The 57,671-nt window shown below is 36.1% G+C and carries 45 protein-coding genes, 1 tRNA gene, 1 pseudogene and 1 other annotated feature; of the genes and pseudogenes, 4 read left to right on the forward strand and 43 right to left on the reverse strand.

From position 1 onward, the window contains the following. Nucleotides 1-70 precede the first annotated feature (70 nt). Nucleotides 71-316 (reverse strand) — a binding site (T-box leader). Nucleotides 317-523: 207 nt separating this feature from the next. The 3 genes from HMPREF2810_RS07950 to HMPREF2810_RS07960 all read left to right on the forward strand — a co-directional run bounded on the left by HMPREF2810_RS07950 (nt 524) and on the right by HMPREF2810_RS07960 (nt 2,637). Then, a tRNA-Thr gene (locus HMPREF2810_RS07950) sits at nt 524-596 on the forward strand. 157 nt (nt 597-753) lie between these two features. After that, nucleotides 754-2,244, forward strand: coding sequence for a glucosyltransferase domain-containing protein (locus HMPREF2810_RS07955; RefSeq protein WP_010715332.1), 1,491 nt, complete (start codon nt 754-756; stop codon nt 2,242-2,244). Between the two features lie 213 nt (nt 2,245-2,457). Further along, nucleotides 2,458-2,637, forward strand: coding sequence for a hypothetical protein (locus HMPREF2810_RS07960; RefSeq protein WP_002383739.1), 180 nt, complete (start codon nt 2,458-2,460; stop codon nt 2,635-2,637). Between the two features lie 87 nt (nt 2,638-2,724). On the opposite strand, the gene HMPREF2810_RS07965 is transcribed toward HMPREF2810_RS07960, so the two are convergent. The 34 genes and pseudogenes from HMPREF2810_RS07965 to HMPREF2810_RS08135 all read right to left on the reverse strand — a co-directional run bounded on the left by HMPREF2810_RS07965 (nt 2,725) and on the right by HMPREF2810_RS08135 (nt 49,939). Then, nucleotides 2,725-3,690 carry a hypothetical protein gene (locus HMPREF2810_RS07965; protein ID WP_010715333.1) on the reverse strand — a complete coding sequence of 322 codons (966 nt, stop codon included), beginning with the start codon at nt 3,688-3,690 and terminating at the stop codon, nt 2,725-2,727. Between the two features lie 175 nt (nt 3,691-3,865). Continuing rightward, nucleotides 3,866-4,156, reverse strand: coding sequence for a hypothetical protein (locus HMPREF2810_RS07970; RefSeq protein WP_002419723.1), 291 nt, complete (start codon nt 4,154-4,156; stop codon nt 3,866-3,868). Between the two features lie 47 nt (nt 4,157-4,203). Beyond that, nucleotides 4,204-5,442, reverse strand: coding sequence for an aminoacyltransferase (locus HMPREF2810_RS07975; protein WP_033591624.1), 1,239 nt, complete (start codon nt 5,440-5,442; stop codon nt 4,204-4,206). 314 nt (nt 5,443-5,756) lie between these two features. Then, nucleotides 5,757-7,565, reverse strand: a complete 1,809-nt coding sequence (gene glmS, locus HMPREF2810_RS07980) for a glutamine--fructose-6-phosphate transaminase (isomerizing) (RefSeq protein ID WP_002419725.1) — start codon at nt 7,563-7,565, stop codon at nt 5,757-5,759. 442 nt (nt 7,566-8,007) lie between these two features. Next, complete coding sequence (locus tag HMPREF2810_RS07985; protein WP_002419726.1) at nt 8,008-8,841, reverse strand: energy-coupling factor transporter transmembrane component T family protein; 834 nt, start codon at nt 8,839-8,841, stop codon at nt 8,008-8,010. Then, nucleotides 8,838-10,544, reverse strand: a complete 1,707-nt coding sequence (locus HMPREF2810_RS07990) for an ABC transporter ATP-binding protein (RefSeq protein WP_002419727.1) — start codon at nt 10,542-10,544, stop codon at nt 8,838-8,840. Before HMPREF2810_RS07990 ends, HMPREF2810_RS07985 begins: the two co-directional genes overlap by 4 nt. 100 nt (nt 10,545-10,644) lie before the next feature. Next, a complete protein-coding gene (locus HMPREF2810_RS07995; protein ID WP_002356937.1) occupies nt 10,645-11,196 on the reverse strand; it encodes an ECF-type riboflavin transporter substrate-binding protein in 552 nt (183 codons plus the stop codon). A gap of 229 nt (nt 11,197-11,425) precedes the next feature. Then, nucleotides 11,426-12,781 carry a phosphoglucosamine mutase gene (glmM, locus tag HMPREF2810_RS08000; protein WP_002356936.1) on the reverse strand — a complete coding sequence of 452 codons (1,356 nt, stop codon included), beginning with the start codon at nt 12,779-12,781 and terminating at the stop codon, nt 11,426-11,428. Then, nucleotides 12,774-13,937, reverse strand: a complete 1,164-nt coding sequence (locus HMPREF2810_RS08005) for a CdaR family protein (RefSeq protein ID WP_010715334.1) — start codon at nt 13,935-13,937, stop codon at nt 12,774-12,776. The genes glmM and HMPREF2810_RS08005 overlap by 8 nt, the downstream gene beginning before the upstream one ends. Then, on the reverse strand, nt 13,934-14,818 hold the full coding sequence (cdaA, locus tag HMPREF2810_RS08010) for a diadenylate cyclase CdaA (protein WP_002389035.1): 885 nt from the start codon (nt 14,816-14,818) through the stop codon (nt 13,934-13,936). The genes HMPREF2810_RS08005 and cdaA overlap by 4 nt, the downstream gene beginning before the upstream one ends. Nucleotides 14,819-15,014: 196 nt before the next feature. Further along, the gene (gene nifJ / locus HMPREF2810_RS08015) at nt 15,015-18,746 is read right to left on the reverse strand and encodes a pyruvate:ferredoxin (flavodoxin) oxidoreductase (protein WP_002419728.1); all 3,732 of its coding nucleotides are present in this window, start codon (nt 18,744-18,746) and stop codon (nt 15,015-15,017) included. 258 nt (nt 18,747-19,004) lie between these two features. After that, entirely contained in the window at nt 19,005-20,345 is a 1,341-nt protein-coding gene (gene glnA / locus HMPREF2810_RS08020; protein ID WP_002356929.1) for a type I glutamate--ammonia ligase, read from the reverse strand. Nucleotides 20,346-20,387: 42 nt separating this feature from the next. After that, nucleotides 20,388-20,771, reverse strand: coding sequence for a MerR family transcriptional regulator (locus HMPREF2810_RS08025; RefSeq protein WP_002388239.1), 384 nt, complete (start codon nt 20,769-20,771; stop codon nt 20,388-20,390). Between the two features lie 202 nt (nt 20,772-20,973). Beyond that, a complete protein-coding gene (gene hflX, locus HMPREF2810_RS08030) occupies nt 20,974-22,215 on the reverse strand; it encodes a GTPase HflX (RefSeq protein ID WP_002419729.1) in 1,242 nt (413 codons plus the stop codon). Between the two features lie 3 nt (nt 22,216-22,218). Beyond that, nucleotides 22,219-23,148, reverse strand: a complete 930-nt coding sequence (miaA, locus tag HMPREF2810_RS08035; RefSeq protein WP_002419730.1) for a tRNA (adenosine(37)-N6)-dimethylallyltransferase MiaA — start codon at nt 23,146-23,148, stop codon at nt 22,219-22,221. Continuing rightward, nucleotides 23,149-23,894: pseudogene (locus tag HMPREF2810_RS08040) on the reverse strand (glycerophosphodiester phosphodiesterase). Between the two features lie 156 nt (nt 23,895-24,050). Continuing rightward, a complete protein-coding gene (locus tag HMPREF2810_RS08045) occupies nt 24,051-25,010 on the reverse strand; it encodes a GDP-mannose 4,6-dehydratase (RefSeq protein ID WP_002419732.1) in 960 nt (319 codons plus the stop codon). A gap of 92 nt (nt 25,011-25,102) precedes the next feature. Then, a complete protein-coding gene (locus HMPREF2810_RS08050) occupies nt 25,103-26,524 on the reverse strand; it encodes a lipopolysaccharide biosynthesis protein (RefSeq protein WP_002366935.1) in 1,422 nt (473 codons plus the stop codon). A gap of 10 nt (nt 26,525-26,534) precedes the next feature. Next, on the reverse strand, nt 26,535-27,506 hold the full coding sequence (locus HMPREF2810_RS08055) for a glycosyltransferase family 2 protein (protein ID WP_002419733.1): 972 nt from the start codon (nt 27,504-27,506) through the stop codon (nt 26,535-26,537). Between the two features lie 39 nt (nt 27,507-27,545). Then, complete coding sequence (locus tag HMPREF2810_RS08060; protein ID WP_002419734.1) at nt 27,546-28,370, reverse strand: LicD family protein; 825 nt, start codon at nt 28,368-28,370, stop codon at nt 27,546-27,548. 54 nt (nt 28,371-28,424) lie between these two features. After that, nucleotides 28,425-29,855: an O-antigen ligase family protein gene (locus tag HMPREF2810_RS08065; protein ID WP_002369109.1), complete on the reverse strand. Its 1,431-nt coding sequence runs from the start codon at nt 29,853-29,855 to the stop codon at nt 28,425-28,427. Between the two features lie 40 nt (nt 29,856-29,895). Beyond that, nucleotides 29,896-30,870 carry a glycosyltransferase family 2 protein gene (locus tag HMPREF2810_RS08070; RefSeq protein WP_002369106.1) on the reverse strand — a complete coding sequence of 325 codons (975 nt, stop codon included), beginning with the start codon at nt 30,868-30,870 and terminating at the stop codon, nt 29,896-29,898. 1 nt (nt 30,871) lies between these two features. Continuing rightward, on the reverse strand, nt 30,872-31,930 hold the full coding sequence (locus HMPREF2810_RS08075; RefSeq protein ID WP_002419735.1) for an NAD-dependent epimerase/dehydratase family protein: 1,059 nt from the start codon (nt 31,928-31,930) through the stop codon (nt 30,872-30,874). A 13-nt stretch (nt 31,931-31,943) separates the two neighbouring features. After that, a complete protein-coding gene (locus tag HMPREF2810_RS08080; RefSeq protein WP_002419736.1) occupies nt 31,944-32,648 on the reverse strand; it encodes an IspD/TarI family cytidylyltransferase in 705 nt (234 codons plus the stop codon). Nucleotides 32,649-33,108: 460 nt separating this feature from the next. Next, a complete protein-coding gene (locus HMPREF2810_RS08090) occupies nt 33,109-35,790 on the reverse strand; it encodes a DUF5776 domain-containing protein (protein WP_010715338.1) in 2,682 nt (893 codons plus the stop codon). 244 nt (nt 35,791-36,034) lie between these two features. Beyond that, nucleotides 36,035-36,883 (reverse strand): LicD family protein, encoded by an 849-nt coding sequence (locus tag HMPREF2810_RS08095; protein WP_002425972.1) that lies wholly within the window; start codon nt 36,881-36,883, stop codon nt 36,035-36,037. Nucleotides 36,884-36,898: 15 nt separating this feature from the next. After that, complete coding sequence (locus HMPREF2810_RS08100; RefSeq protein ID WP_002419740.1) at nt 36,899-37,657, reverse strand: glycosyltransferase family 2 protein; 759 nt, start codon at nt 37,655-37,657, stop codon at nt 36,899-36,901. 134 nt (nt 37,658-37,791) lie between these two features. Beyond that, complete coding sequence (locus HMPREF2810_RS08105) at nt 37,792-39,189, reverse strand: sugar transferase (RefSeq protein ID WP_002356909.1); 1,398 nt, start codon at nt 39,187-39,189, stop codon at nt 37,792-37,794. A 105-nt stretch (nt 39,190-39,294) separates the two neighbouring features. Next, nucleotides 39,295-40,596: an EpaQ family protein gene (locus tag HMPREF2810_RS08110; RefSeq protein WP_010715339.1), complete on the reverse strand. Its 1,302-nt coding sequence runs from the start codon at nt 40,594-40,596 to the stop codon at nt 39,295-39,297. A gap of 28 nt (nt 40,597-40,624) precedes the next feature. Further along, nucleotides 40,625-42,628, reverse strand: coding sequence for a DUF7657 domain-containing protein (locus HMPREF2810_RS08115; RefSeq protein ID WP_002425975.1), 2,004 nt, complete (start codon nt 42,626-42,628; stop codon nt 40,625-40,627). Beyond that, a complete protein-coding gene (locus tag HMPREF2810_RS08120) occupies nt 42,629-44,770 on the reverse strand; it encodes a glycosyltransferase family 2 protein (RefSeq protein WP_010715341.1) in 2,142 nt (713 codons plus the stop codon). 11 nt (nt 44,771-44,781) lie between these two features. Further along, the gene (locus HMPREF2810_RS08125; RefSeq protein WP_070635600.1) at nt 44,782-47,925 is read right to left on the reverse strand and encodes a glycosyltransferase; all 3,144 of its coding nucleotides are present in this window, start codon (nt 47,923-47,925) and stop codon (nt 44,782-44,784) included. Then, complete coding sequence (locus HMPREF2810_RS08130) at nt 47,915-49,132, reverse strand: ABC transporter ATP-binding protein (protein WP_002356901.1); 1,218 nt, start codon at nt 49,130-49,132, stop codon at nt 47,915-47,917. The genes HMPREF2810_RS08125 and HMPREF2810_RS08130 overlap by 11 nt, the downstream gene beginning before the upstream one ends. A 12-nt stretch (nt 49,133-49,144) precedes the next feature. After that, complete coding sequence (locus tag HMPREF2810_RS08135) at nt 49,145-49,939, reverse strand: ABC transporter permease (protein ID WP_002356900.1); 795 nt, start codon at nt 49,937-49,939, stop codon at nt 49,145-49,147. Between the two features lie 246 nt (nt 49,940-50,185). Here HMPREF2810_RS08135 and HMPREF2810_RS08140 point away from each other — a divergent pair, with 246 nt between their 5' ends. Next, nucleotides 50,186-50,527 carry an EamA family transporter gene (locus HMPREF2810_RS08140; protein WP_002356899.1) on the forward strand — a complete coding sequence of 114 codons (342 nt, stop codon included), beginning with the start codon at nt 50,186-50,188 and terminating at the stop codon, nt 50,525-50,527. 73 nt (nt 50,528-50,600) lie between these two features. Here the strand turns inward: HMPREF2810_RS08140 and HMPREF2810_RS08145 are convergent, their stop codons facing one another. The 9 genes from HMPREF2810_RS08145 to HMPREF2810_RS08185 form a co-directional block, all read right to left on the reverse strand. Continuing rightward, nucleotides 50,601-50,951 (reverse strand): DUF2304 domain-containing protein, encoded by a 351-nt coding sequence (locus tag HMPREF2810_RS08145; protein ID WP_002356898.1) that lies wholly within the window; start codon nt 50,949-50,951, stop codon nt 50,601-50,603. Then, the gene (locus tag HMPREF2810_RS08150; protein WP_002379615.1) at nt 50,951-51,676 is read right to left on the reverse strand and encodes a glycosyltransferase family 2 protein; all 726 of its coding nucleotides are present in this window, start codon (nt 51,674-51,676) and stop codon (nt 50,951-50,953) included. Before HMPREF2810_RS08150 ends, HMPREF2810_RS08145 begins: the two co-directional genes overlap by 1 nt. Nucleotides 51,677-51,734: 58 nt before the next feature. Then, nucleotides 51,735-52,577, reverse strand: a complete 843-nt coding sequence (rfbD, locus tag HMPREF2810_RS08155) for a dTDP-4-dehydrorhamnose reductase (RefSeq protein WP_002356895.1) — start codon at nt 52,575-52,577, stop codon at nt 51,735-51,737. Nucleotides 52,578-52,670: 93 nt separating this feature from the next. Further along, nucleotides 52,671-53,699 carry a dTDP-glucose 4,6-dehydratase gene (rfbB, locus tag HMPREF2810_RS08160; protein WP_002359895.1) on the reverse strand — a complete coding sequence of 343 codons (1,029 nt, stop codon included), beginning with the start codon at nt 53,697-53,699 and terminating at the stop codon, nt 52,671-52,673. A 24-nt stretch (nt 53,700-53,723) separates the two neighbouring features. Continuing rightward, a complete protein-coding gene (gene rfbC, locus HMPREF2810_RS08165) occupies nt 53,724-54,296 on the reverse strand; it encodes a dTDP-4-dehydrorhamnose 3,5-epimerase (protein ID WP_002356893.1) in 573 nt (190 codons plus the stop codon). A gap of 12 nt (nt 54,297-54,308) precedes the next feature. Beyond that, nucleotides 54,309-55,175 carry a glucose-1-phosphate thymidylyltransferase RfbA gene (rfbA, locus tag HMPREF2810_RS08170; RefSeq protein ID WP_002364387.1) on the reverse strand — a complete coding sequence of 289 codons (867 nt, stop codon included), beginning with the start codon at nt 55,173-55,175 and terminating at the stop codon, nt 54,309-54,311. Between the two features lie 121 nt (nt 55,176-55,296). Next, nucleotides 55,297-56,010 (reverse strand): glycosyltransferase family 2 protein, encoded by a 714-nt coding sequence (locus HMPREF2810_RS08175; protein WP_002384299.1) that lies wholly within the window; start codon nt 56,008-56,010, stop codon nt 55,297-55,299. 3 nt (nt 56,011-56,013) lie between these two features. Further along, the gene (locus HMPREF2810_RS08180; RefSeq protein WP_002376950.1) at nt 56,014-56,841 is read right to left on the reverse strand and encodes a glycosyltransferase; all 828 of its coding nucleotides are present in this window, start codon (nt 56,839-56,841) and stop codon (nt 56,014-56,016) included. Further along, nucleotides 56,841-57,629, reverse strand: coding sequence for a glycosyltransferase family 2 protein (locus HMPREF2810_RS08185; RefSeq protein ID WP_002419750.1), 789 nt, complete (start codon nt 57,627-57,629; stop codon nt 56,841-56,843). Before HMPREF2810_RS08185 ends, HMPREF2810_RS08180 begins: the two co-directional genes overlap by 1 nt. Nucleotides 57,630-57,671: the final 42 nt, after the last annotated feature.

The raw sequence follows: 57,671 nt of genomic DNA on the forward strand, positions 1-57,671 counted from the left end.
TCATCTACTCTGTCGCTTCGCGCCAGTCGTAGTGATTCACAGCAAAAAGCCCTTCACTAGCATTTTGCTAGTAAAGGGCGAATGATTCGCGGTACCACCTTTTTTCGAAATATAACTGATTCTTTATATCTCATCTCTTATCCAAGTCTTTATTAACTTGGTGCACATGGTAACGGGTGCTTAGCCGAAATTGCTTACTTATCAGCAATTTATTCTCAGAGGCCATCTTCAACTTTTCTGAACCTTGTCCCTTTTCACCAATCAGGACTCTCTTTTGAAGGTCATCAAAATTTACTCTTCTCTTCAACGAATGAATAGTTATCTGTGATGTTGATTTACACTTTACTAGAGAAAAAAGAGATTGTCAACAGTTTTTCTTAGAAAAAAATCATTTTTCTTTTTTTACGAAAGAGCAATTGACAAACTTTCATCTATACGTTATTCTATTTCTTGTGCACGAGATTTGTACGATTTTTCAAAAGGAACTTTGGCGATTACTCGTCGCAGTTTAGCCTTTGAAAGTGCCGCCTTAGCTCAGTTGGTAGAGCACCACCATGGTAAGGTGGGGGTCGCCGGTTCAAGCCCGGCAGGTGGCTTTTTGGTAAAATCCCAACTCTTTAATAAAGAGTTGGGATTTTTTTGTTTTGCCTATCCTTAGTGTTCTGTCAGGATGAGAAAATAACAAAAGCAATTTCTTCATTCCACTCGTTATGGTATATTTTAATTGTTAAATAATTATTGGAGTGGAGTACAATGATGAAACAATTACCTACAGAATCAAAAAAAATTGATTTAAAGAACTGGTGTATTGAAAATAAAACCTATCTTCTATTGATCATTTTAATTTATCAAGTGGCAGTTTTATCCATCGGCATTATCAATTTCCCTTATTTAGATGATAATGCTCGCCAAGTCGCTGGAATGACAGATTTTGGTACGACTTACGCACGTTGGGGCAGTGAATTTCTCTCATGGTTTGTTCAAGGAAGTCGTCATTTGACAGATCTGGGCTTGACCACACCGATTCTGACAGGTCTTATCTTATCTCTCACAAGCATACTAGCTATTTATATCATCAATGACCAAAAAATTAGTTGGGGTTCCTCTTTAGTAGCTACTTTAATTGGCCTCAATCCTTGGTTCCTCCAATGTCTTAGTTTCAGGTTTGATAGTCCCTATATGGCATTGAGTATTTTTTGTTCGTTTCTTCCTTTTTATTGGTGGCAGTGTAATTCTTTTACGTTTTTCTTGGTTTCTTTCTTTTCACTGTTTGTTATGTTTAATACTTACCAAGCCTCGTCAGGAATTTATATAGTTATGGTCTTATTCCTTACTTTCAAGCAGTTACTTGCTGGAGAAAATTTCATTGCTCTTTGTAAAAAAGTCGCACTTGCTGCTATCGCTTATCTACTTTCTATAGTCAGCTACCTTATCGAGTTAAAATTTGTACCTTCCGCAACAAACAACATTGGGGGCAGTCAGGCCTTACCAAGTTTGCACGATATTCCCAGTGTGGCTTATCAAAATAGTTACCATTATTTTTCAGAGCTATTGAACCAAAGTAATCGTTTATGGCTTTTATTACTGCTCCTACTGCTTGTTTTATTTTTTATTAGTCATCTATCAAATAGCAAAATCAACTTGGGCTTAAGTTTCCTTTATTGTATCTTGTATTTAGGACTTGCTTCTCTCTTAAGTTTTGGTATTTTTATTGTCTATTCAAGAAATATCGCAGGTGATGCGCCTCGCTATATTTACGGATTTGCTGTTTTCGTTACAATCAGCATGTTAAGTTTATTTAACAATCGACAAGTGAAAGCAATTTATCTAACTTCGTTACTTGTGGCCAGCTTGTTTTCTTATTATATTTTATCGTTTGTTTTGGTGTATTCTTCCACATTAAACTATCAAAAAGAAGCATTCAATCGCCAAGAAGCTGTTTTAACAGATGATTTAAAAAATGTTGTAACAAACGAACGAAAAAAAGTTTATTTAAATACGTTTTTCAAAAATTCAACTGTTTATGCTAATACAAGTCGAAACTACCCAATTCTTTCAAAGATTGTGCCACCAAATGACGGTCTATACTTCCCTAATTACGTTTGGTTCAATACTTCATCGAATTTAGGAGTAGAGATGGCACCACTGATCGATACGGATATGTCTAAAAATCAAAAAGTAGTAAGTAATCACTTTTATGACATTTATACAAACAACAAAGAAATATTTGTGTTTATGAAATAATTTGTTCCATCCAAAAACACTTCTTTTGCAATAAACGTGACTGTATGGTTTGATTAAGATGGATTAAGTATTCTTTTCGGGTAAAGCTAGTACTTCCTGAAACTTGTTTATTTCCCATTTTTCTTATGAAGTAACAAAATTTTTGAGAAAAAACAGCTCGTTTTCTATGTTATGATAGAGAAGTGAAAATCACCAGAAAGGTTGTTGCGGACTATGAGAACTCGTCAGAAAAAATTATTTTTATTTTCAATGATTTTGTGGTTAGTTGAATTTTTAATTACACGGATTTCTGATTCTTTTCCAGGAGCAACGCCATTGTTCGTTGTGATTTGCTTGATTCAAGGAATTCTTTTTACTTATTTCTGTCTTGCTTTTTTCTATTATCCGCAATAATCAGTCAAGAAAAGCAATTAGAGCAGATTCAGCAAATTTCTGAAACCGAAAAAATGGCACGTCCTCGCTTTTAGGACGTGCCATTTTTTAAAGCATTATTTGTGTAAATGCCGTTCGTATCGCCTGTTGAACATTTTGAACAGCATCGATTTGATGGCCTTTTGCTTCAGTCAATTCTTTTTCAATATATTCAGGATAATAGGTTGCCAAATAACCCAAGACCCAGATAGTTGGATTTGAAATAACCGTCTCTGCTAATGGATACAAATAGGTAAGATGCAATCGAATTTCTTCTTCCAAATGCTGCAGCATAATTGGATCATCATTTTCTAAACGATTCCTAAGTTCAGTACAAATTTCGGAATAGATCGGCGTATTTAACGGTCCAGTTTTTCCTTCTAGTAAGACTGTCTGAGGCTGATTGTCATACCAAAGAAAAGTCAGTGGTTCTGAAAATTGCAACAGTGCTAATTCTTCAATGAACCATTCCCGAGCAAAATAACTAAGTGCTTGGTTCATAACTAAATCTTTTGCGACTTCCACAAATACTGGTTTAGGCAAATATAAACTGGTTTTAATGTTCGCTAATTGTTGATAAACGGGCAATTGATCGCTTACTAACAAGTTCCTTTTAATTGCTTGAATTTGCTGCGTTTCTAATTGTTGATACGCCTCTTCCACTTGCATTAATTGCTGTTCTAACGTTTTTTGTTGTGCTAGCGTTATTTTTTTAGTTTGAAGTAGTTGCTTCAATAAAATATATCCTTCAATAAAGCGACGGCTCTGACTATAAATTTGCATATAAATTGCCGCTGTTTCAAGGTTCTCAAAATAAGACTCTTGGAACGCTTCTGCCAATGCTAGTGCTTCGTCAGCTTCGCCCATTTCCAACAATAATTGGACAATTTTTTGATTTACTGGCGGCGTTTGTTGTAGCTGATAGGCTTGTTGAAAATTTTCTAAAGCGGCGATCTGATTATGTTCTACAAGTGCTTCTTCTCCTTGCGCAATAAAACGTTCATAGTTTTTGGGAAATTCATGAATGGTACTCATATCTAACCTCCTTTATTTCTTATTTAAAGCAGATGAGCCTGGGACAAAAATCCCTTTGGATTTTTGCTCCAGGCTCAAAACCTGATAAACAGCGGGAACAGAACCAACACTACGCGTTGCTCGGAGCTATACACTTCTGTCCCGACCTCGATTTTAACTATTCAAACGGACTTTTTTAGTAAAGATTACGAATAATAATTGCCGTTTCTAGGTCGCCCTCAGCGTTCATCTTCTCCGCCTTTTCTTCTAAACTATACCCAGCAAAACTTTCGTTTGTTAAAACATCTGCTACTGTAAATTTAGCAACTTTTTCAATACTGACCGCATCTGGGGCTACTTCTTGCACGCTATCCCAGCCTGTATCAATAAAGACCTTTGTATCTTCTGTAATCGCTTCGTTTGCTTCTAACGCCTGCATAATTTCTTTTAACTTTGCATACGTCATAACCTCGACTTGATTTTCCATTTAAACGCCTCACTTTGCCATTCCTTTTTAAGGATTAGGTTTTAATTTTAGACTTTTTCTTTAATTGTTTTTAATGCGTGATATAAGGCATATTTCATTGGTTTGGCTTTCCATTGGAAATTGCCCATTAATTCTTCGACATGACCGCCAAAGGATTGTTTGAATTTAAGAACCCCATCACTTCCATCAAAGACACCGTCAACGCCATAAAAATTATATTTGGGAATGTTATTTTCTACTGTGTAAGTTAACATTTTATGTTGAATTAAATACGGTGCATAGTATTGTTTATATTTTTCATACGTACCACTAAACAAGTAAACCACTTCTTGTGGATGAACAATGAATAAGGCGCCTGCTAAAATTTCAGGTTCATCTGATGTTTTCATTTCTTTAGCTTCGTCAATCCGTTTGCGCACGGTACGAACTTCATCTTCAAATTCACGTTTCTGGTTATTTTTTTTACGGCTTTTAGGATTGGCAATTAACGCTTCATTGACTTCGTTGAGCGTCTCTTGTAATTTGCGTAATTTCTCATGAAGATTTTCTAAATAAGTAGCAAAGTTTAGTTCCGCCACCATAAATTTCGCTCGTTCGCCAAACTCTTCATAAACAGCTTGGTAATAAGCTAAATCCTTATCTTCAAAATTACGCCGTGCACTTGTTTCTTCCGTTAATTTCTTAAAGAGAGGTAGCTCTTCGTAACGAAGTTCTCGGGTTGTTACTCCATATTCCCATGTTTTCTTGATGTCATATTTAGCATCTTTTCCATAAGATTTCCAAAGCTCTTCTTCTGTTAATCCAGTCATATCTTTGACAAACAGCCAACGTGGCGCGCCATCAAAATTGTGCACATCAAACCCTTGGTGTTCAAAACCAATTGATGTGAAATAGTCAAATGTTTCTTGATTGACCTTTTCAACTTCACCGCCATTAAAATCACGTAAACAAATTTGTTTATTTGGAGTAAAGGTTAAATAAAGGCCATCATTTTTTTTCACATATTTTTTTAAGCCTGTGAAAAAGGCTTCTACACATTTTTTATCTGTATAATCCATCAAAATCCCGCCGTCAATGTCGAAAGCATAACCAATTTTGACTTTTTTCTTGCTTAGGATACACGCAGCAATTAGTTGACCTTCTCGTTTGACGCCAACGTATTCACAATGCCAGCCACGTCGTTCCAATAAATGTTTCATTTCGGGTGTTTCTAAAAAGTTACCTGCAGGATGTGTCATTGCAAAGGTAGTAAATTCTTGTTCAGTTAATGTACTAAACTGATCCATATCAAACAACTCACAATCTTTTTTTGTTAAATAAATTAGCACTTTTCAGCTTAACCTACTTTTTGCTTTCTTTCAAACAAAGTTACCTCACTGGCTAATTCTTATTTTTCGGTTCTTATTAATTATATCTAATTTTGCTAAAATGCAAACAGTTTTCAACGGAAAAAAAGAATTTCTTTGGAATCTTTCATTTTTGACTGAATATCTTTCTTTTATAAAAAATATTTGAGCGTGGGATAAAAATCACTTTGGATTTTTGCTCCACGCTCAAAAACTTATGAGAACCCGTTAAACATCTCTCTCAGGTTCTTGATTTACTCAACAGTTACACTTTTGGCTAAGTTCCTTGGTTTATCAACATCGTAGCCTCTTTGTAAAGTTGCATAGTACGCTAATAATTGGCCTGGAACAATGCTAACTAAGGCAGAAAGTAACGGATGAACATCTGGAATAATCAGTTGGTCCTGTGGTTTTGCCAAGGATTCCAAGGCAATCACAATATTTCTTGCTCCACGACTTTCAACTTCCTTTAAATTGCCTCTTGTATGCGCTGCGACTTTGGCATCTGTCACAATCCCAATCACAGGTGTTCCTTCTTCAATTAAGGCAATCGTTCCATGCTTCAATTCACCTGCCGCAAAGCCTTCTGCTTGAATGTAGGAAATTTCTTTCAACTTCAAGGCCGCTTCCATCGACACATAATAGTCGACTCCTCGCCCGATATAGAAGGCATTTCGAGTATACGTCAGATAATCTTCCACTAAGGCTTTCATTTGTTGTTTTTCATCAATCAAGGTTTCCATGACAGCTGCTACCACGCTCAATTCGTGAGCCACATCAAATGAGACGGCTGCTAATGTTTGGCGTTCTTCGCCAATTGCTTTTGCTAAAATAGCTAAGACAGCGATTTGAGCAGTATAAGCCTTGGTGGAAGCGACAGCAATTTCTGGTCCTGCGTGTAATAACAAGGTATCGTCCGCTTCACGTGATAATGTTGAGCCAGCAACATTTGTTAATGTAAGTGATGGATGCCCTAATTCATTAACCTGTACCAGTACTTGGCGACTATCTGCCGTTTCACCACTTTGACTTAAGAAAATGAAGAACGGTTTTTCAGATAAAATAGGCATGTTGTAGCCAAATTCGCTTGATAAATGAACTTCCACAGGAATACTGGCAATCGTTTCAATTAAAGATTTTCCGACCCAACCTGCATTATAACTTGTTCCACAAGCAATAATGTAAATTCGATCACATTGATTAATTTTTCCAAGTAACGCCTCATCTAAAGTCACTTTTTCACCTTGAGTATACGCTTGAACAATTTTGCGCATCACTGCAGGTTGTTCATCAATTTCTTTGAGCATATAAAACGGATATGTTCCTTTTTCAATGTCATTTAAATCTAATTGCGCTTCAAAAGGTTCTCGGTTGATTACTTGTCCTTCTGGCGTTTCGATTACTACTTTGTCCGCTGTAACAGTTACAATTTCACCATCAACAATCTCAACAAATTGATTGGTTTCTTTAATCATCGCCATCGCGTCACTACAAATAACATTAAAGCCTTCACCTAGACCGATAAGTAACGGGCTTTTATTTTTCGCTACGTAGATAGTATTGGGGTCCATTTTATCCATTAAAGCAAAAGCGTATGAACCTTTAATTTCGGCTAAGGCCGCTTTAAAAGCATCTTTTGTTGAAAAACCATTTTCAGCAAAATGAGCAATTAATTGAACGACGATTTCAGTATCTGTATCACCAATTAAGTGAGCACCACTTAAAAATTGTTCTTTTAATTCTTCAAAGTTTTCAATGACACCATTATGCACTAATGCAAAGCGTTGATCGCTTGAAACATGGGGATGTGCATTGGCGACAGTTGGTTCGCCATGAGTAGCCCAACGAGTATGACCAATACCAACTGTTCCATCGATTTCTGGCGTTAATTTTGCTGCTAAATCGGCAATGCCTCCAACTGCCTTAACTACATGGGGCTGTTGGCTTTGATCATTCACACAAATCCCAGCAGAATCATAACCTCTATATTCCAATTTTGTTAATCCTTGAATCAAACTTTCCGTGACATTTTCTTTTCCAATCATTCCGACAATTCCACACATAATGCTAATTCCTACTTTCCAATTGAAATTCTGTATTTACTAGGTCCTGTTTAACTAGCAAATCCCATTATATGTTTCTACCTGCGTGATAACCGCTTTGTTCTAACTTCACAATTAGTTTTTCTTTGTTATCTGTAGAGTGCAGTCCCTAGAGCCACCCGCCGAATCTTCGATAAGCTCTCTCCTCGTCACCTGAACGTTCAGGTCTGGCGCTATCCAATATTGGTCTATATACCTCCTTTGCAAATATATTCCGTAGAAACATAAACAATAATACAATTAAAAGTAGGTGCTTGTCAACAAAAATCTAAAAAACTAAAATTGGTCTAGTTCTTTAAAGTTGTAAAAAAAGAATCTAGTACACTCATAGTAAGAGAAAGTACTAGATTCTTAATAATAAAAAAATATCCGTTCTATTTATAGAACCTTATCAATTTGTTATTTATTGGAATGGATTATAAAACCGTCCACCATTCACATGGAACAACCAGAAACTGATTCCTAATAAGCACAAGGCAAGTATCATTACCGAAAAATCACGCAGATGAAAAGGTTGTTGCGCATACCACGTTCGATTTTTCTTTTGACCAAAACGCCTTAATTCCATAGCGGTACTCACAGTTTCAATTCGATCTAAACTAGATAGGATTAAGGGTAAAACGATTTGTGCTACGCCTTTGATTCGTTGGCCTAACCGTCCCTTTTTAGACATCTCATAACCTCGCGCTTGTTGTGCTAAAGAAATATTAAAAAAATCTTCTTGGATATCGGGAATATAACGAATAGCCAGCGCTACTGCATAACTAATCCGATAACTCACACCAATTCGATTCAAGCTGGAGGCAAATTCACTAGGATTTGTTGTTAATAAAAAGATTAATGCCAACGGAATCGTACAGAAATATTTTAAAACTAAATTAAATTCATAAAATAATTCTTCTTGTGTCAAAGTAAACCGTCCGATTCCTTCCCAAATCACGGTACGTGATTGATATAAATCAACCCCATATTCAGGTGCAAAAAGGTAAACCGTTAAGATATTTAACAAAGAAAAAATAGCAATAAATTTAATAACAAAAGATATTTGATGCCATTTAATATTTGATAATTTTAACAAAACAAGCGAAATCACAGACATTCCTAACAGATAACGAGTATCATACGTGGTCATACAAGCCACAGAGACAACGATTAAAAAGACTAATTTGCTTGTGCCGTTTAAGCGATGAATCCAGGTTGAATCAGGATGATAGCCTAACATTTGTCGTTCACTCATCCAAAACGCACCTCACGATCGTAAGCAACAAATTTTTCCGTAAATAGCAAGGGATTTTCCAAGCCTAACGCTTTAGCAAAGGTAAACAAGCTCGTTTCTTTTAAAGAAGCCGCTTGAATTAATTTTTCATCTGTTAAAACAGCAACTGGAGTCGCATCTGCTAGTAAACGTCCATCACAAACTACTAACGCACGTGTTGTATATTCCAACATTAAGTGCATATCGTGAGTGATCATTAAAATAGTCACACCTAAGCGGTTCAATTCTTCTAAAAATGTCATCATTTCTGTATAATGTTTAAAATCTTGCCCAGCTGTTGGTTCATCTAAAATTAATAATTCAGGTTCTAAAACTAAGATTGATGCAATAGTTACCCGTTTTTTCTGCCCAAAACTCAATGCAGAAATCGGCCAGTTCCGGAAGGGATACAGCCCACAAATATGTAAAATATTCGTCACACGTTCCTCAATTTCTGCTTGTGGCACATCTCGTAAAACTAATCCTAAAGCTACTTCTTCAAAAATCATTTTTTTAGAAATCATTTGATTGGGATTTTGCATCACATAACCAATTTTATCTGCACGTTCTTTGATTGAATAATTGGAAAAATCCTGGCCTTCCCATAAAATTTTACCCGATTGAGGCGTGATGAACCCGCAAATTATTTTAGAAAGTGTAGACTTCCCGGCACCATTTTTTCCTACAATGCTGATCATTTCTCCATGATGAATAGTTACTGAGAAGTCATCTAACACTTTTTCACCGTGACGATCATATTGATAGGACACTTGTTCCAAACGTAACAGTTCAGCTCCTTTGACTGCACTAACTGAACTAGGTTGGACAGACCACTGTGTCATTTTGGACAAAACTGTTTCGCCTGATACTTCGGCTAATTTGTCTAAATGACTAACTTGTGTTAAATCAATCCCAGCATATTTCATGGCTGTAACGTACAAAGGTTCACGAATCCCTTGTTGGGTCAACGTATCTTGACGTAACAATTCATCTGGCGTTGTATCAGAAATAATTGCGCCCTCATTCATGACAATAATTCGATCAACTGATTCGCAAAGAACGTCCTCTAAGCGATGTTCTATTATTAAAACAGTCGCTTTTGTTTCTTGTTGAATGGTGTCAATCAAAGTCATTGTTTCTTGTCCCGCTCGTGGGTCAAGATTAGCCAAAGGTTCATCAAAAAGTAAAATTTTTGATTGGTTAATTAGAACGCCCGCCATAGATACACGTTGTTTTTGACCACCTGACAAATCTTGTGGACGGTGTTGCAATAACTGATTCAGCTCAACAATCTCGGACCATTTGTGGACCGCTTTTTTCATTTCTGCTTGTACAACTGCATCGTTTTCTAAAGCAAAAGCAATATCCTCAGCAACCGTTAAACCGATAAACTGCCCATCGGTATCTTGCAAAACAGTTCCTACATCAAAAGACAAATCAAATAGACTTGTTTCTTGGATATTTTTACCAGCAACCGTAGCTGTTCCTTGAATCTCACCTTCATAAATATTGGGAATTAACCCGTTGATACATTGCGCCAATGTTGATTTACCACTACCACTAGGCCCAACGATTAAAACCTTTTCTCCTTCATAGATGGTTAATTGAATCCCCTTTAATGTCGGTTCAGATTGGCTATGATATTGAAAGGAAAAATTATTAAAAGTAATGATTGGTTTTTTCATTCGGCCTCACCTCAGTTTCTCCATAAAAGAAAGGGTCTGAGCATTAGCAAAGTAATTACTAGGGCAGACCCTTAACCATTTAAATTATTTCGACAGCTTCTTAATCTTTTGATAAACTGCCTTTCTTTGTTCTTGTTGATGCATAAGCTTTCATCAACAATGTTCCAATAATCCCCACAGCGACAATATTTGAAACAGTCGCGAATACTCCTTGTGTAAACACTTTACTTGCGGGTTCACTATAAATCAAAATATCCAAACTAGGCGCGATTAAGCCCCAAACGACGATATTGCCAAAGGCTTGGAAAATATTGAAACGCACCATGTCATTTGTTGTAAATTCACCATGTTGAAGATCCATTTTACGACCAGCGAAGCCAAAAATAATACCAATAATTCCTGAACAAATAATCCAGCTCCACCAAGCGCTACCATACGTGGTAAAATCTTTTAATGTGTGACCAATCAAACCAATTAGCCCTCCAGCTACTGGTCCAAAAACAACTGACATTAAAGCAAGAAATGGATACGACGTTTCTAAGTTCGTATTAGGAATCCCAGTTGGAATCACAACGAATCGACCTAAAATAACAAAAACTGCAGAGCCAATTCCAATTGCTACAATTGTCTTGACGGACATTTTTTCTTTCATTTCGCTCCTCCATTCTATAACTCCATTGATTTACAGCCGCTCCCTTCTTGATTTTATCGAATAAAAAAAGAAGATACACGGTGCATCTTACTTCTAAAATAGTACCCTTTTAACCGCTCTATGTCAATGATAGACGGAGCTTATTAGCTATTTTCTTTTTTTGATTTCCAACAAAGAAACCAGACACTTAACGCAAGCTAGCATTAAGTGTCTGGTTTCTAATTGGTTCTTATTCAACGCCGATTTCTGCACGTACTACTTCAGCAATTTTATCAACGTAATAATCAACTTTTTCTTGTGTTGGCGCTTCGGCCATCACACGTAACAATGGTTCTGTTCCAGAAGGACGAACTAAAATACGACCTTCGCCATTCATTTCTGCTTCTGCTTGTTCGACAACTGCTTTGATTGCTGGAACTTCCATTGCACCATTTTTATCTGTGACACGAATATTGACTAATTTTTGTGGATAAATCGTCACTTCATCCGCTAATTCAGATAATTTTTTGCCCGTTTGCTTCATAACATTCAACAATTGAATCCCTGAAAGCATGCCATCACCTGTTGTATTGTAGTCTAAAAAGATCATGTGACCAGATTGTTCGCCACCAAAATTGTAATCATTTTTACGCATTTCTTCTACCACATAACGATCACCCACTTGCGTTACCACATCTTTTAAGCCAATTTCTTCTACAGCTTTATGGAAACCTAGATTACTCATCACTGTTGTAACGATTGTATCTTTTTTCAAACGTTTTTTCTCAGCTAAATACTTGGCACAAATATACATGATTTTATCACCATCGATAATTCGTCCTAATTCATCGACCGCAATAATTCTATCGCCGTCGCCATCGAAAGCCAAACCAGCATCTGCGCCTTTTTCAACAACCATTTCTGCCAAAGCTTCAGGATGAGTGGAACCCACACCATCATTGATATTCAATCCATTAGGACTTGTTCCCATTGTATAGAAATCTGTCTCTAAATCCGCGAAGACACGATTGACTGCTGTTGCGGTTGCTCCGTTGGCAGCATCTAAACAAACAGTCATATCTGCTAAATCGCCAGGAATACTTTGAACTAAAAATTGCGAATATTTTAGTAAGCCTTCTGGAAATTCATCTAACGAGCCTAAGCCTTCTGCAGAAGGTCTTGGTAAGGTGTCTTCTTCTGCGTCTAACAATGCTTCAATTTCTGCTTCTTGATCGTCTACTAATTTGAAGCCGTCTGCCCCAAAAAACTTAATCCCATTGTCTTCCGCAGGATTATGTGAAGCTGAAATCATTACGCCAGCGGATGCTTTTTGTAAACGAGTAAGATATGCTACACCAGGTGTTGAAATCACCCCTAATTGGAAAACTTCAATCCCGACTGATAATAACCCAGCAATCAATGCTTGTTCCAACATCTCACCTGAAATACGTGTATCGCGGCCTACGAGAACACGAGGTTTTCTTGAACTATCTTCATGTTGACTCAACACATAACCACCGTAACGCCCTAATTTAAAAGCTAATTCAGGTGTTAACTCCTTATTTGCAATTCCTCTTACACCATCTGTTCCAAAATATTTACCCATTTTGATTCTCCTTAGTCACTTGATTCTCTGTATTTTCAGTTGAACCAGCAGTTGTACTTTCTACTGTTGATCCCTCACTTGTTGTTTCAGAAGTATTTGATTCTACTTGACTGGATGTACTTGGTTGTACTGCTTGGCTACCTGAGCCAACCGTTGTTGAACTTGCAGGTTCCCCTGAAGTTTCATTTGTATTTGATGACTGTTGTTGATTGTACACGGGGCTCAAAGAAACGTCAACCTCATCTGGTGTAACTACGTATTCTCCATTAACGGGAATAGTCACTGATTGTTTTGTTTCTTTGCGAATATCAGAAATATCTACCGGTACTTCAATTGATTCTAGCGTATCTAAAATTGATTGCGGGCCACTGACTCTAACTTGGTACGTTGATAAACTATAATTGTAATGAGCGATCCCAGCAGGTGGCGTACCTGTCATACTAACATTCAGTGGTACATCTTTCGTTGGCGCAGTTAAGCCTACTGTTACTTTGACTTGTGGTGCTGGATTTTCGATACTTAGGACTTGACCTTTAGCATCTAGCGCTTGGACATTTACCGTTTGTTTAATCGTATCAATTGTTTGTTTGGCACTTGAGACTGGCGCAATCACTTTGTCAATTGCTTTTGCTGTTTCTTCTCCAGTTGTTACTTCTACAGTTTTTGGATCTACAGAAATATTTTTTACTTTGTACCCTTCTTTTTCAATGTTATCAGAAAGTTGTGCTTCTACATAGAATTTTTTTGTTACTCTCTTTTCAATCGTTACAGTCACTGTTTTCGGTTCAATTTCAGCTGTAACAGCTGAACTTAGTCCCCGAACTGTCAAAGGCACTTCCGAAGTTCCTAATGGCAATTTGGTTAAGTCTGCGACCACTTGGAAATTTCGTGTGTCAGCATTTGATTCCATGTTTAATTGAATGCGGTTCGCACTACGTAAATGAACATTTACACTCTCTTCAAATCCAGAGACATAATATTTGTCTTTATCGTATTGGACTTGGACCGGAATATTATTCAGTGTTTCACTATACGTTTGGCTTGAACCTGAATTGGAGGGATTATTGCCTGTTGCATTGGCATTAAAAAATAACAACAATGCAAACAGCAATGAAAGCAAACCATTAAACCAGCTTTTTTGGGAGGCTTTTCTCATTTGCGTTTAACCCCCTTTGTTACATCATCGATAAAATGCTGCAAAGCACTTTTTTTATCTTCCGATGATTCCGAAATTAACTCCTTACGCAAAATTGTTAAATACTCTTCTTGCGTTAGGCCAGGAATTAATTCATTGTTCAACGTCAAACTAACGTCACCAGTTTCTTCAGAAACAACAATCGTAATGGCGTCACTGACTTCACTGATACCGACTGCGGCTCTATGGCGCGTTCCAAATTCTTTTGGAATTAAATTGCTTTCTGATAGCGGTAAATACGCACTAGCAACAGCAATTTTTTCATTTTTGATAATCACTGCACCATCATGTAGTGGTGTATTTGGAATGAAAATATTAATCAGTAATTCACCAGTAATATCGGCATCCAAATCAATACCTGTCTCAATGTATTCATCTAAACCGGTATTGCGTTCAATGGTTATCAAAGCACCAATTTTCCGTTTTGACATGTACTGAATGGCTTTGTCAAAGGCCTGAATAATACGCTCATCTTCTTGTTGCGCACCTTTATTCGGGCGGAAAAACGAACTTCTCCCTAGATGTTCCAGCCCTCTTCGCACTTCTGGTTGAAAAATAACAACCGCGGCGATTACACCATACATGATAACTTGATTCATTAACCAAGATAATGTATGTAGACCAATTATCTCACTTAGAATGCGGATAATGATAAAAACAGCGACACCTTTTAATAGTTGGACTGCTTTTGTTCCACGAACAAGCATGATTAATTTGTAAACGAGGTACCATACGACTAGGATATCTATGATATTGATAACAAAATCCTTAGATAAGAAATCCGTTGAGATGACTTGCTGCCAATAATTCAAATCTAATAATTGATTCAATTGAAACGACATCATACCCCTCACTTCTCTCTCAAGATTTCCTAACAAGTATACCACATTATTTTCTTTCATCACAGAACGCAAGCGGAAACATCAAAAAAATTTAGGAACTTTTTCAAATAACTTGAAATTTTTCATCAAAAAATCGCATTTCTAACTAAAAAACGTGTCCAAGCAAAAAGCTCAGACACGTTTTTTTGATTTCTATTTAATCTTGCTCACGTTGTTTTCTCTTGGCTGCTCGTTCTGCGCGGCGGGCAGCCCTTCTTGCTTCCGCTTCCGGATCAACTACGCGTTCCTTTTTCACTCGTGGCTTCTCGTTCTCTGGCGCAGTTATTTCTGGTTCACTTTGTTTTTCAAGTTTTGCTCGAATTTTTTCTTCTTGACCAGCTAAACGAGCATAATTATAGAACCGTCTCTTAGCATCATTAATTGTTTTATTAAATAACAATTCCGCTGTATCTGGTTGACTAGATTCTAAGGATGCAAAGCGAACTTGTTGGCGCATAAACTCTTTCATTAATGAAAAATCTGGTTTTTTGAAATCCAATGTCATTGGTTCTTTGCCCTTTTCTCGCAATAATGGATTATAGCGATATAAAGACCAGTAACCTGAATGAACTGCATCTTTCGCTTCTTTCAACGTTTGACTCATCCCACCTGCTAAACCATGTGTAATACATGGTGTATAAGCAATAATAATCGATGGTCCAGGGAATTTTTCTGCTTCTTCAAAAGCTTTAATCGTCTGCATTTGGTTTGCACCTGAGGCAATTTGAGCGACATAGACATTTTCATAAGTCATTGCCATCATCCCTAAATCTTTTTTAGAAGCATATTTCCCACTGGCAGCAAATTTCGCAATCGCTGATGCAGGAGTTGCTTTGGAAGTTTGGCCACCTGTGTTGGAATAGACTTCATTATCTAGAACTAACATATTTACATCCGCGCCACTGGCTAACACGTGGTCAATCCCGCCGTAGCCAATATCGTAGGCCCAGCCGTCCCCACCAATCATCCACTGACTTGGTTTGACAAAAAGATCTTGATCGTCATAAATTGCTTCCAATAAAGGTTGATTCGTTTTTTCTTCAAGCAAAGCTGCACGTAATTTAGCTGCACGTTGTTGCGTACCTTCACTTTCGGACAGATGTGCTATCCAATCTTCCATCAATAGACGCAATGAGTCACTGGCTACAGAAAAAGCTTTGGTCATTTTACTAGCTAAACGTTCGCGACGCGCTTGCGTTGCTAACAACATGCCGTAACCAAACTCGGCATTATCCTCTAAAAGAGAATTTGACCAGGCTGGACCTTGTCCTTGTTCATTCGTAGTGTAAGGTGTCACACCCGCTGCAGCACCCCAAATCGATGAGCAACCTGTTGCATTAGCAATCAGCATTCGGTCACCAAACATTTGCGTCAATAATTTAACATAAGGCGTTTCGCCGCAACCAGAACAAGCACCAGAAAACTCTAATAAAGGTTTATTAAATTGCGAACCTAAAACAGTATTCGGTTTTGCTGGGTTTTCCTTTTGACGTAACGTCATAGCAAACGCCCAGTTCATAGCCTGCTCTTTTTCTTCTTCATAAGGTTTCATTACTAAAGCTTTGCCTTTAGCTGGACAGGCTTCAACACAAAGACCACAGCCAGTACAATCTTTGACTGAGACTTGGATACGATACTTCAAGCCGTCGGCACCACGTAGATCACGCACAATGAATCCTTCTGGAGCTTCAGTCATTTCTTCTTCATCGGCTAAGAATGGTCGTATCGCCGCATGGGGACATACAAAGGCACACTCATTACACATGGTACACCGATCGCTAATCCATTCAGGTACTTCTAATGCCACCCCACGTTTTTCAACTGCCGCAGTTCCCAAAGGCATCCGCCCATCTGTCATCCCATTTTTCGCTAGTGTCGCAACAGATAACGCATTGCCTTCTTGACGATTAATCGGTTCAACAATTTCATGAACAAAATCACTAACATTTTCTGAACGTTTTCGCGGTTGAACTTCAAGCGTTCTCCACTCTTCTGGAACAGGTACCTGATGCAACAATTCAACGGTCTTATCGATTGCTTGAATATTTTTTTCGACAACTTTCATGGACTTATGACCATAACTTTTCAGTGCTTCTTCTTTTAAAATTGGTAACACTTGCTCAAAAGGCATGATTTCCGCTAATTTGAAGAAAGCTGTTTCCATTGCGGTATTAATTCGCCCGCCTAGTCCGACTTCACTAGCTAATTTTACTGCATTGATTGTATAAAACTGAATCTCATTTTCAGCTAGATACCGTTTTAATTGATTTGGTAAAAATCGTGCTAGTTGTTCATCATTCCAAATGGTATTTAAGAGGAAAGTACCGCCTTTTTTTAACCCTTTTACTAAATCATAGGTATGCAAATAAGCGGCTGTATGACAGGCTACAAAATCAGAATGTTCAATGAGGTACGTTGAACGAATAGGCGTCTCGCCAAAACGTAAATGAGAAACGGTCAACCCGCCTGATTTTTTTGAATCATAATAGAAAAAGCCTTGCGCAAACTTGTCTGTATGATCACCGATAATCTTAATTGCTGACTTGTTCGCCCCTACTGTGCCATCAGAACCAAAGCCCCAAAATTTAGCTTGATAGGTTTTCGGATTCGTCAAATCAAGTGGTTTGCCAACTTCTAATGAAGTATAAGTTAAATCATCATCAATCCCAATTGTAAAACGCTTCTTCATGGCAGAACGTTCTTTCATTAATTCATCAAAAACCGCAACAATTTGATTTGGCAGTACATCTTTAGAACCTAAACCATAGCGCCCACCAATAATTGTTGGGCGAATGTCCGCTTCATACATCGCACTTTGGACATCCAATAATAACGGTTCGCCACCAGAACCGGGCTCTTTCGTCCGATCCAAAACAGCAATTGCTTTAACTGATTGTGGTATTTTTTCGAGAAATGTTTCAACTGGAAATGGTCGATAAAGATGGACATTAAGGAAGCCAACTTTTCTTCCCTTTTCTTGTAAATAATCAACAGTCTGTTCAATTGTTTGCGCAACTGAACCCATTGTAACGATCACTTCTTCTGCATCTTCTGCGCCATAATACGTCACCAAATCATAATTGGTTCCCCGTAACCGGTTTATTTCTGTCATATATTTTTGAACAATACCAGGTAATTTTTCATAATAAGGATTTATTGTTTCTCGTTGTTGAAAGTGAATATCTGGATTTTGGTTCATTCCACTAACGGAAGGGTGATTCGGGTTCATGCTTCGACGACGAAATTCGGCTAATTTCTCTTGATTTACTAAGGGTGCTAATTCTTCATAGTCAAGAACTGCCACTTTTTGAATTTCATGACTTGTTCTAAAGCCATCAAAAAAGTTCATAAATGGAACACTCGCTTCAATCGAAGCTAAGTGAGCCACTGGTGCCAAATCCATCACTTCTTGTACACTGCTTTCTGACAACATAGCAAAGCCTGTTTGGCGTGCGGCCATTACGTCTCCTTGATCACCAAAAATATTTAAAGCATTCGTAGTTAAAGCTCGGCTCGCCACATGAAAAACAGATGGTAATAGTTCTCCAGCTATTTTGTACATATTAGGAATCATTAAAAGTAACCCTTGTGAAGCCGTATAGGTCGTGGTAAGCGCGCCTGTTTTTAAAGAGCCATGGACCACCCCGGCAGCACCAGCTTCCGATTGCATTTCGACTACTTTCACAGGTTGACCAAAGATATTTTTCTTACCTTCGGCCGACCACTGATCAACAAGCTCAGCCATTGTTGAACTTGGTGTTATTGGATAAATGGCTGCTAATTCTGTAAAGGCGTAGGAAATATAAGCTGCTGCAGCATTCCCATCCATTGTTTTCATTTTCCGCATGTTTTTCTCATCCTTTATATCTAAAAAATAGAATAGTTGCACGCATATTCTTGTTTATTATAGCGGAATTTCACAAATTATGAAAGATTTTGTCAATTTTTTTGCTTAAAAATAAAAGAGAAATTGAGAAAAAAACCACTTTATCCCCTATAAACAAACTATTTCACTGAATTAAAATTACTTTATTTTGTGAAATAGAAATTATCTATTCGTTCACAAACTAAAGAATGAAAGAGGGAGATAAGCGTTTCGACTTATCTCCCTCTTTCTAAACATTAAGATTATTAAAAGTAACGGCTTTTAGTACAACTCCAAATATTGTTCTCTTTCCCATTCAGAAACGGTTTGACGGAAGGCTGCCCATTCCATTCGTTTTGCTTCTACAAAATTGGCAAAAATGTGACGACCTAATGCATCAATCATTACTTGATCTTTACGTAATTCTTTGATGGCATTGTGTAAGGTTGATGGCAAATCTTCAATTTGTGCATGTTGACGTTCTTCCTCATTCATCACATAAATGTTACGATCAACTGCTGGCGGTGGCGTAAGTTCATTACGAATACCATCCAAACCTGCTTGTAATAAGACAGCCATTGTTAAATACGGATTCGCTGAAGGATCGACAGAACGTAACTCTAAACGAGTCGATAAACCACGAGACTCAGGAACTCGAATGAGTGGTGAACGATTTCTGCCGCTCCAAGCTACATAAACAGGTGCTTCATAACCTGGTACCAAGCGTTTATAAGAGTTCACTGTTGGGTTACATACCGCAGTATAGGCACGGGCATGTTTTAATAAACCACCTAAGAAATGATACGCAGTTTGGCTTAAGCCCATCTCTCCTGACTCGTCATAAAAAACATTACCTTCTTCATTAAATAATGACATATTGCAGTGCATACCAGAACCATTAATTCCAAACAAAGGTTTTGGCATAAATGTTGCATGCAAGCCATGTTTGCGCGCAATAGTTTTCACAACTAATTTGAACGTTTGAATATTGTCGCAAGCATCAACTACATCAGCATATTTAAAGTCAATTTCATGTTGACCAGGTGCTACTTCATGATGCGAAGCTTCCACTTCAAAGCCTAAACTTTCTAACTCTAAAACAATATCACGGCGACAATTTTCACCTAAATCGGTTGGCGCAAAATCAAAATAGCCACCTTTATCATTCAAATCAGTGGTAATTTCACCATTCTCATCTAATTTAAATAGGAAAAATTCTGGTTCTGGTCCTAAGTTAAAAGAAGTAAAGCCTAATTCTTTCATATCTGCTAAGGCGCGTTTTAAATTACCGCGGGGATCTCCAGCAAAAGGGGTACCATCAGGATTGTAAATATCGCAAATTAAGCGCGCAACTTTTCCATGGTCGCTTTCCCACGGAAAAATCATCCATGTAGATAGATCAGGGTATAAATACATGTCACTTTCTTCGATACGAACGAATCCTTCAATGGATGACCCATCAAACATCATTTTATTATCTAATACTTTATCTAGCTGACTCACAGGAACTTCAACATTTTTAATTGTTCCCATAATGTCGGTAAACATTAGTCGTAAAAAACGTACGTTTTCTTCTTCTGCAATATGTTTAATCTCTTCTGCCGTTTTGGCTTTTCTTGTCATCGGTCTGATCCCCATCCTTCATTTTTATTGGCTGCTGAAACGTTAAAGCCTTGGTACATTCGATTGGAACGGATTTTGCTGAGTAAGTCCTCCTTGCGAAAGAATTTCGTCGTATAAAATCTGACGAACATCTGCATCGGTTAATGGACGAGTTGCCTCGGCGGTGTTTTTTTGTTCCTCTAATTTCATTTCATACACACGCTTAATCCCTGCCATGTTCAATCCATCAGATAAATAATCTTTAATTTCTAACAAAACATCAATATCATTTAAAGAATACATGCGTCGGTTGCCCTCACTACGTTCTGGATGAATCAATCCCTGTTCTTCATAGTAGCGAATTTGTCGAGCGGTCAAATCCGTTAGTTTCATAACTGTACCAATTGGAAAAACTGACATGGAACGGCGTAACTCTTTTTCTCTCATCTCCATCCTCCTCTCTTAGTTATTTCTTAGAATAACAATAGAATGACAAATTGTCAAGAACTTATGTTAGATTTTCTAACATAAAACAAAAAACCTGATAAATATGGACTTTTCCATCTTTTCACGGCTGATTTTCTACTACTAATCAAAAAAATAGAAATGATTTGTTTTTACAAATCATTTCTAATCAACTTACCATTTTTTATTCTTTTTCGGATTCAGCCAACCATTTAGACTCTTTTTTCGCAAATCCTTTCACGATATACCGATTTTCATTTTCAGCATATTCTTCTGAAAACATTAGTGTCATCCGGCGAAGTTCACTTAATAGTTGTCCATCAGTTGGGCTAATTTCTAATTGATAAGGCTCGAGTAATTCCATCATTTGGGCACGGATAGCTTGAACCAGTCGTTCTTTATCTTCAGAAATTTTAGTTGAGATCAATACATTGGGAAATAAGGTTGGGACAAATTCTTTACTGTCCACTTGATCTCTTTTATTATAAACCGTCAAGCACGGAATATTTTCCAACGCTAATTCTTTCATCAATGTTTGAACTGTGCGTTCATGTTGTAACCGATCTGGCGCACTTGCATCCACTACATGGAGCAGTAAATCCATCGTCCGACTTTCTTCCAATGTCGACTGAAAGGCTTCAATCAGTTGTGTTGGTAAATCTTGAATGAAGCCGACCGTATCTGTCAGAGTAACTTCCATGCCTTGAGGCAATTGCCATTTTTTGGTTAAAGGATCTAACGTTGCAAACAATTGATCCTCTGAATAAGTTCCTGCTGTTGTCAACATGTTGAGAATGGTTGATTTGCCAGCATTGGTATAACCAATCAAGCCAATTTGAAATAGTTCTGAATTTTGTCTTTTTTGGCGGCTTCGTTCACGATGAGCAGTGACTTCTTTTAACTCACGACGGATGCCTAAGATTTTATTCCGAATGTGTCGGCGGTCCGACTCTAATTTTGTTTCACCAGGCCCGCGTGTCCCAATACCTCCTCCAAGTCGGGACAACTGTTTTCCTTGACCAGCCAAGCGAGGCAATAAATAATCCAATTGTGCTAATTCAACTTGTAACTTTCCTTCTTTGGAGCGCGCACGCAAAGCAAAGATATCCAAAATTAATTGTACACGATCAATTACTCGTACAGCTAACGCTTCAGATAACAGTTGATTTTGACGCGGTGTGAGCTCATGATTAAAAATCACAAGATCCGCTTCATAGGCATCTGTTAATTGAATTAATTCTTCCAATTTCCCTTTACCGATTACGGTTTGTCGATCAACTTGTGGTCGTTTTTGCGTTAAAACAAACACCACTTCTCCATTAGCAGTTTCCGTTAAATTCGCCAGTTCTTCCATTGATGCAGAAAATGTCTGATAATTTTTTTCCGTCTCAACTCCTACTAAAATAACTTTTTCATGAGTGGTCATCGCCTACTCACTCTCCTTCTGTTGTAGCCATTCCGCTACTTCTTTTTCCAACTTGGGCAAATCTGTTGGCTGTTGAACCAAATCCCACCAATGCGCAGCCATTCGATTTCTAAACCAAGTCAATTGACGTTTGGCATATCGCCGTGATTGCTGTTTGACTGTTTCAACCGCCATCTCTAATGTTTGTTCACCGGAAAAATACGGAAAAAATTCTTTATAGCCAATGCCTTGAGCTGCTTGTGCATGTGGTTGCTGAAACATCTGTTTTGCTTCTTCCAACAGTCCTTTTGTCATCATTTGATCCACCCGCTGATTAATACGCTCATACAATAAAGCGCGATCTGTTTCCAAACCTAATAAATAATAATCATAGAGACGAGCTGGTTTTTCCTTCGGGGTCAAAATACTATAACCGGTTTTATCAAAGACCTCTAACGCACGAATCACTTTTTTGCGATTATTAAAATGGATGCTGTTAGCCGCTAGAGGATCCTTTTGTTTTAATAACTGCCATAAGGCTTGATTCCCTTTTTCTTCCGCAAATAAATTGTACGTTTCTCTAATTTCAGGCGAGTCATCTATCTCACGACTTCCTAGTTGAAAATCATAAAGAAGTGATTGAATATACAAACCTGTTCCTCCAACGATAATTGGTAGTTTCCCTTTTTCAGTAATTTCTTTGATTTTTTGACGACCCTCTCTCTGAAAATCAGCAGCAGAATAAGTCTCGCTGACTTCACGGCAATCAATTAAATAGTGAGGAATCCCTTCTTTTTCTGTTTCTGTGACTTTAGCGGTGCCAATGTCTAACGAGCGATAAACTTGCATGGAGTCACCGCTAATAATTTCACCATTAAAATTTTTTGCTAAAGCAATACTTAATGCTGTTTTCCCCACCGCGGTGGGTCCTACAATAACTAATACTTTCTCCAATTATGTTTCTCCTTCTTCTTGCCAATTTTGACGAGCAAATTTTGCTTCTTCAGGAAAATCCGTATGAACACCCGCCAATTTTAGCTGAAAACAATTTTCCATTTCTTCCATCCGATTAACAGTCCATGGCCGCAGCGGTTTGCCAATTGTGATAAGTTCTTTTTTATGAGCCAACACCCATGACAATTTTGGATGTAAACTATCGACAAGCGCAAATGCCGGTCCCGCTTGACTTAAATCCTCTGCAGATTCATAAATAAAGGCAATTTCTGTCTTAGGATCAGCTTTTTTTAATTTAACTAAACTTGGAAAATAAAAACTAGAATATAAATAACGAAACGGCCAGTTTTTTTGATTCATTTTTTGGACGACTTTTTTCTCAATTCCTTCATAATGGATAATATCCGTTTTAAGTTCAATATTCAAAAACCATTGAATTGTTCTTCTACAAGACAATTTAAAACATCTTCCAATGTTGGAACACATTGAACAGAAGGATTTTTCTGAAACCAGCTTCCAGCGTCTAGTTGTTTTAATTCGTTTAATGTTAACTGTTGGATTTCACCATGACCATCTGTCGTACGATCCACCGTTTCATCATGCATAACGATTAAATAACCATCTTTAGATAGGTGAACGTCTAATTCAATTCCTTCAGCACCAATACGAACAGCCTCTCTGAAAGCAATACACGTATTTTCAGGATGGGTGCCTTTACTTCCTCGATGTGCAATAATATCTGTCATGCTCTCACTCCAATCTTGTTTATTGTACCATTGGAGTGAGGTGGGTTCAAATATGGGAAAAACTAAAAGAAAGAGTAGGACATCAATCAAAGCGACTGATGTCCTACTCTTTAAGTCTTATAAACAATTTAGTCTCAAATCCGTCTTTTTATTCTCTTAATCTTTTAATTCATAATTAACGTATTTATCTAAACCAGATTGGATACTATATTTTGGTTCATATCCAATGGCACGTAATTTAGATATATCCGCTAAAGAATCTTTGATGTCCCCAGCTCGCGCTTCTTTGTATTCAACTGGCAAAGTGACTTTCATAATATCATTTAGAGAAGAAATTAACTCATTTAAATCGGTTGCTTTCCCTGTTCCGACATTATATACTTCCCCAAGTGATTGGTCAGAATGAGCGACAAGATTCAACGCTTGAACCACGTCCTCAACAAAGACAAAATCACGAGATTGTTTTCCATCACCAAAGATATTGAATGTCACTTCTTGATTGGCTAATAAGCGTTTGTAAGAGTCCATCACAATCGAAATAACGCCAGAATAAGGGGAATTAGGATTTTGGTTTGGCCCATAAACGTTAAAGAACCGAACAGCGCTTGTCGGAACATCATATAAATGACAATAGTTTAACACATATTTTTCAGAAGCAAATTTATCCACCGCATAAGGCGTTAATGGACGAATTACTGATTCTTCCTGTTTTGGTAAAGTTGGCTCATCGCCGTAAACTGCTGCAGAAGAAGCAAACACCAAACGTTTTAAATCTTTCTGGTATTTCCGAATTAATTCCAGTAATTGTAACACACTCTCAAAATTCACTTGGTGTGTTTCCACTGGACGTGCTACTGAGTCTGCTACACTAGCAATCGCTGCTAAGTGAAAAATGTAATCGAACTGATACTCTTGTAGTACTTTTTCCATTAATTGTTGATCAGTCACGCTACCTTCAATGAACGTGATGTTTTCAGATGCGTTTAAATTTTCAGTTTGGCCCATTGATAAATCATCAACGACCACAACTTGATTGTCTTTACTATAATAATTTGCTAAGGTTGAGCCGATAAAGCCGGCGCCGCCTGTGATTAAAAAGTTCCTCAAGTTTCCCACTCCAATTAAAATAATACATTAATTTTACCATTTTTAGGTGTCAAAGACTACAGTTTGTTTTTTTCAATAAAAAAGGAGAGAAAATAACTTTCTCAACCTTTTACTAAATATTTTAAATTCTTTGCGTTATTCACAAAACTCTTATGAATGAATAAGAAATAGATAATGTACACAATTCCATAAGAAATGAAACTATAAATACTACCGCCAAACCAAAGATTACTAAAGATAAACAATAATGTAACCAACGTTTCCAATACAGTACTATTACCTATTTTAACGTTCATATCTTTGCATAGAAAAATTTCCGCTAAATTACAACGAAATGCTAAACTTACTAATATCAACCCAACAGTTAAATTCAAGTTCCCAACAACGAAAATCACAAACAGCGACAGGATTAACGACAAGGCAAGTGTCAATACGTTAACAAATAAAATTGTTTTTTCTTTTCTCAACGTTTTTAAATACGTATTAATTAGTAAAGACATCCGACCTTCATAAATAACTATAGGAAATAGAATTCCCATAAATTTCAAACTCTCGCTATATTCGGGTAACCACATACCTAAAACAAATTTGACGGGTACATATAACAGCAGAATTGCATACGTCAACGGAACAAAAACACCTCTTAATGTGACAAATAAAGACGGCAATCGCTCTTTATTTGTCCGTCTTAACAACGGAAACATTACAATTCCAACAGCATTAATAAAAGTTAAAAACATATTTGATAAACTTAAAGTAAAGGACAATTTACCAAAGGTTTCGATAGTCCAACGCTGTTGAACAAAAAAGCGAATGGTTCCCATTATTAGCATACTTGCTATACTACTGAGCATTAGTTTACTACCTATGTTAATATTATCAACTATTTCAGGAGTAACTTCCTTCAAACTCATCATGTTCACACGCAACATGTCTTTAACTCTAAACATTCCCCAAACCGTAATAATCAGTTTAGAAAGTATATCCATAATGATTAGCCAATAAAAATCTCGTCCTCCTAATGCAAAGTAAATTGCAATGAACAGGACATATAAATAGCGATCATTTCTGGATAATTGAGCATATTCCTTAATACGATTTGTTGACTGAAAAACATACAGAATAAACGTTTTTGCAATTGTAATTACTGAAACAATGGCCGTCAATATCAAAATAATCCCTTGATATTCTTTCGGCATGAAAAAGTAAGCCCAAAGAATGACAAAAGCAGAAATACAACATTCAAAAATCGCTAAATACCAGAATTGAGAACCGAGATTTCTTTTATCTAAATTTTCGTATTCTTCTCCCCCGATTTTTAAATAGATACCATCAATCCAGCCTAAGTGGAGAAATCCAACATATGAAGAATAAAAAACATAAAGTTGCCAATAACTGTATTCTGTAACGCCTAGCAACTTAGGAACAAATAAATTTAAGAGAACCGAAATACCCAACGTTGCAAAATTTGCAGCCACAGTATAATAAAGGTTTTTAGCCACCATTTTTGCTTTTGAATTCATAGCATTATGCTCACTTTCTAATTTTATATTTCATGATATGGTACATATCTGTGCTAAAATAAAACTTATGATGATACTTAAAAAAGGCACATAGAATCGGAATAATTTTTTTTCGTTCTAATAAAGATACTCGCATATTCAACTCTTTAATCAAGTTTGAAAGAACTTTGTCTTTATATTCAAATTCTTCAACATGTGGTTGATTATTTAAATAATTCTTTGCAGCCTTTGTACGCTGTAATCTCCGGCGTAAAGTATTCAATCTTTCTTCAAAGTGGTTTTGTCTCTTAGCTAAATCAATTTCTTTTTTAAAGGAACTTTGTCCATGTTTACGCCATCTAATTAATTCTTCCCTAACGATATAGAGCCCATCACTTAGTAAAGAACTTCCCCACATCGCCATATCATGTACAGGATTTTCCATTTCAGATGCGTATAGATTAACGTTTGCAATAAAACTCTTTCTAATTGCATATACACAACCTGGTCGACGTAAAAATAAATTGTTTTCATTAAATACAACCTGTTCTTCTTTTTGATTAGGCAGTTTAACTGAATCAATTTTTTTTAATTCCTCTGCTAATCCTCCCGGTTCTACTAATTCAGTATAATCGCTTACTAAAACTTTGACATCAGTGTTTACAAAAGCGTTACACATCACTTCAATTTTAGATACATCCCAAATATCGTCTTGATCACAAGTAAAAACAATTTCTTTTGTAGCAGCATTCAATAGATTAAAGAAATTTTTGCGCCAACCTAAATTTTCCTTATTGATTTTCAAATGCCACGTTTCACCTAATTTATTTTCAGAGATAAATTTTTCAATTATTTTAACTGTAGAATCTGTAGAACAATCATCCCAAATCAATACTTCATCAACTTTTTTCGATTGATTTTTTAAAGAATCCAACTGTTCTAAGATGTTTTTTTCTCCATTATAGGTAGCCATAACAACAGTTGCTGTATATTGTTGGTCCATTTAAGTACGCCCTCTTTCTAAAAAGCCTATAAATAATCTTTATTTTTGGTAAAAATCATAGGGATGATGAGTGATTCTTTCTTCTACCGGAGGCATTTCCATATAATCTCCATAGCGTAAAGTCAAAAATTGTTTTCGCTTTTTAATGGCCATAAATTGATGTCCTTCAAACTCTACATCTTCATATTCCAAAAACCACTCATTAGGAAACACACCCCAATCTATATGAATCCATTCGAGATAACCACAATGATTTGTTGTTCCAAATGGGATTTTTTTTGCCTCCGTTTGATATAAATCACGCCAATATTGATCGTTTCCTGTTTTTTTTGTTTTAAAATGATGAGGATAACGTGTTATTAATTTTATTAAAGCCTTACTAAGATAAAAACTTCGCGCATAGCTTAAGCCTAAAGTATCCATTAAGTTTAACCGATACTGTTCCGTTTTATTTCTCAGTTCATTTCTCTCCTTTTGACTATCAGGGATGCCATCAATTGGAAAAATATCTACAAAAACTCCTAAGTCCTTATCTTCTCCACCAAAATATTGTTTTGAATGAGCTACAGTATTAGGATCAACTAACTTTGCAAAAGGATAACGAAAATGTTTCCTTGTTTCAAAAGAAAGTAATTGATAGTTAGAGTCGTTTTCAAGGATTTTAATTAACACTTCATAATCTGGTCTCGGCATAACTATATCAATATCATCATCCCAAGGAATAAAACCTTTATGACGTTCTACACCAATCAAGGTTCCATAAAATAATGTATAATGCAAGTTGTTAGATCGACAAATATTATCGATATACACTAATATTTCAACAGCCTTCGCCTGAACTTCGTTTAACGTAAGTTTTTGCATGATATTACTCTCCCACTTATATAATAATCAATTGTATAGTAGAAAAAATGAGCATCATTGCTCATTTCCTCTAATCAAATCATTTTCCATGTCAGTACGATACTGAATTTTACCTAAGTATAACCAAAAGATAACTGTTGCAAAACGTCTTGTTAAAATGACTTCAGTTATCAGTAATCCAGAAATTAAAATGACTAACACAATTTGGTTATCTAACACAAAATCCATATAATTTTTAATTCGAACGCTAAACAGCAATTTAGCAGAGTTAAACATTTTAGATAGCAAGAAAATTAGAAATACAATTGTACCTGAAATCCCTGTAGCTGCTAATAAATAGAAGAAAAAACTATGCGGTGTTTGAGCTGTCTTAGCAATATGAGATTGAGGCAATTTATCTTTAGCTATATCTGCAAAACCTTTTGGAGAAGTGCCAAATATAGGATTTAATTTCATTAAATCTATCGCACTTTGCCAAAGAGCAAATCGACTATTTGAAATATCGTCTTTCCCCTCAACATCTGGTCTCTTAGTAGTAATTTTCTTATTTCCTAGAATTTCATTTTCTTTATTATCTAAAACTTTTGGTACTTCAATATTCACTGAATTTGCAGCAGCAATATACCCTTTTTCTATTAACTGTAAGCCCCCGAAAACAATAGCACCACAGAAAAAAGAAACTAATACTGCTTGCACAACTTTTTTTATAACTGCTTTGGATGTATTTTTTTGAAAGAACCAAATTGTAAAGAACATCCCGAAAATTACCATTGAAATCAACTGAATAACTCCTGATCTTGATCCAGACAATGCTACATAACTAAATTGTAGAAAAATCACCATTGCACAAACCACTTTTAACCATTTGCTATTGGTATTAATAAAATTCCGCACGCCAACCAAAATACAAACTAATGAGATGGTACATGCATAGTTAGGCTCCACAAAAACACCATATAATCGATTTTCAAAAAAACCGATTCTCATTCCGTAATACAAAGACTCTACTGGTTTTGAAAAGCTGATTCGCGCAAAAAATAAGTATAACCCAACGATGACTAATGCAGTCCAAACAATTAAAAGTACATACTCAAAAGCTTTAAAAACAGATTTATCATTCGAACGCCCTACTTCGTAAACGGAAAAGAAAAAGATACATTGCCAAATGATCAACTTAATGTTCTCTGAAAAAGCATACGTATGATTAATAAATGTTGTTAAAAATAAAATTCCTATAAAAGCAATTAACCAGTATTCTATTCTTCTTTGTTTTTTTTCTATAAAAATTGGCAAGAAGTGACATATGAAGTAAACACCTGACAATAGCATAATTATCAAGGTAAATAATGAATCTATTTTTGTTGGTAAAGTCGAATAAATGCTAACCATTCGACAAATTAGAACTAACTCAAAAAAAACAATATATGGTATAGCTATCCTTTTTTCTATTTTTTGCATCTGCTGTGATAAATTAATAATCATCATATCCTCCAATTATTTAAAACAACTTTTAGATTACAACTTGTTAATCTATTGTTTTTTCTATATATTTTCTTTTCAATTTAATTGGTATTTTATAAAAAGGAAGACCAAACATAAGTAAAATCATTGATAGTTTACGACTTTTTGTAAAAACTTTATTTTTCATAATAAAAATAAAGTTTTTACGAAGATAGCGAACAATTTGTTTCGTTTCTTTTTCCTTCGAAGCATTACTAATCAAAATTTTATCTAATACTAAAAAATTCGCAAAACAAACTCTTTGATGGGCAGCTTCTTCTATAACTGCTCCCTTACCTTTCAATTTAAGTTCATTCTTCTCCCAAGCTTCTATAAACTCAAATTGTTTATCTGAAAATGTTTCTGTATTAATGCTGCCCATTCGATGATAATAGTAATATTTTTGTGTTGAATCAATAGAAACTTTCTGACATTCAGACAACAAATCTACTATAATAAATGAATCTTCATGATACTTTCCTTTAGGATATCTTAGATCCGCAAAGAGTTTTCGTTTATATAACTTATTTACAGCATGTACGGAGATAATATTTCCTTGTAAAATTAACAATAATGCTTCTTCTCTGGAAAAAGTTCCCTGTATTAAACTTTTTACAATTGGCTCTTTCCCCTCATAGACATCATAAATACCACAGATTGATAAATCGGCATCTTCTTTTACGATATTTGTATATAATAGTTCATACATATCATCTGCAATGTAATCATCACTATCTACGAAACCTAAATACTCACCTGTTGCTATTTCAATTCCAGCATTACGAGCATCGCTGAGCCCTCCATTTTCTTTATGGATAACTTTTACTCGTTGATCTTGTTCAGCAAACTGATCACACATTGCTCCGGAACTATCTGGAGAGCCATCGTCTACAAGAATCAATTCAAAGTCAGTAAACGTTTGAGCTAAAATAGAGCGTACGCATTTTTCTAAATATTTTTCTACATTGTATACAGGAACAATAATACTAATTTTGGGCATATCAATTTCCGCTACCTTCTAAAATTTTAATTGTATGTTTTAATGGTTCTTCCATACTGTCAAACAGTGGCCGCCAACCTAATGCGTAGATTTTTTGATTGTCTAGTAGTGCTTTTGTTGCTTTAGAAAATCCTTGTTTTTCTTGGGCGGTGGCTTCCCCATGAATCACTTTTGTTCCAGCCACATTGGCTAATGTTTCCGCAAAAGTGCGTAACGTAATATCGCAATGTTCGTTTGAAACATTGTAAGCTTCCCCTGTTTGCCCTTTAACTAATAAAAACAGAAGAGCAGATGCAATATCTGCAACGTATGCATAAGAGTATAGTTGGGTCCCTGCACTTTTTAACACAATGTTTTCTTTATGGACTGCATTCATAATAAATTGAGAAGAAGCTTTACTATCCGAAAGTAACATCGTAGGCCCAAACGTACGACTAATTCTTGGAATAACAACATCAATACCATATTTTTGAATATAAGCTTGACATAATGATTCACTTGCTCGTTTCCCTTCAGGATAACCAGCCCGTAGCGTGTTACAGTCAATATAACCGCAATAGTCTTCTGTAAATTTATCAACATCTCCACGATTTTCTCCATAGATTTCAACAGTTGATAAAAATAACACTTTTTCACTATTCGCTTTGACCGCATAATCTAAAATATGCTGCGTACCAGCAATATTGGTCATAATCGTTCCAATTGGATCACTGGCATATGATTTAGGATGTGTATTACTAGCACAATGCAACACATAGTCACAAGCTTCTGCTACCTGAATTTCTTCTGTCACATCTCCAATAACTATATGGAATAACGGATCTTCTAAATAACTAGTAAATCGCTCTTCCAAACGCGACAATGTTCGTCCCATCGCCCAGATTGAAATATTCGCATTTCTCGTTTTGTTTTGGTACATAAGTACATCAATTAAAAAGGTCCCAATCATGCCTGAAGCACCAGTTATAAAAACAGATTTATTTGTTACTTTCGTCCAATCTGGTGTCTTCTCTAAAACTCGTTCAACGTCTGATAAATAATTATCATCTGTAAATAACATGGTATCCCCTCCACTACTCTTCTTTCATTTTCAAGAAGCCTTTAAATAACTGTAAGTCATCTTGTGTGGTTAACTTAATGTTTTTATCTGAGCCTAAAGCAAAATACAATGTTTCGCCTAAATCCACCATCATAGTATTCGTATATGACGATTCAGAAATACCAATATTCTCACGGAATGCTTTTTCGTAAGCCCAAGTTAATTTTTCAAATTTATAGGCTTGTGGCGTTGACACGCGACGTAATGTTTCACGATTAATATATTGTCGAGTTGTTTCCTCAGTTTCTTTTACAAAAATTTGTTCATTATATGGCAACGAAGTCACTGCATTGCCGTATTCTTGACACTTAACAATTACATCAGATAAAACTAATTCATCAACTAATGGACGAATTCCGTCATGGATAACAATAGTATCTTCTGGGTTTGAATGTTCTTTTAAGAAATTAACCCCATTGTTAATTGATTCTTGACCAGAATTTCCCCCTGGGATAATCCATTGTAATTTGTCAATATGGTACTCTTTTGCATAGGCATCTAGTGTTTGTTCCCAACCTTTTTTACACACAACTAAGATTCGATCAATGAGTGGATGCTTTTGAAAAGATTCCAATGTGTAAATAATGATTGGCTTTTCCTCAATCATAATAAACTGTTTAGGAATATCCTGCCCCATTCGTTTACCGACTCCACCGGCAATAATTAAAGCTGTAATCATTTGATACAAAATCCTTTCCCTAACTAGTCAACAACTAGTTTTATTTCAATTTTGTTTAACTTATATATTCATCAATACAGCCAAAACTGCATTCAATCTTTTACATTTTCTCATAACTATCAGTAAGTTTCAATAATTTATCTTAGACCTTAATCGAACTGTAAATATTGGCGGTATTTTATTTTATATATTTTAATAGTCTTAGGTTTTATCTTATTACTTTTTTTATTTCGATATTGATTGAATAAAAAATGATTGTTATGCTTTTCATCAATTTCAACAACACTTTTAGCCCCTTTATAAATAGCGAAATTTTTTGACCAATAAAATCTTTTTCTCTTTAAAAAAACACCTTTGTCGAACTCGTACAAAAATAAGTTCAACAAAGATGTCAATATATATTTAACCTTTCAAATATTCTCTTTACTTTAATCAATAAGGCTGTTTATTGGCGGATAGCTTAATCAACTTTTGCTACATACCACTTATTAGCAGTTAAATACCCATGTTTCGTCTTTAACCTTGGTATGCCATTATTTGTATATTCGATTGCTTCAACTTCAACAATCGTATTCTTCTTAACGGCCTGTCCTTTTTTAGTAAATTCAACATTATTGTAGAAGCAATCATCAATTAAGAGCTTAACTTTTTTTGGATTAGTGACAAAGTAATTGTTATTGGTATTTCCAGCAGCTGTCACATAGTTTTTATTTGCAGTAAGATATCCTTCTTCTGTCTTCAAGCGAGGAACACCTTTAGAGGAATACTCAATGCCCTTAACTGGAACGACAGTCCCAGATGATAAGGTTCTGCTAGCATTACGAAACTCTACATCAGTATATAGTTTATCTGACACTCGCATAATAATTTGGTGCGGATTTTCAGTGAAGTAATTATCTGAATTTGATACCAATTTTGTAACATATGATTTGTTAGCAGTTATATAACCTTTGGCAGTCTTTAATCTAGGCAATCCGTTTTCGGTATAATCAACACTTAAAACTTTGATTAATGTATCTTTGGAAACAAACTCACCTTTTTTACTGAAATTTACATCTTGATAATAATAATCATTTGTTTTCATAACTACATACTCTGGATAATCATATAGATAATCTTTGATGTTTGGCACAACTTTTTGGGCATAACTTTTATTAGCCGTTAAATAACCATTTGGGGTAATCAAACGAGGAACTTGATTTTCACGGTACTCGATTCCCACGACAGGAACTAAACTTCCCTTGGAAACAGCTGCTCCTTTATATAAGAAGTCTGGATCCCCATAAAAATTATCATTATTTTTCATAATAATTTGCCCCGGATTAACCGTATGATAGTTGGCAATCCAAGATCCAGTAGCTACTACATAGTTCTTGTTAGCCGTGAAATAATACCCATTCGCCGTCTTCAATCTAGGAATTCCTGATTTTGTTTTCTCAATAGCAGTTACGGTTAAAACACTGCCTGCAGTTACTTTATTTGCTTTTGTCTTAAATTCTACATCTTTGTAATAGGTATCTTCATTTCTAGTAATTACTTGTCCAGGATTAGATGTGTAGTAAATATCTTCTAATCCTTTATATTGTTCAACTATATTTTTATTTGCAGTCAAATATCCTTTCGCTGTTTTCAATCGAAATATACCACTTTGAGTATAAGCTAAATCTTCAACTTCTACTATTGTTCCCTTCGAAACCTTAGACAATCTTTGCTTAAATTCTGGGTCAGCATAGAAATAATCATCGCTTTTCAAACGAACTTTTTTAGGATTTGTCGTAAAATACAAATCAATATTGCTTTGTGCTGCCAATACATAATCTTTATTTGCTGTTAAATAACCTTGGTCTGTGACCAATCGAGGAATTCCTGCTGAACTATATTCAATTCCCTTAATGGTAACTAGTGTATTTTTTTTAACTTGCCAACCAGGAATTCTAAACGCCACATCTTGGTAAAAAGTATCGTCATTTTTCATGATTACTCGACCTGGATTAGTTGTGTAATACTTACTTAAGTCAGGGCCACTACTATTACCCATATTTAAAAAATTACTATAGGTCATGGAAATATCAAATGGACGCCCTTCATAGTTAGCTAAGCCAGGGAAATACATTTGCGAAGACCATTGCCAAGCACCATGGTCATTATTCCACTGCATGGAACTATCAGGAGTATATGGATATTGCGCTACCCATACTCTGTCTCTTCCGAAGGCGGAGGTATCGATATAACCAGCTGTTAACCACCATTTGCCGACATACAACGCATCATTTTTATACCCCAGTGCCTTTAATTGCTGGTTAAATGCAATAGAATTAGCATGGGCGTTTCGTCCATTGTTTGTAAGCGTTGGATCTTCCGCATCATTAAACATTATGGTATTTTTATCTAAGCCAGAGTTAGCCGCCGCCTGAGCAAAATATCTTGCTTCATCTTGTGCTGTCGCAGCAGAGACATACATACTATAGTGATATGCTGAAACTTTTAAGCCAGCAGCTTTGGCATTTCTAATTTGGCCAGCAGCATATGGGTTAACATACCAAGTTCCTTCTGTCAATTTAACCGAGACGCCTGTTACACCATAACTTTTAATTTTTTGATATTCAGCTACTGAAATGTCGCCATTCCAACTAGAAACGTCAATAAAATTCTTGCCAGGCAAATTAGGATCATTCGCATAGACGTTCGCAACTGTTGCTCGCGCTACCCTAGAAGAAATGCCGTTTTTCATAGCATATGTTCCTTTTTTATGGTTCGTTCCTTCACGTGCTGCTTCTTGATAATCCGCTTCATCTTGGTCAATGTTCTTTTTTTCTACTTCAGAGCTTTGTGATGCTTCTGTTTTACCATCTGTTGTGCTTGTTTCTGAAACAGAAGAATGTTCTTCGGTTGTACTATTTGTTGAAGAATCAAGAGGCTCTTCTTTTGTGCTTGAAGCAGAACTATCGCTTTCAGAGGTATTTTCTTCTGTAACAGAAGATGTATCCTCCGTTGAATTAATCGTTTTTTCTGACGTAGCTTGAGTGACCAAGCCAGTCTCCCCCGTTGTTTCTGTTTTTACAAGCTCTTCTCCTGATGCAATCACACTAAAACTATTTAATAATACGGTACAAATTAACATACCTGAAATGATTTTTTTCATGAAACTCTCCTTATATATTTAATAATATGTATCTTTCTTAAATACTCGCCATTAATCCTTAAAAAAATGTGCATCCTATAACCTTCAACTAATTGTTTTCACATTTTAAAACTAACACCAATTATTATCTCATACCTTTATTTCAAATTCAATTACGCTTTTTTAACATTCCTATATCAATTTTTTACTTTTAAATGGTAAAAAGATGAAAACAGATCTTTAATCGATTGTTTTCATCTTTTATTTATTTTTTAAGATATTCTGTGTATGATTTTTTAGTATCAACAATTAGCGCTTCATGATGGGGTTGGCGATCTTCCTCTGGTGGCAATTGCATATAATCCCCAAAAACCTCTGTTAAGTAGCGCTTGTAGCCCACTGGTATTGGCATTTTTGTATCTTCAAACGGAACAAAAATAGCAGATTTAAAATCTTCCAAATGATAAATATTACCCATGTAGCGTGGTCCGACACATAATTCTGTGACATAAGGAGTTGAGCCAAAGGAATATTTGGTCATTCTTTTTTCAGCAAAGCGCCAAATATGATAGCGAACCTTTTTCGATGGAAAAATATTCAATAATACTCGACTCCCCGTTGCTAAAATGCCACCATGTTTTTCTGGTACCACTTGTGAACAGAATAAAGCATAAATTAATGCCCAAATTTTTTGTTTCTTCCTTTGAAAATTTCCTTTTGGCGCACCATCTAAAGGAAAAATATCGATAGGAATACCATGAGGAATTGCCAATCCATCTTGATAGGTTTTAATAAACGTTGTCTGTGCATCCCTAATTGTCATAAATGAATTATGATCATTATACGTTTTTGAAGCAACTAACAATGGATACCGCTCTGCATCTGCATATTTAGGCCAAAGCACTTTTAATTTTTCATAATCTGGTCTTGGCATAAAGAAATCTAAGTCATCATCCCATGGAATAAAGCCTTGACTGCGGATTGCTCCAATACAACCGCCTCCACAAAAATAACAGGTTAGATTATGTTCTTCACAAAAAGCTACAAAATATTTTGACATGCGTAAAACAACTTGTTGAATTTCTACTAATTGCGTCTGTGTTGTTTGTTCCACTTCTCCTTTTCCTCCCTATTCATTCTTTGCATATTTAAATGTTGTATAGAATAAAAAACGCATTAAGTAGAATGAACTCTTAATAACTGAAAACTGTTCATTTTGACGCAAAATTTTCCAAACCCAACTGATTGTATTCCATTTGTTAGAAGATGTAGAGGTGGTTAGCTTACGATAAATGGCTAATTTTTCGTTAATAAAATAAACCGTATTTATTTCTTTCAAAATGTTTAACCAAGTAGCATAGTCTTCATGTTTTAAATCCGGCATTAAATGGCGTTTAAGCAGCTTAGACTCAACCACGACCGTTAAACAGCCGATAGTATTTGTTTTTAAAAGATCTTGATAGCTTTGTGGTCCCTCACTAAAATTACGCTCATGAGTAATTTTGCCCCCTTCATTACATACAAAATAAGAACTACATGTAAATAAAAGTTTTTTTTCTTCCATCCACTTGATTTGAACTTCTAATTTATTAGGAAGCCATAGATCATCACTATCTAAAAAGGCAATATATTGTCCCTTTGAAGCTTCAATTCCTTTATTTCTGGTCTTTGCAATGCCCATGTTCTGTTCATTTTTCAGTAAAAAGATTCTTGAATCTTTTTCCATAAAGGCAAGTGCAATATCAATAGAATCATCTTTACTTCCATCATCAATGAGTAATAATTCCCAATTCTGATAGGTTTGTTCCAGAACGCTTTCAATAGATTTTGATAAAAATTTGCCTGCATTGTACATAGGCATAATAATTGAAACAAGTGCTGTTTCCATTTGTTCACTCCTCGTTGCATTTTATGTAAGAATGTAACAGTTTATATTATCGCATAGCTCTTTTATTATTTCAACGTTCCTTGTTTCCAAAAAAAGTTTGAGACATAAGCTTAAATAACTTATGTCTCAAACTTTTAACGGTAAATTCTAATAGCATTCTCTTTACAATAATCCATCGTCAATTCTTCACGTTCTTCAGACTCATCCAATCCTCTTGATGATACTTTATCAAAGAGAATTTTGATGGTTTGAAGCAGAATTTTCATATCCAATAGTAATGAATAATTCTTGATGTACAGTAAATCAAAGTTCAATTTACTATTGTAGTCAGAAGCATACTTCCCATAAACTTGGGCATAGCCGGTAATCCCCGCACGTACATTGTGACGTAAATAGTAATTCGGGTTTTCCTGATTAAATTGATCAACAAAGAATGGTCGTTCAGGACGTGGTCCGACAATAGACATATCTCCGCGAATAACGTTGATTAGTTGTGGCAACTCATCAATACGTAAAGCGCGCAAGTATTTACCAACTGTAGTGACGCGACTGTCGTTACTTGTAGATAAGACTGGACCTGATTTTGCTTCCGCTGTTGCCGACATCGTTCTAAATTTTAAAATCGAGAACTCACGTTGATCTAATGTAATCCGAGTTTGTTTGTAAATCACTGGTCCCGGTGAGGTTGCTTTGACTAAAATTGCTGCAATAAGCATTAAGGGGGAGGTAATCACAAATAGGCAAACAGAGACTAAAATATCGAATAAACGTTTAATAAAATTCTCTTCTGGTTGGATTTCAAAATTTGAGACTTCGATAATACTTTCATCTTCAAAGTTCATCATGTTTGGTTTTAGCATAATTAGATTTTCAAAACTTGTATCTAAAAAGATTTTTTTCTTGTGTTTGACAATTAATTGATACAATTTTACTTTTTCGTTCTCATCAACATTACTTGAAATATAAACAATATCGATTTCATCGATAATTTTTTTTAAGTTTTCATAGTAATTGCTGACAACAACGCTCGTTACTTTATGCTTGTTATTTTTATCAGACATAAAGTTTTGAATTGACCGCATAACTTGATTTTCTTTACCTAGTAAAACAACTTTTCGCTCATTGCTGACCTTTAAGTAAAGATAATAAACAAGAATTCGCCAAAGACTTAGAACAATAATTCCGATTATAAAGGAATATCCTAAAACAGAACGCGGGAACGTAAACCAACGTCCGGCAAATGTCACAATCATAATCGTTAAAGTCATTAAAATTTGACCAATCACCGTGACAAAAATGATGTCACTAATTTTGCGATTATAAAAAATATACGCACCTAACAACAAATTCAAAAAGATAAAAAAGATTGAAATGTAAATTGCAGATTTTTCATAAGCCACAAAGTTAAATGAAGGAATTTCTCGGCCAAATTTCACCATAAACCCTAAGATGATTGATAAATTATAGAGCAAAACGTCTGCTAAAATAATTACAATTCGTCTTGCATTACTCCATTCACTTTTTGATGTCATTAAAAACTTCCTCTCTTCACTTCCAGTAATTACATTATTTGTAATAACATGCAATCCCTATATTACCATAATGTCAGCAGACAAGAAAGTTCTATAGGATGAAAATTATCTGCGATGTCTTTGGACACGACTTAATTCTTCAGGTTGATCCCAGCCCTCTTCGTCAACAGGTGTTATTGGGCGCTCTTCATTGCTAACAGGACTTGTTTGTTTCATTCGTTTTCTTCTTTTAGGCGTCGTTGGTCTTTCATGTCTTCCTCGTTTTTTCTCTGGCCGGAAGTAGAAGGCTAGGCCAAGGAAACTATAAACAATCGGCATCCAATGAGGCGCTAATAAAATATCTTCCATAAATGAATGAATCCAGATTAAAAGGAAGCCTAAAAGTAAACTAACTTGCAAACGATCCAATGTTTTTTTGCGGAAACCAATCAATAAAATCATACTGACTAAAAAACCAAATAAAATCAGATAGCCAATGACACCAAAATTACTTAATGTAAATAGAAAAGCATTATGTGTCCCCAGCGGTTTCCATGAGGCCACAAAAGGCTCCATACCGACTTTAATATGTTGAGGATTAGATAACCATTTAGCAAAAAACTCATGCCAAATTCGTTCTCTTCCTGTAAATAAATCAACAGTATCCGATTCCGCACATAAGTAAAATAACAATGGTCCCAATGCAGCTACTCCGACAAAACCAAACAGCCAAACTTTCGAACGTTGCAAGAAACGTTTTGGTAAAAGATTATCCACCAGAATAAAACCAACTAAAATGGCAAAAGAGGTTTTTGATTGACTGACCCATGTACCTAAAACACCACCAATGTATACAGGTAAAAGCAGCAGGTTAAAAACCTTATTTCTATATGCTTTGATCAAACTACTGGCCATCATTGTTGAAAACATCAACGTGGCACCAATCGTATTGGTATTAATCCAAATACTTTCTAGTTTATTTGATTCTTTAAAAATTTCGTCTGCTGGAATCAACTGAGGCAACTCCACGGACATCCGATACAAAGTCGCACTCAAAGCAACTAAAGAGACAATTAATAAAAGCGTTTGATCCAAACGATCAAAGACACAAACTTTAAAACAAAGGACCAACAAAATAATTAAAGGAATCATTGTATCTGTTTGCATCGTGCTATGACGGATTGATTCCGTAAAGTGAAACAAGAGCCAGGTGGCTAGCGCCAACGCTACGGTCAGCCAGTCAATAAATTTTAATTTCGTACAATTTAATAGCAGTACAAGTATTACTGCTATTAATAATAAAATTGAACTATTGGCATACATATATTTTGTGACTGGCGCATCAATTCCTACGACCCACATCGTATACGAGCCGATCATTGTAACTAATAAAATAAGTCGACCGATTCTATTCAATACTTTTCCCATATTCAAACCTCATTCCATGAATGAATCACTAGTCGTTTATTCGATAAATATATGCCCCGTTCTGATCAGGTCCATATAATTTTTCAAAATGAATCGTTGGTGTGTCTAACGGTTCTAATGGTTTATAAACGACCGCATATTTAATCCCATATTCTTTTAATTTTTCTGGAGATAAACGAGCAATAATCGCGTCTTTTTGCATCAACTCTAAAACAGGAGTCTGATTTCCTACTTCAACATTGATGTGCGCATAGCGATTATAAATAAATGTGTCTTTTCCTTTTGGATCTAATGGTTTCCAAGCCTCTAAGTCAGGTGTAAAAGCGACACCGTTAAAGGTATGCACACCTAACATTGGCAAATAGCCATACATCAAGCGTTCGCCCACCCACAATTGGTTGGGGTCTTTTTTGTTAATTTCTTCCACTTCTACCGCTAATTTTTTTCCATAGACAGCAGAAACGCCACGAGAAATTGGATTTACAAAGGCTCCAGAAACCATAATGATTCCTAATAAGACAAGGACAAATAACGTGCGCCAACGTTTAAATAAAGCAACAATTAAAACGGTAGCGACAACCAAGACACCAATGATGTCCATTCGTGTAACGTATAACCGTAAATTGCCCGTATATAAAACAAAGAAATACAGAACAACATTTAATCCTAGCGCCCCTAACCAGGCCATCATTGGAATTTTTGCTTGACGATTCCATAAATAATCGATGAACCATAAACTCAACAACACAGCGGCAAACCCAAAGGATAACATCGCCCGTTGTTCTGGCACATAAGACCACAATGTCAACTTAGCAAAAATTGTTGGAAATTGAACGCTCATCCAAACTAAGTTAAATAAACAATACACGAATAAGACAAAACCGTAAATGTTTTCTTTTATTTTTTTATAAAAAATAAATGGTGAGAGCGGCAAAATAACAAAAAATAAATGATAAAAACTACTGATTTCCGAATTATTGGAATATGGAACGTCTTGAAACGGTAATTTCCAGTTTGTTAAAAATAACAAAATATCTCGTTTGGGTATATCGCCACCTAAACTTACCCGTTTTCCTGGATAAGCGGTATCCATTACTGCTTTTAAGGAATCCAATGAGCCATATAGCGATCCGCCAACAATAATCGCCGTCATCAAGAGTGCCCCACCTATCAGGACCCCATCCCACTTATCCAACTTAATTTTTTTACGAAACTCTAAAAAGAATAAAATTAAAAATAATAAAATCAAATAACCAAGTGGTACTTGTAACGCAGGATAAATAACTAAAACAAATCCTGAGGCCATAATAACAGCCGTTATCGCACAAATGACACGACGTCGAACACTACTATGATAATAGAAATAATTATAAATTCCCACTAAAAAACCTAAGCCAAAAAATACTAAATCTCCAACTGGCGAGACAAACCACCATTGAAGGGCCGAAGAAAACGGAATCCAAACACTTGCTAACAAAGCTAAATATTTATTCCGCCGCGTGACGATCAAACCAATTTCAAAAGAGAATAAAATCAAACCAATTAATTTAAGATTCCAATACCAAGATAATCCATATTCTTTACCCAGCAGCACGTAGCCCCACGTAAAAGGTTTCGCTAACGTGGCCAAATTCCACGCTGGCGAATTATAGCCTACCACCATGTCTTGCCCATTTAACGTAATCACATCATTATGTGTTTTCAAACCCGTTTGTGTTTGAGAGAGACTAAATGGGGTTTGAACGAGCCATTCATCCGAACGAACACCTCTTGGTTCACCAGCAATTAATGAACTTTTTTGTCCATCCGCATATTCAGAAACATACGCATCCCACATGTTTAATGAACTCCCATGGACTTTAAAGGCGACCAGTAAAATAAAAATGACTGCCGCTAGCAGATAGCGCCAGCGTAACAAATGATCAACCAAGCGAGCGCTCTGCTCAGCTTGGTTGCTTAATGGTTGTTTTTCTTTTCTTGTAGTTAGTTGTTGTTCCATCTTTTCGCTCCATTTCGTCATCCGCAATTGCATCTAGTCAATTCGTAATGAAAAGTTGGGAATATCCCTTGTCAGATTAGGATTATAAAATGGATCATTTTCAATTAAAGGTCCCCATTTTTCTTCCATCATCACTTTTTCTTGTTCAAAACGTTTTTTCTTTTTGCCTTTATCATCATATCCACGAGTTTGAGATTCAAAATGATAAAGCTCTGCTTCATGAAGCCAAACATTGTCACGTCCTAAAGCTTGGACTTTCAGGCATAAATCAACATCATTGAAAGCTACGGTAAACGCTTCTTCAAAACCACCAACTGCATCAAAATCTGCTTTTTTCATAAGTAAGCATGCGGCAGTTACTGCTGAATAATTGACATTAATAGCTAACCGGCCAAAATAGCCTAAGTCACCATGGGGATACCCATAATGGCCATGCCCAGCGACACCACCTAATCCTAAAATAACACCTGCATGTTGAACCGTATTATTTGGATACAATAATTTCGCACCTACACAGCCAATCCGTTCTTGCTGAGCAAATGAAACCATCAAAGTTAACCAATTCTCTGTAATCACTTCGGTATCATTATTTAAAAATAACAAATACTCTCCGTGCGCTTTTTTCGCTGCACGATTGTTAATAGTTGAGAAATTGAATGGAATATCGATTGATTCAACGAAAAAGCGGCCAGGCAATTGTTTTTCAAATTCTGCATATAATTCGTGCATTTTTGGATCTGTACTTCCATTGTCAGCCATAATAATCTCGTAATTTTGGTAGGTTGTTTTTTCAATAATCGATGAAACACAACGTTGTACGTCTTTATAGCCATTTTTAGTTGGAATAATAATTGAGACTAACTTTTCAGATTCAATGTCATAATAAACATCGTATAAGCCATTCGCCGCCCCATGCGTTGCATGGCCATTAATTTCTCGACGAACAAGCGCATCTTGCACGGCTCTTAGTCCCGCTTCAAAAGCATAACCTTTGGAACCCTGGTCCACTGCTGTTGAGGTCGGTAGCATCCGCCAATAGTAAAGAACTTTTGGAATATGTTTGATGCGTTCTTTTGTCGTTTTTTCAGTAAATCTTAAGACTAAATCGTAGTCTTGAGAACCTTCGTAACCTTTTCGAAAGCCACCAATTTCTTCTAGAATACTCCGACGATACACGCCTAAATGCGAAATGTAATTGGTTCCTAAAAGTAAATCAGGTGACCAATCTGGTTTAAAGGCTGGATCAGAACGATTTCCATCCATGTCAATCTTATCTTCATCACTATAAATTAAATCCAGTTCTGGGTTTTCATTAAGCACTTTAACCACTTCATAAAAAGCATTGATCGCTAATTCATCATCGTTGTCTAGTAAGGCGACAAATTCTCCGGTAGCAATCGCTAAAGCAGAGTTGGTTGCTTCGGAAATATGACCATTTTGTTCACGAAAGACGACCCGAATTCGCTCATCCAATTGCTGGTACTCTGTTAAAATCTTTTTGACATTGGAATCTGTTGAGGCGTCATCGGCCATACATAATTCCCAATTAGTATAGACTTGATTCAAAATAGAATCAATGCACAACCGAAGCCATTTTTCTTCAACATTATACACTGGCATCGCAATGGAAATTTTAGGTTGATAATGAAATGTTGCGATTTCTTGCGTCATCGCTTCTATGTCTAGTACTTCATTTCTAGCTAACCAGTTAGGATACGAAGCTTGATTTCTTAGTTTCTCAATTTTCGCTCGTTGAATGGTATGAGAAATACCATTTTTAGCCATATACTTAAATCCTTTTTTGGCTTTTATCCAAAGACGAGTTACTTTATCTTCTGTCCCTGGAATCACTGGATATTTTTTATTCAAGGGAAAATCCACCGTTACAACATGTGCTGATGATTGAAAATGAAAAGGGAGTACTTTTTTTTGTTTAATTCCTTCAAGTGTAACAACAAAGCCAGCTTCAATCGCAGGCTCTGTTTGATAAATTTGATTAACATCTTCACGTAAAACGCGCTGAATGTTATAAGTGGACACTTGGTTTTCATTATTAATTGTGAAAGTTGGGCTTTCTTTAGTGATTGTATCCAACGCCCAACCTGTAATGGTTAAATTATTTGTTGCTTTGTCGCGATAGATACTATCAAAGATCACCTTAATGTCTTCATTCATGTGCATTCTCCTTATAGATGTTTCGGATTTCGGTAGGGATCAACTAAAGCTTCCGCGGTCCATTTTTCCGCAAGTTCTTTATAAGATCCTTTTTTATCATGGTTTTGCATTTTTTCGTCTGCTTTCAAAATTGCATAGGACACATATACATTTCGTTTACCAGCGCTAGCAAATTGTAACGATAAATCGACACCCATCCATTCTTTTCCTAAGTTTTCGTTAATTCCTTCTAAATTTAGGTAAAGTTGTTTGTTGAATAGTAAGCAGTCTTCAGTTGCTGCTTGAATATTTCTTGGTAAAGCAATTCTGTAATAGTAACCTAAGCTTTTACCAGGGGTGCCTTTTTCGGGATAAAGTAATCGACCTTTGTCTGTATCAACTGATACTCCTACTGTTTCCACACGATAGCGTGCGTCAACTACGCGGCCAGTCACTAAACCAGAGGTCTCTTGTTGACCAATGTTCATTAACTCTTTTAACCAATCATTTTTCGTTGGTACCAATCCAGCATTTAATAAAGCCACATATTCTCCCTTAGCAGCTTGAATCATGCCATGACGTGTTTCTGTTGAAACATAACGAAGACGGTCATTTTGGATATTTATTTGATTCTCGAAGCGTGCAGGCAATAGAATTTCATAATTTGTATAGGCAGTTTTTTCTAATAATTGACGTAAGTAGCTACTCATATTCTCTGTATCATTCGTAATAATCAATGATACCATCGGCACATGATCATAAAGATAGTTAATTTTATAGGAACCATAAAATTCGGCAATCTCTACTTGTGCTTTTAAGCCACGGCGTTCCGTTGCCGCTTGGACCGCTTTTTGACCAGCTACATAGGCGTAACCTTTGCTTTCAGGGTTTAGAGCAGTCGATGATTCAATGGCACGCCAATGATACATCATACCAGGAATATGCTTGATTTTCGTTGCTTGTTCCGTTGCTCGTAATACGAAATCATAGTCTTGAGCGCCGTTATATGCTGAGTTCAATCCGCCTACTTTTTCTAATAAATCACGTTTCACAACAACAAAGTGTGTAATGTAATTATGGTTTAAAATCAGTTCTGGATTCCAGTCCGATTTGTAAAACGCGTTGAAGCGACGACCATTTTCTGTAATTTTATCTTCATCAGTATAAAGAAAATCAATCGTTGGGTCTGTATTTAAAGCTTTGACCACTTCATATAATGCTTGTGGCGCTAATTCATCATCGTTATCCATGAAACCAACAAAATCGCCAGTAGCAATCGACAAAGCTGAGTTAGTTGCTTCTGAAATATGTCCGTTTTCTTCGCGATAAATAACTTTGATTCGTTGATCTAGTTCTTTATATTTTTCTAGCATGGGCTTAATATGTTCGCTTGGCGATGCATCATCTGCTAAACATAACTCCCAATTTTCATAGTACTGATTTTGTAAAGAAGAAACGCACGCTGCAAGCCATTTTTCTTCGACATTATAAACAGGCACAGCGACAGAAATTTTAGGCTGAAATTGGAACGTTTTAATTTCCGCTAAAACTGCCTCCACGTCAACAGGGGATTCTGCTTTTTCTTGTCGTTTAAAGTACCACTTCACTGAGCCCATCAAACCACGTGTCTGAATCGAACGCCATGCTCGATCAAATTTCGTGCCCGGTTGAACCATGTTTGGACGCTCCACCACGTATTGAACCTTCTGGCCTGATTTGGTGTCAATGTTTAACGTGTAGGCTGGTAAATCTTCTGGATCTTTAATCGTAATGACAAAACCATAATCTTGATCGCCTTCTAATTCAAACATATCAATAACATCCCGACGATATTCTGTTTCCACCGTATAAGTGACTGATTCACTAGCTTCTGCAATACTGAATCTTAGCGGATAATTTGTTTGTTTGTCATACGCCCACCCTCTGATAACAGAAACGTTATTTTCTACATCGCGAGCAATATCATTGATGGTTAAGTTAATCATTTTATCAAATTTAGTTAACGTGATTCGTTTATATTTTCCAGTAGGCATAGGGGCAGTCTCCGTCTGTTTATTCATTTCTTCTAAAAATTGATTTCTTTCATCTAACAGTGCATGAATAAAGGTATTTTCACGTTCTGAATAGTTGCCTTCAAAGAAATAATCAATGGCTACTGTCAGGTCTTTGCCTGCCATTTGTGCATCGGTTACTTCGATTACAGGGACTTGCGTATCTAAGAAATAATAGATATTCTCTTGTACCAGAAAAGCATTCGTGGCTGCGACTGGGACTGTCTCGCCGTCTATCGTCATGGATAATTTGACAATTGCCCCCGTTAAACTTGGGAATAATTTTATCAGTTGGACGTCTTCTGGTATCTTCAGTTGGAACTGTTTTGTTTCAGGTTTTTGTAAATCAACTGGTTGATCCAACTCAGTCTCTTTTTCTTCGCCGCAATTAATTAAAATATGAACGTTTTTTTCATTGTATGAATTTACTGGTGTCACTCGCTCTGGCTGTTCTACTGGTTCAGCAGTCAAGGCAAAAAAGTACTGATACACTTCACCAAAGGGACGCGCTTTAAAAGCTGCTTGTACTTCTACAGGTAACGCTTCATATGTCGTAGGAATTTCGTTGTAGCCAACTTGATTAAATGTAAAATCTTCTTTGGCAATGTATAAACCAACTTCTGCAAAAACTTTTTCAAATCCTTCTTGTAAATAGAATGATTTATGCGTAGCATCCAACAGCCCAGTTTCATTCCACGTTAAACGATTATTAAATAAATCAATTAAGACCGAATTATGCGCCAAATTAGGGAAAGTGATTAAGATTTGACCGCCTGGTTTTAAAAATGGTTTAACTTTTGCTAAGGCGCTTTGAGGATTCATTAAATGTTCCAACACATCCGCAAAAACGATATAATCAAACGTCTTACCAGCAAAGTATTCGACCCAATCATTTTCATCAATATTGCCATAAAAGGCATCTGTTGAAAATTGACTGACATGATCATAAAGTTCTTTGTCTAATTCAACAATTGAGACCTGGCACTTTTTTTCTTCCATCAAATAGCTAGTCATTCGCCCATTACCTGGACCAAATTCCAAGACATCACTATTTTCTTTGATTTGTGCTACGATTTTCCCAACACTGGTACTCTCGTCTGTTTCCATTTCAAAATCATACTTCATCTTTTGTCGTATCCTTCCATTTATGATCTAAGATGACAATTCCTTCTCCGGCATAACGACCGGTAATAAACATCGTCACGTATTTTGTTTTGTAGACTAATGGGACTGTTGCATGTTCCTCAAAGAAAGCAATATCAAAATAATATTCACCTGTTAATAATGACATTTTTTCATATTCTAAATAAAAAACATTCCGTCCTTTTTTCCAAGGAATTTGCACGCCATCTAATAACGTATTTAAGCCACAGACATAATGGTTGTCCACTGTTCGAATAGCGACCCCACAAACAGGCTTCTTAATTTGGTCATTTTTGACAGTATATTCAATTTTTACAATCACTTTTTCATCTTGCGTTACCATTTCTAATGGTTCATAATCCGCATTTAAAAGTTCCGCATGATCCACCTCAATAATATCTGGTGTTGGGGTTTCATCTTTCATGGTCGCTTCGCGGTCAACTGTTTTAATTGATTTCTTTTTCAAAAAGTTTTCGTAATTGGTAGTCACGTCCATCGTATCTCCATATTCAACGACTTTCCCGTGTTGCAACCAAAAAGTTCTATCACAAAAACGACGGATGGAGTTTACATCGTGAGAAACAAATAAAATTGTTTTACCAGAATTTTTAATTTCCGTAAATTTTTCCATACATTTTAATTGAAACTCTAAATCCCCGACAGCCAACGCTTCATCGACAATTAAAATATCTGGGTCCACGTTAATAGCTACCGCAAAAGCCAAGCGGACAAACATACCACTAGAGTATGTCTTAACTGGTTGATACAAATGATCGCCGATGTCAGCAAAATCAATGACATCTTGGACACGCTCTTCCATCTCTTCTCGGGAAAAACCCAAGACCATTCCATTTAAGAAAATATTTTCATATCCTGAATATTCAGGGTTAAAACCTGAACCTAATTCAAGCAACGCTGAAATTTTCCCATTAATCACCATGGACCCGGAGGTTGGTGTTAGTACTCCTGTAATAATTTTTAACATGGTTGATTTCCCAGAGCCATTTTCGCCGACAAAACCAATCATCTCGCCTTTTTTAATTTGCATCGTGACATCGTCTAACGCATAAAACAAATCGTGGTAAGATTTTTTAGTTGGACTAAGCGCTTCTTTAAACCGATCGGACGGCTTTTTATACATGTTGTATGTTTTGGTAATATGTTGGATATCGATTGCATATTCTGACATGTCGTTCTCTCCTTATAGTACATCTGAAAAATGTGGTTTTAAGCGTCTAAACACGGTTGAGCCAATTAATAGTAAAACAATAGTAACTCCCCAGAAATATAAGCTATATTGCCAATGTTCCCAGAACCATGCACCGCCTAAATAAGATTCGCGGTATCCTTGAACAATATAATATAATGGATTGATTTTTAAGATTGTCGCAATCATTCCAGTTGGTTGCCATAAAATTGGCAATGTCCACATAACTGTTTGCATAATGATATTGATAAATTGCATAATATCAGGTAAAAATGGTTGTGTTGAAGCAGTAATCCACGTAATTGCTGTTAAAAAGACTAATAAACAAGCTAAGTAGTAAATTAATTGCAAACTGTACAGACTTGGGTAATAACCGTTAGCTGTAGTAATTACAAAACCAATTAGAATGAAAAACAAGTGGGTGTACAAGTTCGATAAAATTTTAGACGTTGGTAAAATTTGTACATTAAACACGACTTTTTTAACTAAATAACTATATTCACGAAACACATTCGTGGCTGATAATAACGAATCTGAAAAGAAGAACCAAGGTACCATCCCTGTTACTAAATAGACAATGAACGGCATATTGTCGCCTGCTCTAGAACGAAGGCCTACAGAAAAGACAAACCAATACGTCAAAACAGTTACTAATGGCGTTAAAAACGCCCAGACAATTCCTAGTGCTGAACCAGCATACTTGGCCTTAAAATCATTAAATGAAAATTGTAGTAACAATTTTTTGTTCTGAAAAATATTCTTGAAAATTGAAAATGTTTCTTTAAACATATACTTATTCCTTCCGTAATAAACTATTTTTATCTAAAATTTTTGAATACAAAAATGCCATTTTAAACAACATTTCTATTTTATCGATAAACGCCTAGCTTTTCAATAGTAGACCCCTTTTTATAAAGAAAAATTTAACTGATTTCGCTATATTAAAAAATCTTGTCCAATTTTTAGGAGATTATGCTACAATAATGGAGGTCTTGCATTTTTTGCACGGAAACTATTTTTGAGAGAAGGGAAATTATGGTTCTTTTTATTATTTACGTATTTCTGTCTTCTGCTGGTCTGGTCTTATTTAAACTAGGTTCTAGCAGTTTGAACATCCAACTCCAACAAACAATCTTTTCAATGAATATCTCACTTATATCTTTATTAGGTTTATTTTGTTATTTAATTAGTTTTATTTTATGGATGTTAATTATTAGTCGTTCCGATGTTTCTTACATTGTTCCTTTAGGCGTTGCCTGTACAAACATCGCTATTTTAATTGCTTCAAATCTTATTCTAAAAGAGACAATTACAACGAATGCCCTTATTGGTGCTGTGGTTATTATTGTCGGCATTGTGATTATGAATCTTAAATAAAAAAGATCGCTATTCATTGAGCTGACCCTTAAAAATTAGACTTTCAGGTCCAACTTTTAAGGGTCACTACACATTAGCGATCTTTTTTATTTTCTTCAGATTTCATGATAGATAATTCCTGCAATAATGTTTTAATGCGATTTTCGTGTTTTGAAATCAACACAGAATTTTTAATTTCCATAATTAAAAGGACAATCACCGCAGCTGATAATAAGAAGTTTGATGTTGTTTCAAACCCAAAGGCCATTGCTAACCATTCTGCCACATGCGGGAAAATAGCAAAAATAATTAAGACAATTGAGATTAATAACCAAATCAAAGCATTTTTTAGGAGAAAAATATTTTTATTAATCCCTCGAATAATGTATAAGAAAAAGCCAATTGCAAATAAAAATAAAGCTAGCCATAACACGGTTGGTAGCATTAATCTCCCTCCTTCATAAAGGCAGCAATCAGAATTGCTGAGCCGACTTCCAGCATATACTTCACAGAAGCCAAGGCACGAATCGAAGAAACACCACCAAGCCGTTCCATCATATTGACAGGTCTTTCAACAATCACAAAGCGTTTTTTAATTAAGTGAACAATCGATTCTGGCTCGGGATAATTTGTCGGATAACGCTTTGCAAAAAAAGCAATCACTTTCCGATTTCCTGCTCGATAACCAGAAGTCACATCATAAATTGTTTTACCAGAAGCCATTCGAATACAAAAGGATAACAAACGAATACCAAAACGGCGCATTTTCGTACTTTGAAAAGACGCTTCGTTTCCAGGAATGAAACGAGAGCCAATCGAAAAATCACATTTACCCTCTGCTAATGGTTCCAGTAAAATAGGTAAACTATTGATATCATGTTGACCATCACCATCAAACTGAACCGCAACATCATACTCATTTTCTAAGGCATATTTATAGCCGGTCTGTACCGCCCCGCCAATACCTAAATTCAACACTAAATGAATGGCATTAATTTGGTTGGCTTCTAAAATTTGTTTGGTTCCATCTGTCGAGCCATCATTAATTACCACATAATCCAATTCATGTTGAAAATGCGTAACTTCCTGTTTAAATGTTTCAATGGAAGCAATCGTCCGCAAAATGTTTTCTTCCTCATTGTAAGCAGGAATGATTAAAAGTACCTTCATAAAGAGAAACACCTTTCCACTTTTTCTCTAACAAAACCCCTCACTTACACAAAACAATTTATTGTTGAACATTTTCTAACATTTGTGCTAAGGCTTCTTGCCAAGTAGGAATTTTAAAGCCTAACGCTTCTGTTTTACTTAAATCCATGACAGAATATTGTGGTCTTTGCGCCTTTTGTGGAAATTGAGTTGAATCCACTGGCAGTACTTCCACTTCAGTATCTTTTAAAATTTCTTTAGCAAACTGATACCAGCTACAGCTGTTTTCATTAGACAAATGATAAACACCAAATGGTGCTTTTTCTGCAATAACAAATGCCATAAATTCGGCTAACGTTCTTGTCCAAGTTGGGCGGCCAAACTGATCGTCCACTACCGTTAGTTGGTCTCTTGTTTCCGCTAATTTTTGCATGGTAAAGACAAAGTTATGACCGTATTGGCCAAATACCCATGATGTTCGAATAATATAATAGTCGTCCAGGATTTCTTGTACCGCTTGTTCACCTAATAACTTCGTCCGACCATACTCATTTAAAGGATTCGGTTGATCATCAATCGCATAGACGCCTTCTTTTTTAGTTCCATCAAAAATATAATCTGTACTTACATAAACAAGTGTCGCCCCCACTGCTTTAGCAGCTTCTGCAACATGACGTGTGCCATCTACATTCACTTTTTCATCTAATTCCTTGCCTTCGTCTTCTGCTTTATCAACAGCTGTATAAGCAGCACAATGATAAATGACGCTTGGTTGAATTTCTTTCACTTTTGCCAACGTACTATCCGCATCAGTAATATCTAATTCTGTGGAATCCGTTGAAACATACTCAATTCCTTGTTCGTCTAATAGGTGACGTAATTCTGTGCCCAATTGGCCATTTCCACCAGTAATTAAAATCATTTTTTTTCGCTCCTTCTTGAAAAAAAGGCAGGGCAAAGTAACTTTTGTACTTTGCCATCGCCTTTCGACTGTTATCTCACATGTCAGAAAAAATTACTGACCATTTTGTGCATATTTTGCTTCAACAGCTTCTTTATCTGCACGCCACCAGTCTTCATTTTCTGTATACCACTTGATTGTTTCTGCCAAGCCTTCACGGAAATTCGTGAATTCTGGTTCCCAACCTAATTCTTCGCGTAATCTGGTTGAATCAATCGCATAACGTAAGTCATGTCCTGCACGATCGTTGACATGCTCATAGGCATCAACAGGTTGTCCCATTAATTCTAAAATTAATTCCATCACTGTTTTATTGTCTTCTTCACCATCGGCTCCAATTAAATACGTTTCGCCAATTTGTCCTTTTGTTAAAATTGCCCAAACAGCCGAAGAATGGTCGTTTGTATGAATCCAGTCACGAACATTTTTACCAGCACCATAAAGTTTTGGTGTAATGCCACTTAAGACATTGGTAATTTGACGAGGAATAAATTTTTCAATATGTTGATATGGCCCATAGTTATTTGAACAATTTGAAATTGTTGCTTGTAAGTTGAAAGAACGAACCCACGCTTTGACTAACAAGTCAGAGCCTGCTTTTGTTGAAGAATAAGGACTTGAAGGATTGTAAGGCGTTTCGGCAGTGAATTTTTCCCCTTCGCCTTCTCCATGTCCTGGTAAATCTTCTCTTAAAGGTAAATCGCCATAAACTTCATCAGTCGATACATGGTGGTAACGAACATTGTTTTTACGGCAAGCTTCGATCAATGTGTACGTCCCAATCAGATTGGTTTGTACAAATGGGAATGGGTCGTTTAATGAGTTGTCGTTATGCGATTCAGCAGCATAGTGAACGACCGCATCTGTTTCAGCGACTAAACGATTAACTAATTCAGCATCAGCGATATCTCCTACGACTAATTCCACGCGATCACTTGGTAGACCTTCAAGATTTTTTTCATTTCCTGCATACGTTAATTTATCTAATACAGTTACATGAACTTCTGGATGATTCTTTACAACATAATGAACAAAATTTGAGCCGATAAAACCAGCTCCACCTGTTACGATGATTTTTTTCATAATTGAAACTCTCCTACTTTTTTCTTAAATTTCGCCATAGATAAACGGATTTTCCGCTTCAAATTCTTTTAAGGTTGGATGTTTTTGATCCTTTTCTGACGTAATCGCTTTTTCTGGCGCAATTGGCCAATCAATAGCTAACGCTGGATCGTTAAAAGCAATACCGCCGTCTGCTGCCGCATTATAGTAATTGTCACACTTGTACATAAAGTTCACGTTCGGTGTCAAAGTGACAAAACCATGGGCAAAACCTTTTGGTACTAAAAGCTGACGGTGATTATGTTCTGATAAAATGTAGCCTTCCCATTGACCATAGGTTGGACTCCCTTTACGAATATCAACAATCACATCTAATACCGCACCTGTTACAACGCGAATTAGTTTGGTTTGCGCAGCTTCGCCTTTTTGAAAATGCAATCCACGCAAGACACCTGCTTCTGTTGATAATGAATGATTATCTTGGACAAAATCAAAGTCTAATCCATGTTCTGCAAATTTAGCTTTGGAATAACTTTCTGTAAAAAAGCCACGATGATCACCGAAAACATCCATTTCGATAATTTTGACATCTTGTAATTTTGTATCAATAACTTTCACGTTTCTTCGCTCCTATTCTGCTGCTAAACGTAGCAAGTATTGGCCGTAGCCATTTTTCTTCAATGGTTGTGCCAATTCTACCAATTGTTCTTTTGTAATATAGCCCATTCGATAAGCAATTTCTTCCAAACAAGCGACTTTTAAATTTTGACGTTTTTCAATTGTTTCAATAAATGTTGACGCTTCTAATAAGGATTCGTGTGTGCCTGTATCTAACCAAGCAAAGCCACGGCCCATTACCTCAACAGAAAGTTTATTTTTTTCAAGGTAGACTTTATTAACGTCTGTTATTTCTAATTCCCCACGTTCTGACGGTTTGATCCCTTTCGCAATTTCAACCACTTCATTGTCGTAAAAATACAAACCTGTCACTGCGTAATTTGACTTCGGTTGTGCTGGTTTTTCTTCAATAGAAAGCGCCCGCATCTCTTCATCAAATTCTACCACGCCGAAACGCTCTGGATCATTTACATGGTAACCAAAGACTGTTGCCCCTGACTCTTTAGAAGCCGCTCGTTGCAACATTTTTGATAAGCCGCCACCATAATAAATATTGTCCCCTAAAACTAAGCAGACACTGTCATCACCAATAAATTCTTCACCAATAATAAATGCTTGCGCCAAACCATCTGGGCTTTCTTGTACCGCGTATTCGATATGAATGCCTAAATCATGGCCATCGCCGAATAAGCTTTCAAAACGTGGTGTATCTTCTGGTGTAGAGATAATCAAAATTTCATTAATTCCCGCCAACATTAACGTTGACATTGGGTAATAAATCATTGGTTTGTCGTAAATTGGCATTAATTGTTTTGATGTTGCTTTTGTTAACGGATATAAGCGTGTCCCGCTTCCGCCTGCTAAAATAATTCCTTTCATGAACAATCTCCTTAAATACTTCTATTTTTAGTTTCTATAAAACCAAATATCCTTCCCTATTATCGCATTAAGCATAGGGTTTGTCATGTTTTTTACGTAAATTTTACAAATCTGTAAAAGTTTAGCGTTGTTCCTTTAAACGCTGATGTAAAGCTTTTAATAAATTCACACGCCAATTTAATTTTTGTTGGAAACTTGTTTTGGTAATAATAGGGCTGACATTCGCTCCATGTCTTCGGTAAAGCACTAATGGTTCTTTAATGAGACCCGTTTGCTTCTTCCGTGCAGCTAATAAGCCAATCCACATATCATGCATAGGAACTTCTGGCGGAATGGGTAAAATGACATTTTTCATCTCTTGACGAAAGGCCATACCTGCCCCAATATAGCCACTTTTTATCGCATTTCGCCAAAACCCTGGTTTGACTTTTCGGAACTTAAAATAAGAGGGATTGGTAACTTGTAAATCCGCATCAACAATTTTCAAGTCACTAATAACCACTTGAATGTCAGGGTGCGCTTCAAAATATTCTGTCACCGTCGTTACTTTATTTGGCAACCAAACATCATCTTGATCTGCTAAAAATATCACTTCGCCTTTCGTATGCGTAAGCGCAAATGCAAAATTAGCAATCACTCCTTGCCCTGGACCTTGTAACAATTGAATTTGGGGATAATTCGCTGCATACGTCCTCAAAATTTCCAACGTATGATCAGTAGAACCATCATCTGAAATAATTAGTTCATCTTCTTCACTGACTTGTAAAAGAATACTATCTAATTGTTCCGCGAGATATTTTTCTCCATTATATGTCGCAATACAAACTGAGATCATAGATTATCCTTTCATTAACTTGAGAAATTCTGCCAATGTTTGCCGCCAAATTTGGCGATTTTTGACAGTTAAAAATTGCTTACTACTGCGTAAAAATAAATGGCGTCGATGATGGGAAAACTTTTCTTGATCATATCGACGATAAAATAACGTTTCTGCTTCAATAATAGAGCGATAACGTTGAGGACTCATTGTACGATAATCTAAAACAGACAATTCTTGTTTTAGGTGGATTGGTAAGACTTCAATCTTTTTATTGGCTTGATTCAATTGATAAAAGAACCAATGATCTAAATAGTCCAAAGGAAATTCTTCCGAAAATCCTTCCAACCAGCGCAGTGTTTCTGCCGTAATGACTGTACCAGAATTGATAGCCATCAACGGTTGGTTGGCTATCCCTGCTGTTGGCTTTGCTCCTTTAAGTCCAACATATTGATCACTATATACTGGCGAAATTTGTTGTCCATTTGCTTCTACAATTGGAACATAGACTGCCACAGTCGGATCTAACGGCATGATGATCAACGTATCAAAATAAGAAGCTGGTACTTCTGTGTCTTGATCAAGGAGCAACAATAATTCACATTGATTCGTTTGACTAAAAGCAATCGCTTCATTATAAGCGGTCGCTAGGCCTGGATTATCAGGATTATGTCGATAAGTAACATTTTGTTGTAAAAATAATGCATCTTCTTGAGGAAGTGGGCTGTTGTCATAAATAAATAAGTGCAATTCGGGATGATTTACCACTTCTTTTAATAACAAATAATTCGGCGTATCAGCCATTTTCATTTGATATAAGACGATGACTACCGCTAATCTTTGACTCATTAAAAGAACCTCCAGCCCCATTTGTTAAAAAATTTCCCCATTGATTGCATAAAGATTTTAAACAATTTTCGACTTTTATGGGCGCCCTTTTCATACATGTGAACAACCGTTTCAAAAGGCGTATAGAGAATCCGATAGCCTGCTTTGCCAAAGCGTAAACATAAATCGTTGTCTTCAAAGTACATGAAGAAACGTTCATCGAACCCACCAATTTCAACGAATTTTTCACGATCAATCAACATAAAACAGCCTGAGCCCATTTTAATATCCGTTGTTTCTGTATCCGACAAATCGCGACATTCATAAATACTCAAACGTTTATCAAAAATTTTCTTTACAAATTGAAAGGGAATAAAACGTAACATATAATCGAAAACATCTAATTTTTGACGAACTAAATATTGCGTCGTGCCATCTTCATTTAGCACTTTAGGGCTAACGACTGCAATGTTCTTATCTATTTTGATACGGTCTAATAGACGATCAAGCACGTCTTTAGTAACCAAAACATCGGGATTAAAAATAATTGCATACTTTGTCGAAGCATTGAATAACACTTGATTATGACCATGACCAAACCCTTGATTTTCTTCAGCGCGATGGATAGTAATAAATGGTTCATATGTTGTTAATTTTTCAAGATACGCTGTTTCAGAATGATTGTCATAGATATGAATATCATAGATACTATTAGTACCTAGTTCGGCTTTTAATTGGTCTAATACATTAAAAATGTAACGACTATTATAAGTGACAATCGAGATTGTTACCATTTCTTGCATGCTCATTTCTCCTTACTACTGAAACATCGTCTTAAAAAAAAAGCATAT

The sequence above is a fragment of the Enterococcus sp. HMSC078F03 genome, from assembly GCF_001811595.1.
GTDB classification, from domain to species: Bacteria; Bacillota; Bacilli; order Lactobacillales; family Enterococcaceae; genus Enterococcus; species Enterococcus faecalis.

Bases quoted from the DNA above. Each gene is read 5' to 3' on its own strand.
- HMPREF2810_RS08140 (WP_002356899.1), top strand. From the start codon at position 50,186: ATGGTTCTTTTTATTATTTACGTATTTCTGTCTTCTGCTGGTCTGGTC.
- HMPREF2810_RS08065 (WP_002369109.1), bottom strand. From the start codon at position 29,855: ATGATGATTATTAATTTATCACAGCAGATGCAAAAAATAGAAAAAAGG.
- HMPREF2810_RS08130 (WP_002356901.1), bottom strand. From the start codon at position 49,132: ATGTCAGAATATGCAATCGATATCCAACATATTACCAAAACATACAAC.
- HMPREF2810_RS08150 (WP_002379615.1), bottom strand. From the start codon at position 51,676: ATGAAGGTACTTTTAATCATTCCTGCTTACAATGAGGAAGAAAACATT.
- rfbD (WP_002356895.1), bottom strand. From the start codon at position 52,577: ATGATTTTAATTACTGGTGGAAATGGCCAATTGGGCACAGAATTACGT.
- HMPREF2810_RS08050 (WP_002366935.1), bottom strand. From the start codon at position 26,524: ATGAATTCAAAAGCAAAAATGGTGGCTAAAAACCTTTATTATACTGTG.
- glnA (WP_002356929.1), bottom strand. From the start codon at position 20,345: ATGACAAGAAAAGCCAAAACGGCAGAAGAGATTAAACATATTGCAGAA.
- HMPREF2810_RS08120 (WP_010715341.1), bottom strand. From the start codon at position 44,770: ATGAATGAAGACATTAAGGTGATCTTTGATAGTATCTATCGCGACAAA.
- HMPREF2810_RS07960 (WP_002383739.1), top strand. From the start codon at position 2,458: ATGAGAACTCGTCAGAAAAAATTATTTTTATTTTCAATGATTTTGTGG.
- rfbA (WP_002364387.1), bottom strand. From the start codon at position 55,175: ATGAAAGGAATTATTTTAGCAGGCGGAAGCGGGACACGCTTATATCCG.
- HMPREF2810_RS08105 (WP_002356909.1), bottom strand. From the start codon at position 39,189: ATGACATCAAAAAGTGAATGGAGTAATGCAAGACGAATTGTAATTATT.
- rfbB (WP_002359895.1), bottom strand. From the start codon at position 53,699: ATGAAAAAAATCATCGTAACAGGTGGAGCTGGTTTTATCGGCTCAAAT.
- HMPREF2810_RS08175 (WP_002384299.1), bottom strand. From the start codon at position 56,010: ATGATCTCAGTTTGTATTGCGACATATAATGGAGAAAAATATCTCGCG.
- HMPREF2810_RS08110 (WP_010715339.1), bottom strand. From the start codon at position 40,596: ATGGGAAAAGTATTGAATAGAATCGGTCGACTTATTTTATTAGTTACA.
- HMPREF2810_RS08055 (WP_002419733.1), bottom strand. From the start codon at position 27,506: ATGGACCAACAATATACAGCAACTGTTGTTATGGCTACCTATAATGGA.
- cdaA (WP_002389035.1), bottom strand. From the start codon at position 14,818: ATGTCGTTTCAATTGAATCAATTATTAGATTTGAATTATTGGCAGCAA.
- HMPREF2810_RS08115 (WP_002425975.1), bottom strand. From the start codon at position 42,628: ATGCAATTGCGGATGACGAAATGGAGCGAAAAGATGGAACAACAACTA.
- HMPREF2810_RS07955 (WP_010715332.1), top strand. From the start codon at position 754: ATGATGAAACAATTACCTACAGAATCAAAAAAAATTGATTTAAAGAAC.
- HMPREF2810_RS07965 (WP_010715333.1), bottom strand. From the start codon at position 3,690: ATGAGTACCATTCATGAATTTCCCAAAAACTATGAACGTTTTATTGCG.
- HMPREF2810_RS07995 (WP_002356937.1), bottom strand. From the start codon at position 11,196: ATGAAAGAAAAAATGTCCGTCAAGACAATTGTAGCAATTGGAATTGGC.
- HMPREF2810_RS08100 (WP_002419740.1), bottom strand. From the start codon at position 37,657: ATGGAAACAGCACTTGTTTCAATTATTATGCCTATGTACAATGCAGGC.
- HMPREF2810_RS08180 (WP_002376950.1), bottom strand. From the start codon at position 56,841: ATGAGTCAAAGATTAGCGGTAGTCATCGTCTTATATCAAATGAAAATG.
- HMPREF2810_RS08080 (WP_002419736.1), bottom strand. From the start codon at position 32,648: ATGATTACAGCTTTAATTATTGCCGGTGGAGTCGGTAAACGAATGGGG.
- HMPREF2810_RS07975 (WP_033591624.1), bottom strand. From the start codon at position 5,442: ATGGATCAGTTTAGTACATTAACTGAACAAGAATTTACTACCTTTGCA.
- HMPREF2810_RS08185 (WP_002419750.1), bottom strand. From the start codon at position 57,629: ATGAGCATGCAAGAAATGGTAACAATCTCGATTGTCACTTATAATAGT.
- HMPREF2810_RS07990 (WP_002419727.1), bottom strand. From the start codon at position 10,544: ATGAAAAAACCAATCATTACTTTTAATAATTTTTCCTTTCAATATCAT.
- HMPREF2810_RS07970 (WP_002419723.1), bottom strand. From the start codon at position 4,156: ATGGAAAATCAAGTCGAGGTTATGACGTATGCAAAGTTAAAAGAAATT.
- HMPREF2810_RS08125 (WP_070635600.1), bottom strand. From the start codon at position 47,925: ATGAAGTATGATTTTGAAATGGAAACAGACGAGAGTACCAGTGTTGGG.
- glmS (WP_002419725.1), bottom strand. From the start codon at position 7,565: ATGTGTGGAATTGTCGGAATGATTGGAAAAGAAAATGTCACGGAAAGT.
- HMPREF2810_RS08025 (WP_002388239.1), bottom strand. From the start codon at position 20,771: ATGAGAGAAAAAGAGTTACGCCGTTCCATGTCAGTTTTTCCAATTGGT.
- HMPREF2810_RS08075 (WP_002419735.1), bottom strand. From the start codon at position 31,930: ATGTTATTTACAGATGATAATTATTTATCAGACGTTGAACGAGTTTTA.
- HMPREF2810_RS08070 (WP_002369106.1), bottom strand. From the start codon at position 30,870: ATGCCCAAAATTAGTATTATTGTTCCTGTATACAATGTAGAAAAATAT.
- HMPREF2810_RS08060 (WP_002419734.1), bottom strand. From the start codon at position 28,370: ATGCAAAAACTTACGTTAAACGAAGTTCAGGCGAAGGCTGTTGAAATA.
- hflX (WP_002419729.1), bottom strand. From the start codon at position 22,215: ATGACCACTCATGAAAAAGTTATTTTAGTAGGAGTTGAGACGGAAAAA.
- HMPREF2810_RS08005 (WP_010715334.1), bottom strand. From the start codon at position 13,937: ATGAGAAAAGCCTCCCAAAAAAGCTGGTTTAATGGTTTGCTTTCATTG.
- HMPREF2810_RS08135 (WP_002356900.1), bottom strand. From the start codon at position 49,939: ATGTTTAAAGAAACATTTTCAATTTTCAAGAATATTTTTCAGAACAAA.
- HMPREF2810_RS07985 (WP_002419726.1), bottom strand. From the start codon at position 8,841: ATGAGTGAACGACAAATGTTAGGCTATCATCCTGATTCAACCTGGATT.
- HMPREF2810_RS08145 (WP_002356898.1), bottom strand. From the start codon at position 50,951: ATGCTACCAACCGTGTTATGGCTAGCTTTATTTTTATTTGCAATTGGC.
- glmM (WP_002356936.1), bottom strand. From the start codon at position 12,781: ATGGGTAAATATTTTGGAACAGATGGTGTAAGAGGAATTGCAAATAAG.
- HMPREF2810_RS08090 (WP_010715338.1), bottom strand. From the start codon at position 35,790: ATGAAAAAAATCATTTCAGGTATGTTAATTTGTACCGTATTATTAAAT.